Below are 57,057 nucleotides of genomic sequence, written 5' to 3' on the forward strand. Positions count from 1 at the left end.
CGGTGAGCGGTGAGCGGTGAGCGGTGAGCGGTGAGCGGTGAGCGGTGAGCGGTGAGCGGTGAGCGGTGAGCGGTGAGCGGTGAGCGGTGAGCGGTGAGCGGTAAGGCCACGGATCGCAGGCCGGGGTCAAGCGCGGCGCACCCGCGCGGTCAGTCGTCGGCGCTCCAGCGGCCGGGGCCGCCGTGAAAGCTGCGGCACTCGGCAAGGCGGAAGCCTGCGCCCCCGGCCTCTGCGACATGGCGCTGAACATGGATGCGGTCGGCCGAGACCTCAAGCAGGTTGAAATCGTTGGGCTCTCCGCGCAGACGGGTCGACAGGCCGGTGCCGGCATGAACCTGAAGCACGCCCCCCTGCCCCGCAAGTTGCGCGAAGGGGCCGACGCGCCATGTATGCAGATGACCCGACAGGATCACATCAGCACCGCAATCGGCCAGTGCGCGCGCCGCTCGGTCGGCACCGCGCATCGGTTCCTTGCGGTCCTCGGGGGTGTGTTCCATCGGGTGATGGGTCACGACGATGCGAAGGCGCGGCCCCCCGCCCGCAAAGGCCCGCCTGATCCGCACAAGTGAGCGGGACCGGAACCAGCCCTGCTGCCACGCCATCGGATTGACCGTGTTGGCGCCGGCCACGATCACCTGATCGTCCTGCCAGCAGGGTTCCAGATCGCGGCCGAACCAGCGCCGATAGCGGCTCCATGGCCGCAGCAGACGCATGAACAGATTGTGCAACGGCACATCATGGTTGCCCGGCACCACCAGAACCGGCGGTTCCAGCGCGGTGACAAAGGTCTCCGCGGCGCGAAACTGCGCCTCGGTCGCGCGCTGGGTCAGATCACCCGAGATCGCCACAAGATCGGGGGCAAGACCGTTCACCCGGTCGATCAGCGGGCGAAGCAACTCGGGCCGGTCGCGGCCGAAATGCAGATCGGACAGGTGAAGGATGCGCCTCATCGCGCCTCGCGATCATAGCTGTCGGGAACCGTCACCTCCAGCGCGTCAGCGATGGCGCGCAACTTCAGCGGAGGGGTCATCCGCTCGCGCTCGCCGTCGCGGGCGACATGCCAGAACCGGGATCGGCCGGTGGGCAGGTCGATCTCGATCCGCGGCGCGCTTAGCATCATGTAGTTCTGATCGACGCTTGCAAAGCCCAGCGCCAGCGCCGCGGCATTGCGCAACATGCCAAGCCGGCCGGTATCGGGGGCAATGAACACCACCAGATCGCCCGCCGCCACCCGGTCGGCGCCGGCAAGGTTCATCTGCTCCAGCTGGAAGGCGTTGTTCACCACAAACACCAAGGGCGAGCGCAGCAGGCGTTCCTCGGCCCCCACCCGCAGCCGCATCTTCAACGGCCGGCCCATGCGCGCCAGAACCTTCAGGACCGACCAGTAGGCCGCAAGGCGGCTGCGGCCCCAGCGACCATAGATTTCCTCGCGGGTTTTCAGGATGGCGGGATAGACGCCAAGGCTGGCGTTGTTCAGAAACACCTGACCGTTCACGCTGGCAATGCGGATGGGCGCGGTGCGGCCAGAGGCGACCACCGCCACCGCGCCATCCAGATCGGCCGGCAACGCCAGCGACCGCGCGAAATAATTGAAGGTGCCAAGCGGCAGGATGCCCATCCGCCGCCCCGTCCCGGCCAGCGCCGAGGCCACGGCGCAGATCGTGCCATCCCCGCCCGCGGCCACCACGGTGGCAAAGCCATGCACGACCGCGCGGCGGGCCGTGGCCTCGATCCGCGCACCGTCCTGAACCGGATCAAGCGCCACCGCCACGCCCTGCGCCGCAAAGGCGGCCCGGACGCGGGCGGCGTCTTCGCCCCTGCCCGCGCCTGTGTTCATCACCACGCAGATGTCGGGCTGGGGCATCGGTCTCTCCGCGGGTTGGGACTGCGGAGGGCAACTCGGCCCGGCGGGGACGGTTCCCGGCTAGGCCCCCGGCAGCCTGTGACGGCGGCGCACCGTGCCCGGCCGCCCCGGCAGCGACAGCCGCGAATCGTTGCGGGCCTTGCGCGCGATCACCCGGCCCTTGGCGATCACGCACAGCCGGTCGGGGCGCAGGCGCAGCGCCTCGGTCGGGTCGCCCGCATCCAGCACCACCAGCGAAGCCGGCGCCCCTTCGTGCAGCCCGTAATCCAGACCCATGATCCTTGCGTTCTCGGCCGTCACCATGTCGAAACAGCGCCGCATCTCGGCCGGGTGGGTCATCTGCGCGACATGCAGCCCCATGAAGGCCACATCCAGCATGTCGGCGGTGCCCAGCGAATACCACGGGTCCAGCACGCAATCCTGACCCCAGCCCACGGTGATGCCATGGGCCTGCATTTCCTTTACCCGCGTCAGGCCGCGCCGCTTGGGATAGGTGTCGTGGCGGCCCTGAAGCACGATGTTGATCAGCGGGTTCGGGATCGCGGCCAGCCGCGCCTCGGCCATCAGCGGCAACAGCTTGGACACATAGTAATTGTCCATCGAATGCATCGAGGTCAGGTGACTGCCCGCCGCCCGGCCCTGAAGCCCGGTGCGGATCACCTCGGCCGCCAGCGTCTCGACATGGCGGCTGAGGGGGTCGTCGGTCTCGTCGCAATGCAGATCCAGCATCAGCCCGCGCGCGGCCGCGATCTCGCACAGGTCGCGAACCGAGGCCGCGCCATCCGCCATCGTCCGCTCGAAATGCGGGATACCGCCCACGACATCCACGCCCATGTCCAGCGCCCGCAGAAGGTTCGCCCGTGCGGTCGGATCGCGGTAAAGCCCGTCCTGCGGGAAGGCCACCAGTTGCAGATCCATCCAGCCCTTGACCTGTTCGCGCACCTCAAGCAGCGCCTGAACCCCCAACAGCCGGTCGTCGCAGACATCGACATGGGACCGGATCGCCAGAAGCCCCATGCTGGCAGCCCAGTCGCAATAGGACAGCGCGCGGGCCACCATCTCGTCCACCGAGACAATGCGCTTCAACTCTCCCCACAGCGCGATGCCTTCCAGAAGCGTGCCGCTCGCGTTCACGCGCGGCAGGCCGTAGGACAGCGTCGCATCCATATGAAAATGCGGATCGACAAAGGGCGGGCTGACCAGATCGCCGGTGGCGTCGATCACCTCGGCGGCCTCGGCCGGCAATTGGCCGATGGCGGCGATCCGGCCGGCCTTGATGCCCACATCGGCCACCCGACCATCGGGCAGCGTGCCGCCCTTCACGATCAGATCGAACATCAGCGTTCCCCCCTGTTGAACGGCTGCATCAGCGCCGCCGGAACCGAGGCCCGGCGCGACATCAGCACAAGTGCGGCGATCGACAGCACATAAGGCGCCATCAGGAACAGCTGATACGGCACCACCTGCCCCAAAGGTGTCTGTTGCAGCCGGACCTGAAGCGCGTCGAAGGCGGCAAAGAGCAGCGCCCCCAGCACGGCCTTGCCCGGCCGCCACGCGCCGAACACCACCAGCGCGATGCAGATCCAACCGCGGCCATTCACCATCTCGAAGAAGAAGCTGGAAAAGGCCGACAGCGTCAGGAACGCGCCCCCCACCGCCATCAGGCCCGACCCCACGACCACCGCCCCGATCCGCAGCCCCGTGACCGACAACCCCTGCGCATCGACAGCCGAGGGGTTCTCGCCCGCGGCACGGATCGCAAGACCCAAGGGCGTGCGCCACAACACCAGCGCCACCAGCGCCGCCACCGCAAAGGCGGCATAGGTCAGCGGCGTCTGGGCGAACAGTGCGGGGCCGATCAGCGGGATGTCGGACAGGACGGGCACTTCCCACACGGCGAAAGGTTCGATCTTGGGCGGGCTTGTCACCTGCGGCAGCATGAGGCGATAGGCGAAATAACTGGTCGATGTCGCCAGAAGCGTCACCCCCAGCCCCACAACATGCTGGCTAAGGCCAAAGGGCACCACCAGCACCGCATGAAGCAGGCCGAACAGCATCCCCGCCAGCATCGCCACCGCCACGCCTTCCCACAGACCCGCACCGGCCCAGACGGTGATCCAGCCCGAAAAGGCGCCGATCACCATGATCCCCTCGATCCCGAGGTTCAGCACCCCCGCGCGTTCGCAGATCAGCTCGCCCATGGTGGCGAAGATCAACGGCGAGGCGATGCGCACGGCTGCGGCCCAGAAGGTGGCCGACAGAAGGATATCCAGAAGCGCGGTCATCCGCGCACCACCCGGAAGCGCACCAGAAGGATCGCCAGCACCATGAACAGCAGCGACGAGGCCAGCAGCATGTCCGCGATATAGGTCGGCACGCCTGCCGCGCGGCTCATGCTGTCGGCGCCGACAAAGACGCCGGCCACGAACAGCGCCGCCGGCACCACCGCCAGCGGATTGAGCAGCGCCAGCATCGCCACCACAATTCCGGTGTAGCCAAAGCCCGGCGACAGATCGAGCGTCAGGTGACCTTTCAGCCCCGCCACCTCGGAAAAGCCCGCCAGCGCGGCAAGGCCCCCCGACAGCAGCGCGGTCTTGACCAGAACGGCATTGACCGGAACCCCGGCAAAGCGCGCGGCGCGCGGGTTCAGGCCGACGGCGCGCATCTCATAGCCAAAGGCGGTGCGCCGTTCGATCACCCAGACCGTCAGCGCCGCGATCAGCGCAAGGCCAAAGCCCCAGTGCAGCCGCAACCCGTCGACGATCCGCGGCAGCCGCGCTTCCTTCGCCAGCGCGGCCGATTTCGGCCAGCCCATCCCCATCGGGTCTTTCAGCGGCCCTTCCAGCAGATAGCTGACAAACAGCAGCATGATGAAGTTGAACAGCAGCGTCGTCACCACCTCGTCCACGCCAAAGCGGGTTTTCAGCAGCACCGGCCCCAGCAGCACAAGCGCGCCCGCAACCATCGCCGCCAGCGCCATGGCCGGCAGCGCCACGGCGCCCGGCAACGCGCCGGTTCCCAGCAGAACGGCCATGATCGCGCCGGCGTAAAGCTGTGCCTCGGCGCCGATGTTCCACAGCCGGGCACGGAAGGCCACCGCCACCGCAAGCCCGGTAAAGATCAAGGGCGTCGCACGGTTCAGCGTTTCAAGCGCCGCGAATCTCGACCCAGCGGCGCCCTTCACGATCAGCCCCAGCGTGGCCAGCGGATCGGCCCCCGCCACCGCCGCCAGCCCCGAAGCGACCGCGATGGTCGCAAGCAGTGCCGACGCCGGCAGGCCCAGACGGCGCAACACCGAGGGGTTGGCAATCGGTTCAAGCCGCATCGGCGAACCCGTGACCGGCCATCCACAGGCCAAGCTGTTGCTGCGTCATCGTCCCCCGCGCAAAGCCGGGCGACAGGCGCCCCTCGGAAATCACATGAATACTGTCGGAAAGCGCCATGATCTCATCCAGATCTTCCGAGATGAGAAGCACGGCCGCCCCTGCGTCCCGCGCCTGCAAAAGCCGGGAATGGACATAGGTGATCGCGCCGATATCAAGGCCCCTGACCGGCTGGTTGGCCAGAATGATCCGCGGCCCGGGTTCCAGCACCCGGCCAAGGATCAGCTTTTGCATGTTGCCACCCGACAAAAGCCGGATGCGGGTGTCGGGTCCGGGGCAGCGCACGTCATAGGTGCGGATGATGCCCTCGGCGAAGGCGCGGGCCGCGCGCCAGTTCATCCAGCCACCCTTTGCGAAGCGCGAACGGTAGCCTTCAAGGATCGCGTTCTCGGTCAGGGTGAAATCGGCGATGGTGCCGGTGGAATGGCGGTCTTCGGGGATGCGGGCGATGCCGGCGCCCACGGCCTCGCGCGGGGTCCAGTGGGTGACGGGGGCACCCGCGATGTGCAGCCGCCCCGCCTGCGGCCGGATCACCCCCGAGACCAGATCCGACAGCGCCGCCTGCCCGTTGCCCGACACGCCGGCAAGCCCGGTGATCGTGCCCGCGCGCAGATCCAGCGTCACGCGGCGCAGCCCCGTAGCCGTGCCCGCCTGCGCGGTGGTGACATCATCCAGCCGCAACAGCACCGGGCCGGGGGTCGGCGGCGCCACCTTTGGCGGCACTACTTCCTCGCCCACCATCAGCGCGGCAAGGGCATGGCGGTCGGTATCGGCGGTCGCGACCTCGCCCACCACACGGCCGTGGCGCAGCACCACCGCGCGGTCGGCCACTCCCATCACCTCGTGCAGCTTGTGCGAGATGAAGATGATCGACAGCCCCCGACCCACCGCCAGCCGCAGGGTGCGGAACAGTGCCTCGGTTTCCTGCGGGGTCAGGACGGCGGTCGGCTCGTCCAGAATCAGGATGCGGGCGTCGCGATACAGCGCCTTCAGGATCTCGACCCGCTGGCGTTCGCCCACAGACAGCGTGCCCACCCGCGCGTCGGGATGAACCGACAGGCCGAAATCCTGCGACAGCGCCTGAACCCGCGCCCGCGCCACCGCCTTGCGCAGACCCGGCCGCCACAAAGGCCGCGTGCCCAGCAGGATGTTGTCCAGCACCGTCAGGTTGTCGGCCAGCGTGAAATGCTGATGCACCATGCCCACCCCGGCCGCCAGCGCGGCGCGCGGATGCCCGGGGGGCAGCGGCTGGCCCATCACCTCAACCGTGCCTGCATCGGCCACATAATGGCCGAACAGGATGTTCATCAGCGTGGTCTTGCCCGCGCCATTTTCGCCCAGCAGCGCCACGACCTCTCCCCGGTTCAGGGAGAGGCTGATGGCGTCGTTGGCGACAAGCGATCCGAACCGCTTGGTGATGCCGCAAAGGCGCAGGACAGGCGCGACGATCACGAGGATTTGGGCTCGGAATCGTCGATCGCCACGGTGAAGCTGCCGTCGCGAATCGCGGCTTCACGTTGGGCGACCAGCGCCATGGCCTCGGCCGGAACCTTGCCTTCGAAACTGCCAAGCGGCGCCAGCGAACAGCCGCCCTCTTTCAGGAAGGAATAGACGCCGTAATCGGCGGCCTTGAAGGTGCCGGCCAGAACCTCGGCCACCGCGCGGTCGAACGTCGGCTCGAAATGCCACAGCGCCGAGGCGACGACGGTGTCGGGGTAGTCGCCTTGCGTGTCGATCACGTTGCCGATGGCCAGCACACCGCGTTCCTTCGCCGCGTCCGACACGCCGAAACGTTCGGCGTAAAGCAGGTCGGCGCCGTTCTCGATCATGGCAAAGGCGGTTTCCTTGGCCTTTGGCGGATCGAACCACGACCCGATGAAGCTGACCTGGAAGGTCGTCGCGGGGTTCACCTCGCGCACGCCGGCGATGAAGGCGTTCATCAGGCGGTTGACCTCGGGGATCGGAAAGCCGCCGACCATGCCGATGTTGCCCTTGCTCATCGCGCCGGCGATCAGGCCCGACAGATAGGCCGCATCCTGGATATAGTTGTCGAACACCGCCAGATTGGGCACCGCCTCGTCCGGTGGGAAGCTGGAGCCCATCAGGAAGGCCACGTCGGGATAGTCGGCCGCCACCTCGCGCGCTTCCTGTTCGACACCGAAGATCTCGCCCACGATCAGCTTCACGCCGCTTTCGGCATATTCGCGCATGACGCGGGGATAGTCGGTGTTGGCGACGTTCTCGGTGAAGACATAGTCCACTTGGCCTGCGGCCCTGGCCGCCTCGGCGGCCTTGTGGATGCGGCTGACCCATTGCTGCTCCACCGGCACGGTGTAGATGCCGGCGACCTTCAGCGCCTCTTGTGCATGAAGGCCGCGCGGCCATGCGCCCAGTGCCAGCGCGGCGCCCCCGGCCATCAGAAGGCCACGTCTTGTCGTTGCGAATCCGGTCATGGTGGTCTTCCCCTGCTGGATGTTTGACCGGACGGTAAGACGCAGCCCCGCCGCGGGCAAGGCCGCCCTGCCTGCCGGAAAGTCAGGCCCGCGGCCCCGAGCTTTTTGTTACAGGCTGAAATGGCCGCGAAAAATTTGTTACATGGGCCGGATAGGGAACTTGCCAGAATCCGTTTTCGGCCTTTAGCTGAGATCAAGCGCCGCCCTCGCCGGCCAGTCGGTCCGACGGGGAAGAACGGTATTCGGTCTGACAACAACCGGGAGAGTTCCGATGACGATGAAACTTGCACTGGCCGCTTCGGTCAGCCTGTTTGCGATGGGAGCCGGCTCGGGCGTCCTTGCGCAAAGCGCCGAACTGGTTGAGGCCGCAAAGGCCGAAGGCATGCTGACCACCATCGCCCTGCCGCATGACTGGTGCGGCTATGGCGGCGTGATCGCGGGCTTCAAAGCGAAGTATCCCGAAATCACCGTGAACGAACTGAACCCCGACGCAGGCAGCGCCGACGAGATTGAGGCGATCCGCGCGAACAAGGACAACACCGGCCCGCAGGCGCCCGACGTGATCGACGTGGGTCTGGCCTTCGGTCCGCAGGCGCAGGCCGAAGGGCTGATCCAGCCCTACAAGGTTGCGACCTGGGACGAGATCCCGGCCGAGATCAAGGACCCCGACGGCCACTGGTATGGCGACTATTACGGCGTGATGTCGTTCGGCGTGAACACCGATCTGGTGGACGAAGTGCCGAAAAGCTGGGCGGCGCTGCTTGATCCGAAATATGCCAATGTCTTCGCACTGGCGGGCGATCCGCGCGCCTCGAACCAGGCGATCCTGGCCGTGATGTCGGCGGGCGTGGCCAGCGGCGCCGAGCCGGGCGAACGTTCGGGCCAGATGGGGCTGGAGTATTTCGCCGAACTGAACAAGACCGCGGGCTTCGTGCCGGTGATCGGCAAGGCCGGCACCATGGCGCAGGGCCAGACCCCGATCGTCGCGGCCTGGGATTACAACCTGCTGTCCTGGCGCGACAGCCTGGCCGGAAACCCGCCGATCGAGGTGGTGATCCCCGAAGGCCCCAGCCTTGCCGGCGTCTATGTGCAGGCGATCTCGGCCTATGCGCCGCATCCGAACGCGGCGAAGCTGTGGATGGAATACCTGTATTCCGACGAAGGTCAGCTGGGCTGGCTGAAGGGCTACTGCCACCCCGCCCGCTTCAATGCGATGGTCGAGGCCGGCAAGATCCCGCAGGAACTGCTGGATGCGCTGCCGCCCGCCGAAGGCTATGCCCGCGCGGTGTTCCCCACCGTCGAGCAGCAGGAAGCCAACAAGGCCGTGGTGACCGCGGGCTGGGACAAGGTCGTGGGCGCCAACGTCCAGTGATCCGAACTTCCGGGCCCCTGCCGCGTTCGGCGGGGGCCCAACCCACGACGGACACCGCATGACAGACCTAGCCCCGCAAGACGCCCGACGCCTGTCGCTGCCGCTGAACTGGTTCGGCGTGGCGCCGTTCCTGCTGTTCGCCCTGCTGTTCCTGATCCTGCCCACGGCACATATCGTGCTGGGCGCGTTCCGCGACGTGCAGGGCAATTTCACGCTGGACAATATCCGCGGGCTGTTCACACCCAGCATCATGGGCGCGTTCTGGATCTCGATCCGCATCAGCCTGCTGACGGCGGCCTTCGGCTGCCTTGCCGGCTTCCTGATCGCGGCGGCGATCACGCGCGGCGGGCTGCCGCAACCGCTGCGCGGCGCGATGCTGACGTTTTCGGGCGTCGCCTCGAACTTTGCCGGCGTGCCGCTGGCCTTCGCCTTCATCGCGACGCTGGGGCGGCTGGGCTTCCTGACGGTGATCCTGAAGGAATGGTTCGGTCTTAGCCTTTATGGCTCGGGCTTCAACCTGATCAGCTTTCTCGGGCTGACGCTGACCTATCTGTATTTCCAGATCCCGCTGATGATCCTGATCATCACCCCCGCACTGGACGGCCTGAAACGCGAATGGCGCGAGGCGGCCGAGACGCTGGGCGCAAGCGGCTTCCAATACTGGCGCATGGTGGCCCTGCCGGTGCTGTGGCCGTCGTTTCTGGGCACTTTCGCGCTGCTGTTTGCCAATTCCTTCGGGGCGGTGGCGACGGCCATGGCGCTGACCGGATCGCAGCTGTCGATCGTGCCGATCATCCTGTTCGCGCAGATCCGCGGCGACGTGCTGCAAGACCCGCATCTGGGCTATGCCATCGCCTTCGGCATGATCGTGCTGACGGGCGTTGCCAACGTGATCTACATCGTGCTGCGCACCCGCGCCGAAAGGTGGGTGAAATGAGATCCGCCAAACTCTGGTCCTGGATCGCGCTGGCGGCGGGGATGCTTTACTTCTTCCTGCCGCTGATCGGCATGTTCGAATTCTCGTTGCGCGCCCGCCGCGGGGAATACAGCTTTGACGCCTATGCCAATGTGCTGGCCGACCCGCGCTTTCGCGAGACCTTCGGCTATTCGGTGCTGATGGCGCTGTTCACCATCGCGTTCGGCATCCTGCTGGTGGTGCCCACCGTGTTCTGGGTGCGGCTGAAACTGCCGCGCTGGCGGCCCTTCATCGAGTTCATCACCCTTCTGCCGCTGGTGATCCCGCCGATCGTGATCGTGTTCGGCTATATCCGGCTTTACAACACCTCAAGCTGGCTGCCGCTGACCGGCAGCGCGATGGGCACGAACCTGCTGCTGATGTTCGGCTATACCATGCTGGCGCTGCCCTACATGTATCGCGCGGTCGATACCGGCCTGCGCACCATCGACGTGCAAACCCTGACCGAGGCCGCGCAAAGCCTTGGCGCGGGCTGGATCACCATCCTGTCCCGGCTGATCCTTCCGAACGTGCTGGTGGCGGTGCTGTCGGGCGCCTTCCTGACCTTTGCCATCGTGATCGGGGAATTCGTGCTGGCCGCGCTGCTGAACCGCCCGGCCTTTGGCCCCTACATGGTCTGGATGGGATCGAACAAAGCCTATGAACCGGCCGCGCTGGCGGTGATCGCCTTTGGCGTCACATGGGTCTGCATGGGCCTGATCCAGCTTGTCACCCGGCTGTCGAAGCATACAAGAGCGCAACACAGATGAACAGGAACGCGGCCTGATGGCCTTTCTCGAAATCTCGCGGCTGGAGAAATCCTTCGGCCCCCTTCACGTCGTCCGCGACTTCAACCTTGATATCGAACAGGGCGAGTTCGTGTCGCTTCTGGGGCCGTCGGGCTGCGGCAAGACCACCGTCCTGCGCATGGTCGCGGGGTTCGAGACGCCGAACCATGGCGCGATCCGGATCGAAGGGCGCGACATGGTTCGCCAGCGCCCGAACCAGCGCAAGATCGGCATGGTGTTTCAGGCCTATGCGCTGTTTCCCAACCTGACCGTGGCGCAGAACGTGGGCTTTGGGCTGAAGGTGGCGGGCGTGCCCCGCCGCGAAGCCGCCGACCGCGTGGCCGAGATGCTGGCGCTGATCGGCCTGCCGGATCTGGGCGGGCGCTATCCGTTTCAGCTTTCGGGCGGGCAACAGCAGCGCGTGGCACTGGCCCGCGCGCTGGCGGTGCGGCCGCGCGTGCTGCTGCTGGACGAGCCGCTGTCGGCGCTCGACGCCAAGATCCGGGTCAGCCTGCGGACCGAGATCCGGGCGATCCAGCAGCGGCTGGCCATCACCACGATCTTCGTGACCCACGATCAGGAAGAGGCGCTGTCGATTTCCGACCGGATCGTGGTGATGAACGGCGGGATCGCGGAACAGGTCGGCACGCCGTTCCAGATCTATAACCACCCGACCACGAAGTTCGTGGCGAATTTCGTCGGCACCCTGAACACCCTGCCGGCCGAGGTGGTCGACCCGTCAGCCGGCATCGTGCGCGTCGGCGGTCAGACCATCCGCCTGCCAGAATCGCTGGAACGCGCCGCAGGCACCCGCATCGGACTGGCCCTGCGCCCCGAGGCACTGCATCTGGGCACCGCCGAGGGCCGCGAAGTGGTGCTGCCTGCGACCATCTCGGACGTGCAGTTCCTTGGCAGCGTGATCCGCGTCCGCGCCGAGACCCAGGGCGCCAGCGTGGCGCTGGATACGTTCAACCGCGCCGACGTTCCGCCGCCGCAGGTGGGCAGCCCGGCACAGATCAGCTTTTCCGCCCGCGATGTGATCGTGCTGGAACACTGACGCAAGCCTGCCTTGCAGGACAAGATCCACCCCACGAAGCTGGGCTTGTCCTGCGGGGCGCAGACAAGCGGCTGATCCTTGCCCGAGGCCCGCACCGGGCGTCCGATGCGGGACCGGACGCCGCGTCTGCCCTGACCGGGTCAGATCTGCTTTTCGGGGATGAAGACCTTCAGCCCGTCCAGCGCATCCGAAACCTTGATCTGGCAGGTCAACCGCGAGCGGGCGGCGTCGGGCTGCCATGCGAAATCAAGCATGTCCTCTTCCATCGCTTCCTTCTTGGGCAGCTTTTCCACCCATGCCGGATCGACATAGACATGGCAGGTCGAGCAGGCACAAGCGCCGCCGCAATCGGCCTCGATCCCCGGCACGCCATTGTCGCGCGCCCCTTCCATCACGGTCAGGCCGTTCGCCACGTCGATGACATGTTCGGTGCCGTTGAATTCGACATAGGTGATTTTTGCCATTTTCAGCGCGTTCTCCCTGCCCTTGGCCATGGCCGAGCCATAGGCCAATCGCGCGCGCTTGGCCAGAGCAAGCCGGGGCGACGAAAGGAGGAAATGGCTGCCCTTGGCGCGGAACGGGCGGGCGATCCCTGGGTGTCCCCGATCGGCTGGACAACCGCGCCGCCTTGCCCGAGGCAAACCTTGCCCCCTGCCGCGCCGCCCGGACCATGCCCAAGGGCCGCCCCCCGGATCAGCGCCACGAGATCGTGAAAAAGGGCCCCGGTGTCACCCGAAGCCCTTCCCGACCCCTTCCCGGATCGAAGCCCGGCGCGCCTTATTCGGCCACGGTCAGCGCCACGAAGCGGGGATCGCCCCCGCGGCGGATCAGCAGCAGCAACGACTTGCGGCCGGCCTCGCGCGCCTCTTGGATGCGGTCTTCCAGATCCTTGATCGTGGCCACCTTCTGCTGGCCGGCCTCGGTGATCAGGTCGCCCTCGCGCAGGCCCTTGGTATAGGCTTCCGAGGCCGCATCGACCTTGGTGATCGCCAGACCCTCGGTCGCACCCGGCAGGCCCAGCTCCTGCGCCTGCTCGGCGGTCAGCGCCGAGACGGTCAGGCCCAGAAGATCGGCCGACGTCGGCTCGACCGGCGCGGCAGGGCCTGCACCCGCGGCCGGGCCTTCGCCTTCGGCTTCCTCGCGGCGGCCCAGCGTGATCGACAGCGAGCGGGTCTTGCCCTCGCGCATCACAACCACCTTCACCGCCTGCCCGATCGGCGCATCCGCCACCCGGCGCACCAGATCGCGGGTATCGGCCACCGGGGCGCCATCGAACTGCACGATCACGTCGCCGGCCACCATCCCCGCCACCTTGGCCGGGCCTTCCGGCACATCGGTCACCAGCGCGCCCTTGGCGTCCTTCAGGCCGATCGCCTCGGCCACATCGGGGGTCACATCCTGAATCCGAACGCCCAGCCAGCCGCGGCGGGTCTCGCCAAATTCGCGCAGTTGCTGAACGACCTTGACGACCACATTCGAGGCCATCGAAAAGCCGATCCCGATCGAGCCGCCGTTGGGCGACAGGATCGCGGTGTTCACCCCGATCACCTGACCGTCCATGTTGAACAGCGGCCCACCCGAATTGCCGCGGTTGATGGCGGCATCGGTCTGGATATAGTCGTCATAGGTGCCCGACAGCGCCCGGTTGCGCGCCGAGACGATGCCCGCGCTGACCGAAAAGCCCTGTCCCAGCGGGTTGCCCATCGCCACCACCCAGTCGCCCACCCGCGCCAGATCAGAGTTGCCGAAGCTGACAAAAGGCAGAGGCGTGTCGCTTTGCACCTTCAGAAGTGCAATGTCGGTCTTGGGGTCGGTGCCAACGATCTTGGCTTCCAGCTTCTTGCCCGAGAAGAACTCGACCTGAATATCGTCGGCGCCTTCGATCACATGGTTGTTGGTGACGATGTAGCCATCTTCCGAGATCACGAAACCCGAGCCCAGCGCCTCGGACCGGCGCGGGCCTTCGCCGCGCTTCTGCGGGTCCATGAAGTCGCGGAAGAAATCCTCGAAGGGCGACCCCTCGGGCACCATGGGCGAATTCTGCGTGGGTGCCGCCACCACCGTCGAGGTGGTGATGTTCACCACCGCCGGGCTGATCTTGTCGGCAAGGCCCGCAAAGCTGGCCGGCGCGCCCTGCGCATGGGCCGCAACGACCTGCGCCAGCGCAAGACCAAGCCCAAGCATCAGCGCAAGAAACAGCCGAAGGGCCGCCGCGGGGACCGGCGTAACCCGGCGGGCAATGGTTTTGGCGTGAGACTGCACACCCGACTCCTTCCAGAAAAAACAGACCGGCCCTTGCAGGCGGCGTGGGGCCTTGGGGACGACAGTCGGACAAGATGCAGCGCAATGCAAATGGCGTCTTTGCCCGTCAAGCGCATGTGAACCCCGGGCGGCAACAACGCGCCGCCCGGGGCCTTGGCCTGTCACTCGACGGCGGGGGCCGTCGTCTCTGCCGGGTCGGCGGCCGGCGGGGGCGCCACGGGGCGCGGCGTGCCCTCGGGGGCGCTGTCGGTGCGCAGATACTGGAAGAACTCGCTGTCGGGCTGCATCACGATCGACGATCCCCCCGTCTGCAACGCCCGTTCATAAGAAGTCAGCGAACGGGTGAAGGCGAAGAACTCGGGGTCGCGGCCGAAGGCTTCGGCATAGATCGCGTTGCGCAGCGCGTCGGCCTCGCCGCGGATCACCTCGGCCTGCTTGCGCGCCTCGGATGTCACCTCGACCACGGTGCGGTCGGCGGCCGCGCGCACGCGCTGCGCCGCCTCGTTGCCGCGGGCGATTTCGTCGGCGGCTTCGCGTTCGCGCTCGGCGCGCATCCGGCCATAGGTGGCCGACAGGTTCTGCTCGGGCAGGTCGGTCCGGGTCAGCCGCACGTCGATCACGTCGACGCCCAGTGCCAGCGCCTGACGGCGGGCAAGGTCGCGGATCTGGTTCATCAGCACGGTCCGGTCTTCCGACAGCACCCGGATCGAGGGCACGCCGCCCAGAACCTCGCGGATGGCCGGACTCATGATCCGCTGAAGCCGGGTCTGCGCGGCATCGATGCCGCCCGCGCCCACGGCTTCGCGGAACTCGACCAGATCGACGATGCGCCAGCGGGCGAAGGCATCGACCACAAGACGGCGGTCGTCCAGCGGCGTCACCTCGATCGGCTGGGTCGGCAGACCAAGGATGCGGCCGTCATAGCGCACGACCTCCTGGATCAGCGGGATCTTGAAGCCGATGCCGGGTTCTTCCTTCACGGCCTTGACCTGACCGAATTGCAGCACCAGCGCCTTTTCACGCTCGTCCACGATGAAGGCCGACGAAAAGCCCAGCGCGACAAGGATGAACAGGATCGGCAGGACAAGCGAACTGCGGTTCATCAGTTTGCCCCCCCGTTCGCGCCGACAGCGCGGGTCTGTCCCGTCCCGCGGCCCAGGTCGTTCAGCGGCAGATAGGGCACGACACCCTGCCCGTTCCCGCCGTCCACGCCGTCAAGGATCACCTTGTCCATCGAGCCCAGAACCTTCTCCATCGTCTCGAGATACATCCTGCGCCGCGTCACTTCGGGCGCCTTCACATATTCCTCGTAGACCGCATTGAAGCGGCTGGCCTCACCCTGGGCATTGTTCACCACTTCGGCGCGATAGCCCTCGGCCTGTTCGGTCAGCCGTGCAGCCTCGCCGCGCGAAGCGGCGGTCACGCGGTTGGCATAGGCGTCGGCCTCTTTTTCCAGCCGGTCGCGTTCCTGCTGGGCGGCCTGCACTTCGCGGAAGCTGTCGATCACCTCTTGCGGCGGGTCGGCGCGGTCGAAGTTCACGCGCACGACGTTGATGCCAGCCTGATAGCTGTCAAGCGTGGCCTGAACCGCGGCCAGAAGGTCCGACGCGATCACGCCGCGATCCCGGTTCAGAATCGGGGACAGTTCGGACCTGGCGATGATGTCACGCATCGCGGATTCCGAAACCGCCCGGATCGTGTCGGCCGGATCGGCAAGGTTGAACAGGAATTCCGCCGGGTCCGAGATGTTCCAGACCACCTGGAATTCGATATCGACGATGTTCTGGTCGCGGGTCAGCATCAGGCCGGTATCGGTATCGCCGCCGCGTCCGGTGCCGATGTCGGTCGTGCGTTCGCCGGTCACCTGCACCACCTCGGCCGTGACCAGAGGCCAGGGCGCAAAGTTCAGGCCCGGACTGCCGATGGCACTGAATTCACCCAGAAACAGCTCGACCGAGCGTTCCTCGGGCCGGACGGTGTAGAACGACATGAAAGCCCAAAGCCCCGCCAGCGCCAGCGCACCCAGCGCCATGCCCTGCCGGGTGAACAGCGGACCCATCGGGTTCCCCCCGCCCCCGCCACCGCCGCGCCCACCGCCCGAGCGGCCCCGGCCGCCCATCAGCACACGCAACTGTTCCTGACCCTTCTTCACGATTTCGTCGATCTCGGGGATCTGCGATCCGTCGCCGCCGCCGGGACGCCGCCCGCCGCGGTTATCCCGCCCGTCCCTGTCGCCGCGATCACCGCCGCCGCCTCCGCCCCACGGTCCTCCGCTCGCCATAAAAACCTTTCCCTTTCCTTGCCTGCCGCCTTAACTGGTGATCCGCACAGCAAAATCAAGCCGTGCGGACTGGTTTGCGCAGGGTCACGAGTTCCTCTGCCATCGTCGGGTGGACTGCAACCGTGCGGTCGAAGTCCTCTTTGGTCGCGCCCATCTTCACCGCGATGGCGGCAAGCTGGATCATCTCGCCGGCGTTCGGCGCAACGATATGGCATCCCAGCACCTTCCGGCTGGACTGGCTGACGATCAGCTTCATCAACACCCGATCAGGCCGCCCCGCGAACGAGGTCTGCATCGGTCGGAACGCCGCGGCATAGACCTCGATCGGTTCCTGCTCGCGGGCCTGTTCCTCGGTCAGCCCGACCGAGCCCAGTTCCGGCTGGGTAAAGACCGCCGAAGCCACCAGATCGTGATCGGCCTTGCGCGGAACGCCCTTGAAGACCGTGTCCGCGAAGGCGTGCCCCTCGCGGATCGCCACCGGGGTCAGGTTGATCCGGTCGGTCACATCGCCCACCGCGTAGATCGAGGGCACGACGGTCTGGCTCCAGTCGTCGACGGGGATCTGGCCGTTGCGGCCAAGCCCGATCCCCAGCGCCTCAAGGCCAAGGCCCGCGCTGTTCGGCCGCCGCCCGGTGGCATAAAGCACCGCGTCGAACGTCCGGTCGGATCCGTCGGTGGTGGTCGCGCGGATACCGTCGAGGGTCCGTTCCAGCCGGATCACGTCGGTGCCGCATTTGATCGCGATCCCACGCTCGGCCATCGCCTGTGCGACATGGCCGCGGGCCTCGTCGTCGAAACCGCGCAGGATCTGCGCGCCGCGGTAGAACTGACAGACCTCGACGCCCAACCCATGCAGGATGCAGGCGAATTCGCTGGCGATATAGCCGCCGCCCACCACCAGCATCCGTCGCGGCAGCCGGTCCATCCCGAACACATCGTCCGAGGTCATCACAAGGTCGCAGCCCGGAAAGTCGGGAACGAAGGGCCGCCCGCCGGTCGCGATCAGGATATGTCTGGCCGTGATCTCGCGCCCCGAGGCCAGCCGCACGGTATGGGCATCGGCCAGCGTCGCGCGCTCGTCAAAGATCTCGACCCCCGCGCCGGTCAGGCCGGCGCGATAGGCGCCTTCCAGCCGGTCGAGTTCGGCCGCCAGATGGCTGCGAAAGCGCGGCCAGTCGAACCCGCCCAACGAGGCTTCCCAGCCATAGGCGCAGGCATCCTGCACCGCATCGGGATAGCCGGACGCAAAGACCATCAGCTTCTTGGGCACACAGCCGCGGATGACGCAGGTGCCGCCCATCCGGCTTTCCTCGGCCAGCGCGACCTTCGCGCCACCCTCGGCCGCCGCAATGCGCGCCGCGCGCACCCCGCCAGAGCCGCCACCGATCACGAACAGGTCGTAGTCGAACGCCACGTCAGTTCCCCGGATCGGCAAAGATGTTGCGGACAAGCCCCGGATCGACGCGGCCTTCCTGCACCCCTTCCAGATCGCGCACCGTCACCCGCCCGTCGGCATGGCCCACCACCACCGCGTCGCAGATGTCGATGAACAACCCGTTCTCGACCACACCGGGGATCTGGTTCAGCATCATCGCCAACTGGCGCGGATTGCCGATCCGCTTCAGATGCAGATCAAGGATGTGGTTCTTTTCGTCCGTCAACAGCGGTGCATCGCCCGACTTGCGCAGCGTGACCGCACGGGCATCGACATCCATGCCGGCCAGCATCTCCTCGATCAGCGCCTGCGTGGTCTGCCAGCCAAAGGGGATCACTTCGACCGGCAGGGGAAAGGCACCCAGCCGGGCCACCTCTTTCGCGGCATCCGCGATCACCACCATCCGGTCCGAGGCCGAAGCCACGATCTTTTCCTGCAAAAGCGCGGCCCCCCCGCCCTTGATCAGGTTCAACTCGGCGTCGAATTCGTCGGCGCCGTCGATGGTCAGATCCAGCCAGCCCGCCTGTTCCAGCGATGCCACCGGCACGCCCAGATCGCGCGCAAGCTCGGCCGTGCGGGTCGAGGTCGGAACGCCGGTCACCCGCAGCCCTTCGGCGCGGATACGCTCGGCCAGACAGCGCACCATCCACGCCGCGGTCGAGCCGGTGCCCAGCCCCAGCTTCATGCCGTCTTCCACAAAATCCACCGCACGCCGCGCGGCCACGAATTTCGCCATGTCGATGGGGGAAAGTTCTGCGGGCATCCTGTCTCTCCGGTCCGGGTTCCCCGGTTATAGGCAAGGAGCGCGAGGGGTGCGAGAGGAAAGCAACCCGCACCGGCCGTGGCACCCTCGTGGCGCGAATGACCGCACGAGGTCGCTTTCGGCCCTGTCCGCGGCGGCCTGTCGCACCTACAGTCAGCAGACAGCCCGCACCAGAGGTCAGCCGATGTTCCTTTCCGTCTTCGACATCTTCAAGGTCGGCGTCGGCCCGTCCTCGTCGCATACGATGGGGCCGATGGTGGCGGCGGCCCGCTTTCTTGACCGGCTGCGCGCCAGCCCGTTCCATGCCCATGGCGTTGCCGCCTCGCTGCACGGCAGCCTGGCCTTCACCGGCGTGGGCCATGCAACCGACCGCGCCACCATCCTCGGCCTCGCCGGGTTCGACCCCGCCAGCTACGACGCAAGCCGCGCCGACGACGTGCTGGCCAGGATCCACACGCAAAAGGTGATCGAGCCGCCCGGCCTTGGCCCGCTGCGCTTCGACCCCGACAAGGATCTGCGCTTCGACTATGGCCCGCCGCTGCCGGGCCACGCCAACGGCATGAAGATCTTCGCCACCGACGCACAGGGCGACGTGCTGCTGGCCGAAACCTATTACTCGGTCGGCGGAGGCTTCGTGCTGACCGAAGCGGAACTGACCGAAAGCCGCGCCGACCGGCCGAAATCCGGCCCCGCCGTCCCGTTCCCGTTCGAAACCGCCCAGCAAATGCTGGGCATGGCCGAAGCCTCGGGGCTGTCCATCGCGCAGATGAAGCGGGCGAACGAACTTTCCCTGCGCCCCGCAACCGAGCTTGACGCAGGAATGGCCCGAATCTGGCAGGTGATGACCGACTGCATCAACCGCGGCATGGCGACCGGCGGAACACTTCCGGGCGGACTGCATGTCCGCCGCCGCGCAAAAGGCATCCACGAGGCGCTGATGGCCGAACGCGGCCTGAACATGACCGCGCCCCACACGATCAACGACTGGATGAGCCTTTACGCCATGGCGGTGAACGAGGAAAACGCCGCCGGCGGACAGGTGGTGACCGCCCCCACCAACGGCGCGGCCGGCGTGGTGCCCGCGGTGATCCGCTACTGGCTTGATCATGTCCCCGGCGCCTCACCGTCCCGACTGGGCGATTTCCTGCTGACCGCCGCCGCCATCGGCGGGCTGGTCAAACACAACGCCTCGATCTCGGGCGCGGAATGCGGCTGCCAGGCCGAGGTCGGCTCGGCCGCCGCCATGGCCGCCGCAGGGCTCGCCGCCGTCCTCGGCGGCACCCCCGCCCAGGTCGAGAACGCCGCCGAAATCGCGCTGGAACATCACCTCGGCATGACCTGCGACCCGGTCCGGGGCCTTGTCCAGGTGCCCTGCATCGAACGGAACGGCCTTGGCGCGATCAAGGCGGTCTCGGCCGCCAGCCTCGCCCTGCGCGGCGACGGCGAACACCTCGTCAGCCTCGACGTCTGCATCGAAACCATGCGCCAGACCGGCCGCGACATGCACGAGAAATACAAGGAAACCTCACTCGGCGGCCTCGCCGTCAACGTCCCGAACTGCTGACCGCTCCCCCCTTCATTCTGGCCCAAATATCCCGGGGGTCCGGGGGCAGCGCCCCCGGCGCCGGCAACCAGCACCCCGCTGCCACATCAGGCGGTCCGGTCCGCCCCCGACGTCGGCCACCGAAACCACCACCCCACTGGACGCCCCCCACCGCGCAGGCTACCGCTTTGCCATGACCCAGCCTCCTGACCGCATCCTTCCCGGCGTCGCGCTGATGATCGCCTTCTGCATCCTCGCGCCGCTTCTCGATGTCTGTGCCAAACTGGCCTCGGCCACGCTTCCCGTGGGCCAGATCACCGGCGCGCGGTTTCTGGTGCAGGCGGTGCTGATGCTGCCGGTGGTGCTGGTCCTGCGCCCCGACTGGCGGATGTCGCCGCGCATGGCGGGGCTTGTGGCCATCCGCGCGCTGTTCCTGATCCTGTCGACCTACAGCTTCGTTGCGGCCATCACCGTGATGCCGATCGCCGATGCGCTGGCCATCGCCTTTGTGGAACCCTTCATCCTGCTGATCCTTGGCCGGATCCTGTTCGGAGACGAGGTCGGCCCGCGCCGGATCGGGGCCAGCCTTGTCGGCTTCGGCGGCGCGCTGATGGTGATCCAGCCCTCGCTTGCGGCCTTCGGGCTCGTGGCACTCTGGCCGCTGGGCACCGCCTTCTTCTTCGCCTTCTACATGCTGGTCACGCGGCAGATGTCGCGCGGGATGCATCCCGTGACCATGCAGCTTCACACCGCGCTGGCGGGGGTGCTGATGATGCTGCCCGTGCTGCTTATGGCCGAGGCGCTGGCGATCCCGACGCTGGATCCGGTGATGCCTTCGGGCGTCGCATGGCTCTGGCTGTTCGGCGTGGGCTTCTGGGCCTCGGCCAGCCACATCTGCATGACCTATGCGCTGAAATTCGCGCCATCAGCGACGCTTGCCCCGCTGCATTACCTTGAAATCGTGGCCGCCGTGGGCCTTGGCTTTGCGGTGTTCGGCGATTTCCCCAACCCGATGACATGGGCCGGCATCGCCACCATCGTGGCCTCGGGTCTCTATATCATCCACCGCGAGAGGATCTCGGCCCGCGCCGCCCGGACCAGCCCGGCACCAGCGCGCTAAGCGCCGCATCCAGCCGCCGCCGCGGCAGGATCACCAGCATCCCCGGCGTGTCGAACGTCAGCCGCACCTCGGGCGCGGTCACCTCGTTCGAGGTGCCGATCCGCGCATCGGGCGCAAAGTCCATGCCCGCGATCGGCCAGCGCAGTCCCTCGCTTTCGCCCCGCACCGCGCCCAGCGGAAACAGCGAGAACCGCTCGCCCACCGCCAGCCGCAAGGTCAGTTCGGCGGGGGCGGCAAACACCACATCCTGCGGGCCCAGCAGCAGGCAGGGCAGCCCGGCCCGCCGCACCAGCACGTTCATCACCGCAAGTCCGTGGTCGATCCGCGCCCCCGCCCCCCCCAGCGCCAGCACGAACGGCGCGTGGATGTTGCGCAGGCATTTGTCGAAATCGGTGGTTTCCTGTTCGGGCAGGTGGTGAATGCGCCCCGCCAGTGCCTGCCGCCCGGCAGCAGACAGCGAATCCATGTCGCCGATCACCGCATCGGGGGCAAAGCCCAGCCGCAGCGCACTGTCGGCCCCGCCATCCGCCGCCACCAGCCGCGGCGCCCGCGCCAGCGCCAGCCGAAGGTCGCGCCGCGTCACCGGCCCGCCAGCCAGAAGGGTGACCCCTTCGCAAGATTGGACAATCGGATGATTCATCTGGATACTGTATTTTAGGAGATTTGCCGTTATGCCTGCGCGTGGCCACAATCAATCCTTCAAATCACCCGACTTTGTCCGTCTACAGGGTCAGGGCTCGGGGGCAGCCGAAGGTTCGAAGGGAGCGACCGTTCGATGAACGGGGGAAGCAAGATCCTCACGGTTAGCTATGGCGCCTTTTCCTGCACGCTGGAGGGGTTTGACGACCCGTTCGCGGCGATGAAGGCGATTGCCGAGTATTTCCGGGATCTTGCCGCCGAAGACCGCCTTTTCGGCGCCGAGCCGCCGCAACCCGACCCCGATCAGCTTCACCGCATCGCCGAGGCCGCGCTGAACCAGCGGGTCGAGGCTCGCCCGGGGAATGGCACGGTGATTCTGCGCGCCGCCGCCGATCCGGCCAAGGGTGACGGCCGCGCCGAACAGCCCGCGACGCAAGAACCCGTTCCAGCGCAGACGCCCCCCGCCGCGTGGATCGATCCCGCTGCGACCGAAGGGGCCACGCATGGCCCTGACCTTGTCTCGCCGCCCGACCGGCCGGCGCCGATCTTCGGCGAACCCGCCGCAGACAAGGCGGCGCTTGCGGTTGCCCGTGCGCTGGCCACGCCCGCGTCCGATACGCCCGGCCCTGACAGTCATTCGACGCCGGACAGTCGGCCGCAGACCCTGACGCCACCCGCCGCGATTGCCTCCGACGTTCTGCCCGAAGATGTCCGCGACACCCCAGCCGACCTGCGTCCAGAGGATGCGACCGACACCGCAGCCGACTGGATGCCCGAAGACACCGCCGGCGACCTGTCGGACGCCGAGGAAGCCGCCCTTCTAGCCGCACTCGAAGCCCCCGACGAAACCGCCGCCCCCCACCCGGCCGATGATGCGGGGCTGCGGGCACTGATCGCACGGGCACAAGCCGAACAAACGGCCGAGGATGCCTGCGAGCTGTCCGAACGTCTGGAACGCGCCCGCGCCCGCGTGGTGCGCATCAAGCCCGAAGACGCCCCCGGTGCCGGCGGCGCCCCGGCCCGGCGACCCGACGGCACCGCCAGCCGCCAGCTTGCCGAAGCCACCAGCGAAGATGCGGTGGAACGCATCCTTGACAAGGCCTCGTCCGAGATGCGGGCGCCGGAAAGCCGCCGCCGCATGTCGGCGCTGGCGCATCTGAAAGCCGCCGTCGCCGCCACCGTGGCCGAGCGTCTGTCGGGCGGGAACAACCATGATGGCGCAGCGGCCCGCCTTGGCGCCTACCGCGACGACCTTGCCCGCGTCGTGCGCCCCGGCACCGGCGCCGAACGGACGGCGCCACTGATGCTGGTGTCGGAACAGCGCATCGACCGGCCACAGGCCGATGTCGCGCCGCCGCCCGCGGCCATGGTCGCTGCGCCCGAGGATGAAGACGAGGACGACGACGATCCCGAAGATGGCGCCCCGATTGCCGAACCCGGGGCCTTTTCGGCCTTCGTGCGCCGCCTTGGCAGTCAGGATCTGCCCGAACTGATCGAGGCCGCCGCTGCCTTTTCGGAACTGGTGGAAGGGCGGCCGCATGTCACACGGCCGCATCTGATGCGCTATGTCGCCTGTGTAGCACCCGAGGGCACGTTCAGCCGCGAAGCAGCGATGCGCAGCTTTGGCATCCTGCTGCGCGAAGGCCGGCTGGAAAAGGTCCGCCGCGGGCAGTTCGCCCTCGCCCAGGGAACCGAGACTCGGGCCACCGCTCTGCGCATGCTGGGTGCAAGCCGCACGCGCCCGATGGCGTGACAAGACAGGCGCAGGCGGCAGCGCCGTTCAACCCGGGGCAGCGCCGTTTCCCAAGGGGCGAAGACGCGGGCGCTGTGTATAGCGGATGCCGGCCGCACGCGCCCGAATGGCGTGACAGAACGGGCGCACAGGCGGCAGCGCCATTCAGCCCGGAGAGGCGCCGTTTCCCAAGGGGCGAAGACGCGGGCGCTGTGAATTTGGCACGCGCCCGCCGGACTGGAAAAAGGCAGGTGCCGGTCGGGGGGTCAGCGCGGAGGAGTGTCGCCCCTTTGGCTGACGGCATCGGGCTTCTGCTCGGGGTCGGGCTGGCCGACCCCGATGAAGATGGGCTTCATCGGCAGAATCCACAGGAAGCCAAGCCCGACATAGACCAGCAGTTCCAGCCAGAACGGCGGCCGGTCGAACAGGTTGACCACCGTCACCGCCACAACGACATAAAGCGGCATGCCGACAAGCAGCACCAATAGCGACAGCCGCCTGCGGGTCTTGTAGCCAAGCGCCATGTGCCTTCCTCCTGCGAAGACGCCCAAGGGGGCGATGCGGGCCTCAGTCCTCGAACGGATCGGTGACAAGGATGGTATCGTCGCGCTCGGGCGAGGTCGACAGCAGCGCCACGGGGCACTGGATCAGCTCCTCGATCCGGCGGACATATTTCACCGCGGCGCCCGGAAGGTCGGCCCAGCTGCGCGCACCGGCGGTGCTTTCCTGCCAGCCCTCCATCTCCTCGTAGATCGGGGTGCAACGCGCCTGCTGGTCGGCCGCGAAGGGCAGATGGTCCAGCCGTTCGCCATCCAGATCGTAGCCGACGCAGATCTTCAGCGTCTCGAACCCGTCCAGAACATCGAGCTTGGTCAGCGCGATCCCCGACACGCCACTGGTGGCGCAGGTCTGGCGCACCAGAACCGCATCGAACCAGCCACAGCGGCGTTTGCGCCCGGTGACGGTGCCGAATTCGCGGCCCCGCTCGCCCAGACGCTCGCCGTCGGCGTCCTTCAGTTCGGCCGGGAACGGGCCTTCACCGACGCGGGTGGTATAGGCCTTGACGATCCCCAGCACGAAGCCGATGGCGCCCGGCCCGATGCCGGTGCCGGTCGCGGCCTGCCCGGCGATCACGTTCGACGAGGTGACAAAGGGATAAGTGCCAAAGTCGATATCCAGCAGCGCCCCCTGCGCGCCTTCGAACAGGATGCGCTTTCCGGCCTTGCGCATCTCGTTCATCACCTTCCACACCGGCTTGGCGTAGGGCAGAACCTTCGGCGCGATCTCGCGCAGCTGGGCCAGAAGCGCCTCGCGGTCGATGGGATCGATGCCCAGGCCACGGCGCAGCGCGTCATGGTGCATCATCAGCCGGTCCACCCGCAGCGCAAGCGTTGCCTCGTCGGCCAGATCGGCCACGCGGATCGCGCGCCGGCCAACCTTGTCCTCATAGGCGGGGCCGATGCCGCGGCCCGTGGTGCCGATCTTGGCCACCGAATTCTGCTGTTCGCGGGCGCGATCCAGTTCCCCGTGCAGAGGCAGGATCAGCACCGCGTTTTCGGCCACCATCAGGTTTTCCGGGCCGATCTCGACGCCATCGGCGCGCAGCTTGGCGATTTCCTCGACCAGATGCCACGGGTCCAGCACCACGCCATTGCCGATCACGGACAGCTTGCCCGGCCGCACGATCCCCGAGGGCAGCAGCGACAGTTTGTAGACCTTGCCATCGATCACCAGCGTATGGCCCGCGTTGTGCCCGCCCTGAAAGCGCGCGATCACGTCGGCCCGCTCTGAAAGCCAATCGACGATCTTGCCCTTCCCCTCGTCGCCCCACTGGGCGCCTACGACGACGACGTTGGCCATGTCCGTTCCTTACGCTGGATTCAACCTTGCGCTCTATATAGCCCCGCCTGCCGGGACGGAACCGCAAATTCGCACCCCAAGACTGCGGCGCCGAAGGGCTTGCGGCGGCGGACGCATGGGCCTAGATAGGCGCGTCAGCATCTGAAGGCCTCGTCCGCATGGAAAATGTCGTTCTCATCGTCCACCTGATCCTTGCGCTGCTGCTTATCGGGGTAGTGCTGCTTCAGCGGTCGGAAGGCGGCGGCCTTGGGATGGGCGGTGGCGGCGCGATGGCCGGCCGGCAGCCCGCCAATGCGATGACCAAGCTGACGTGGCTGTTCGCGATCGCCTTCATCGGCACCTCGATCGCGCTGACGATCTTTGCCGCACGCAACTCGCATGGGACTTCGGTGGTGGACCAGTTCGGCGGTTCGGCCCCGCAACAGGCGCCCGCTGCGCCCGAAACGCCGCTGGGTGGCGACCTGCTGCCGCCGGCGCCGGTCAACGCACCGCTGACCCCGCCGCGCGCTGACGAGGGCGAGCCCGCAGTGCCGGCCCCTGTGGCGCCCGAAGCGCCCGTCACCCCCGAAGCGGTCGAACCGTCTGCCGTTGAACCGGCACCGGCCGAAGTGCAGCCCGCCCCGGCACAGGAACAGGCGCCGGCCCCCGCGGCCGAAGCCCCGGCAGATCCGACCGAATCCGCCCCGGCCGAAGGCGTGGTGCCGTCGATCACCTATCCGCCGGCCGTCGGCGGCGCTGCGAACTAACGCCCCACAATCCTTTGAGCGGCCCTGCAACCTGACGACAGCATCTAGCTGCCGCCCGGTTGCCTGAAGCCTTGCGATAGGCTATATCCCGAACCCCGTGATGGTGGGATTCGGGGCAGCCGATCGCACCCCCTTTAAACGACAGGTCACGGGAGATTCCACCGCATGGCACGCTACGTCTTCATCACTGGCGGGGTGGTCTCTTCGCTTGGCAAGGGGCTTGCCTCGGCCGCACTTGGGGCGCTGTTGCAGGCCCGCGGCTTTTCGGTTCGGCTGCGCAAACTCGATCCCTATCTGAACGTCGATCCGGGAACGATGTCGCCCTTCGAACATGGCGAGGTGTTCGTCACCGATGACGGCGCCGAAACCGATCTGGACCTTGGCCATTACGAACGCTTTACCGGGGTTTCGGCGCGCAAGACCGATTCCGTCTCGTCCGGGCGGATCTATTCCAACGTGCTGGAAAAGGAACGCCGCGGCGACTATCTGGGCAAGACCATTCAGGTCATTCCGCATGTCACGAATGAAATCAAGGACTTCCTGACGATCGGCGAAGACGAGGTCGACTTCATGCTGTGCGAGATCGGCGGCACGGTCGGCGATATCGAGGGCCTGCCCTTCTTCGAGGCGATCCGCCAGTTCGCGCAGGACAAGCCCCGCGGCCAGTGCATCTTCGTGCATCTGACGCTGCTGCCCTATGTCTCGGCCTCGCACGAGTTGAAGACGAAGCCCACGCAACACTCGGTCAAGGAGCTGCGCTCGATCGGGATTGCGCCGGACGTGCTGCTGCTGCGGTCGGAACATCCGATCCCGGAAAAGGAACGCGAAAAGATTGCGCTGTTCTGCAACGTGCGCAAAGAGGCGGTGATCGCCGCCTATGACCTGAAGACGATCTACGAGGCGCCGCTGGCCTATCACCGCGAAGGTTTCGATCAGGCGGTGCTGGATGCCTTCGGGATCTCGCCCGCGCCCAAACCGAACCTTGACCGCTGGACCGATGTGATGGACCGGCTGGAAAACGCCGAGGGCGAGGTTCGGGTGGCCATCGTCGGGAAATACACCCAGCTGGAAGACGCCTACAAATCCATCGCCGAGGCACTGACCCATGGCGGGATGGCGAACCGGACCCGCGTCAGGGCCGAATGGATCAATGCCGAACTGTTCGAGCGCGAAGACCCAAGCCCGTTCCTGGAGGGCTTCCACGCCATCCTTGTCCCCGGCGGCTTTGGCGAACGTGGCACCGAAGGCAAGATCCGCGCGGCGAAATACGCGCGCGAAAAGGGCATCCCCTATCTGGGCATCTGCCTGGGGATGCAGATGGCGGTGATCGAGGCCGCGCGCAATCTTGCCCATGTCTCCGACGCAGGGTCCGAGGAATTCGACCACGAAATCGGCAAGAAGCGGTTCACTCCGGTGGTCTATCACCTGAAGGAATGGATCCAGGGCAACCATCTGGTCGCGCGCAAGCATGACGACGACAAGGGCGGCACCATGCGTCTGGGCGCCTATACCGCGGCGTTGAAGCCCGGATCGCGCGTGGCGCAGATCTATGGCGCAACCGAGATCGAGGAACGCCACCGTCACCGCTACGAGGTGGACGTGCGCTATCGCGAGGCGCTGGAAGACTGCGGGCTGACCTTTTCGGGGATGAGCCCGGACGGCCGCCTGCCCGAGATCGTCGAGATCAAGGACCATCCGTGGTTCATCGGCGTGCAGTTCCACCCGGAACTGAAGTCGAAACCCTTTGCGCCCCATCCGCTGTTTGCCGATTTCGTCCGCGCCGCGGTCGATGTTTCGCGGTTGGTCTGACCTTCGGGCCGGCATGACCTGAAGGCCGCGCCGCCCCCTTCCCGCTTGTGCGGGCGGCCTTTCCCTTGGCGGCCTTGCCGTGCTACCCCGCTTGGGGAACAGAGGTGTCGGATGATCAAGCAGGTGATCTGCATCAACTGGGGAACGAAATACGGGCCCCGGTTCATTAACCGGCTTTACGGGATGGTGGCGCGCAACATAACGCCGCCCTTCAGCTTCACCTGTTTCACGGACACTGCCGAAGGCGTTCGCCCCGAGGTGGACTGCCAGCCCCTGCCTGTGCTGGACGTGGCGATGCCCACGAACACCAAGGGCATCTGGCCCAAGGCGCGGCTGTGGGGCAAGACGCTGGGCACGCTGTCCGGGCCGGTCCTGTTTCTGGATCTCGATCTGGTCATCACCGGCAACATCGACGATTTCTTCACCTATGGCGATCCCGACCGTGTGATCCTGGCGCGCAACCCCGCGAAACCGTTCGAGAGGTTGGGCCAGACGTCGGTTTTCCGGTTTCCGGTGGGAAAGCTGCTGCCGCTTCAGCAGAAGTTCATCGCCGATCCGCAGGGCGTGGCCGACGAATACGGCTTCGAACAGCGTTTCGTGACCCGCAACGCCCCGGGCGGGATCGACCTGTTCCCGCGGGCCTGGGTGCGCCATTTCCGCTATCAGTGCCTGCCGGTGTTTCCGCTGAACCTGATTCTGACGGCGCGTCTTCCCACCGATGCGCGGATCGTGATCTTCCCCGGCGGCCTTCATCCTGAACATGCGATCAAGGGCGGCTGGTCCGGGCGCGAGGGCTGGAGCCTTGCCCAGCATCTTGCCGGGCTGCGCCGCGTGCCGCGGCACGGCACACGCTGGCGCTATCTGCGCCATTTCATGCGGCCCGTCCCCTGGGTCGCAGACGCCTGGCACGAGTGATGCTGTCCTATCAACATATCTACCACGCGGGCAATCTGGCCGATGTTCACAAGCACGCGCTGCTGTGCGCGATGCTGGATTACATGGTGCAGAAGCCGAAACCGCTGACCTATATCGAAACCCACGCCGGCCGCGGGCTTTACGATCTGACCGCGCCCGAAGCGGTCAAGACCGGCGAAGCGGCGCAGGGGATCGCAGCCGTCGAGGCGCGGCTTCCGGCCGATCATCCTTATCGGCGGCTTCTGGCGCAGGAACGCGCACTGCGGGGGCCGAACGCCTATCCCGGCTCGCCGCTGCTGGCCGCGCTGTCGCTGCGCGACGGCGACGTGATGCATCTGGCGGAACTGCACCCGCAGGAATTCCGGGCGCTGGCCGAGGTGATGGCCCCCTGGGGCGCGCATCTGCGGGCCGAGGACGGCTTTCGCGCCGCCCTTGCGCTGACCCCGCCCACCCCGCGCCGCGGGCTGATGCTGATCGACCCGAGCTATGAGGTGAAGGCCGATTACGACGCGATCCCGAAACACATGGCCACGATCCATCGCAAATGGAACGTGGGCACGCTGGCGCTGTGGTATCCGCTGCTGCCGGGCGGGCTGCACCGGCCGATGGTCGCGGCGCTGACGCAGACCTTCCCCGACGCGCTGTGTCACGAGGTCCGCTTTCCCCCCGCCCGCGAGGGGCATGGGCTGATCGGCTCGGGGATGTTCATCGTCAACCCGCCCTGGGGAACCGAGGCGGAGGCCACCCGGCTGACCACGCTTTTCGCAGGACTTGGGGGGCCGCAATGACCAAGGGCTACTGGATCGGCCATATCGACGTGCAGGATGCGGCGGCCTATGACGCCTATCGTCAGGCCAATGCCCCGGCCTTTGCCCGATATGGCGGGCGCTTTCTGGTGCGGGGCGGCGCGCAGCGCGTGGTCGAGGGCCAGTTGCGCGCCCGTGCGGTGGTGATCGAGTTTCCCAGCCTGGACGCCGCCCTTGCCTGCTATGACAGCCCGGACTATCAACGGGCGCTGGCGCTGCGCTTGCCGGTCTCGGTGGCCGATCTGGCCATCGTCGAGGGCTGGGGCGGCTGAACCCCGCCCGGCCGTTGGCATCCCCGCGCGGCTGCCTTATATCGGACGCATGTTTGAAAACCTGCTGCGCCGTCTGACGGCCCCCGCCCCCGACCGCCTGCCCGAACCCGACGCGGATCTTGCGCTGGCGGCGCTTCTGGTGCGCGTGGCCCGCGCCGATGGCCATTATGACCCGGCCGAGATCGCACGGATCGACCGGGTTCTGGCCCGCCGCCGCGGCCTGACGCCAGCCGATGCCGTGGCGCTGCGACAACAGGCCGAGACGCTGGAAGCCGAGGCCCCCGATACCGTGCGCTTCACCCGCGCCCTGAAAGAGGCCGTCCCGGTCGAGGATCGCTTTGCGCTGATGCAGGCGCTGTGGGCGGTGGCGCTGGCCGATGGCAGCCGCGACGATGGCGAGGATCAGGTGCTGCGTCTGGTGGCGAACCTGCTTGGGCTGACCGATCAGGAGTCGGCCATGGCCCGCCGCCGGGCCGAGGTCGGCTAAGCCCGCCCGAACGACCGGCGCAGCCTGCCGGATAGGCCAAGGAACCCCACGTCCCGGCAGATGAACCTTGCCTTGCGCCCGGTTTTGCGCCCTACTCGACCGTCCTGGACAATGAGCAAGCCGACGTGACCGCCCGAACCGAAGATCAACCCCGGACGAACGCCGCCCCCGTCATCGAGATTCGCGACCTCCACAAAAGCTATGGCAGCCTAGAGGTGCTGAAGGGCGTCGATCTGGTGGCGCCGCGCGGTCATGTGGTATCGCTGATCGGCTCGTCCGGGTCGGGCAAATCCACGCTGCTGCGATGCTGTAACCTGCTGGAAGACAGCCAGCAGGGCGAGATCCTGTTCGAGGGCGAAGCCGTGCGCTGGAAGGGCGAGGGCATGGCCCGCCACCCCGCCGACCGCGCGCAGGTGATCCGCATCCGAACCAACCTGTCGATGGTGTTCCAGCAGTTCAACCTGTGGTCGCATCTGACGATTCTGCAAAACGTGATGGAGGCGCCGGTCACGGTGCTGGGCCGCCCCCGCGCCGAGGTCGAAGCCGCGGCCCGGCGCTATCTGGACAAGGTGGGCATCGGCGACAAATGCGATGCCTATCCCGCGCAGCTTTCAGGTGGCCAGCAGCAGCGCGCCGCCATCGCCCGCGCGCTGTGCATGGAACCCCGCGCGCTGCTGTTTGACGAACCGACCTCGGCGCTGGACCCCGAACTGGAACAAGAGGTGGTGCGCGTCATCAAGGCCTTGGCCGAAGAAGGCCGCACCATGCTGCTTGTCACCCATGACATGCGGATGGCGGCGGATCTGTCCGATCACGTCGTCTTTCTGCATCAGGGCAGGATCGAGGAACAGGGCCCGCCCGACCGGCTGTTCGGCGCCCCGCAGACCGACCGTCTGCGCCAGTTCCTGTCCGTCACTGCCTGACCAGACATCAATAACAAACCGACTGGGAGAACCTGATGAAAAAGCTGATCCTGACCACCGCGGTTCTTGCGCTGGCTGCCGGGACCGCATGGGCGCAGCAGACCGTGCGCATGGGAACCGAGGGCGCCTACCCTCCCTACAACTTCATCGACAACGCCACCGGCGAGGTCGCAGGCTTCGAGCGTGAACTGGGCGACGAGTTGTGCAAGCGCGCCGAACTGACCTGCACCTGGGTCCAGAACGAATGGGACAGCATCATCCCCAACCTTCAGTCCGGCAACTATGACACGATCATGGCCGGGATGAGCATCACCGACGAACGCAAGGAAGTGATTGACTTCACCCAGAACTACTATCCGCCGACCGCCTCGGCCTATGCGGCGATAACGGCGGATGCCGATATCAAGGGCGGCGTGGTGGCGGCCCAGATTGGCACGATCCAGGCCAGCCACGTCGCAGAATCGGGCGCCACGCTGCTGGAATTCGCCACCGGCGACGAGGCCGTGGCCGCGGTGCGCAACGGCGAGGCCGATGCGGTCTTTGCCGACAAGGATTTCCTTGTGCCCTTCGTGACCGAATCGAACGGCGAGTTCAGCTTCATCGGCGACGATATCCCCCTTGGTGGCGGCATCGGCATGGGCGTGCGCAAAAGCGACACCGAGATGAAGGCCAAGTTCGACGCCGCCATCCAGTCGATGAAGGATGACGGCACGCTGAACACGCTGCTGAAGAAGTGGTTCGGCGAAGAAACCCTGACCTTCTGATCGAAAGGAAGGGGGGCCGTCGCGCCCCCCTTGCCACCGCATGTTTGCAAGTTGCGCCGATCCCGCATCGCTTCACGGCCTGAACTGGCTGATCTGCTACCTCACCTCGGGGTCGCATATCGCCTTTTACTGGTCCTTCGTCACGGTGCTGGTGCTGCTGGCGGTGACTGCGCCCACGGCGCTGGCCTTCGGCTTTGCCGGGGCGGTGGCGGCGCGCTCGCCGGTCTGGCCGCTGTCGCTGCTGGGGCGGACCTATACGGCGATGGTCCGCGGCATTCCCGACATCGTGTTCTTCCTGTTCTTCGTGATCGCGCTGGATCAGGGCATCGAATGGGTCGTGCATCAGATGCGCTGCCCCGACTGGACCGAGCCGGTCCGGCAGGGCCTTGAATTCCGCGTCTGCCCCGAGGCAAAGATGCCCAGCGGCAACGCCGCGCAGATCTGGCACCAGATCTATGGCTTCTTTCTGGCGGTGATGACCTTTGCGCTGGTGTTCGGCGCCTTCGTGTCGAACGTGCTGACCGGGGCCATGGCCGCGGTGCCGCGGGCCCAGCTTGAAACCGCCGAAAGCTATGGCATGACACAAGGACAGGTGTTCCGTCGTATCCTTGTGCCGCAGATGTGGATCTATGCGCTGCCGGGGCTGTCGAACCTGTGGATGATCCTGATCAAGGCCACGCCGCTGCTGTTCCTGCTGGGCGTGCAGGATATCGTGTTCTGGGCACGGGAACTGGGCGGCACCAAGACCTCGCTTTATGCCTTTCCGCACCCCGACTGGCGGCTGTGGTACTTCCTGTTCCTGCTTGTCTTCTACCTTGCCATGACGCGCGTCTCTGAGATCGTGCTGGGCCGGCTGACCCGCCGGCTGAGTTTCGGTCAGGCCACCGCGGCCGGCGAGGCGCAGCGAAAGGCCGCCGCATGACCTGCTGGAACACCATCGGCGATTATGCCTTCCGTTCGCTGGGCTATGGCGAACGGCTGCTGCCAAGAACCGACTTCACGATCTGTCAGCAGTTCACGCTGATCGGATCGGGGATGATCTGGAACATCTATTTCGGGGTTCTGGCGCTGGCGACGGGCTTCTTTCTGGCCAATGCGCTGGCGATGGCGCGGGCCGCGCGTTCGCCCGTTCTGCGCAAACCCGCCGACTGGTTCATCTTCGTCTTTCGCGGCTCGCCCTTGTTCATCCAGTTCTTTCTGGCCTACGAGACGCTGGTGATGCTGCCACGGGCGGGGATCGACGTCCTTGGGATCACGGTCGAGACGGCATGGCTGACCAAGGCATGGGCCGGCGCGCTGATCGTGCTGTTTCTGAACACCGCCGCCTATTCGGCCGAGATCTTCCACGGTGCGCTGATGGCGATCCCGAAGGGCGATCTGGAAGCCGCCGACGCCTATGGCTTTTCCGGCTGGAAGAAGTTCCGCCGCATCCAGTGGCCGACCATGCTGCGCCTTGCCTGGCCTGCCTATACCAACGAGGCGATCTTTCTGTTTCACGCCACCACGCTGGTGTTCTTCTCTGGTTTTCCGGCGTTTCAGCAGCGTGGCGACGCGCTTTATTACGCGAAATATTTCGCGGACAAGACCTTCAACCCCTTCGTGCCTTACCCCATCGTGGCCTTCTATTTCATCTGCCTCACGCTTCTTGTGATCTGGCTGTTCGGGCTGATGAACCGAAGGCTGAACCGCCATCTGCCGGCCAATGTCCGGCCGCGGATCAGGGTCAGGCCGCAGCTCATCAGGTGAATGATGAAAGACTGGCTAAGAAAACACCCCCAGGTCCGCACGATCCGCGTGGCGGCGGTGGATCTGAACGGGCAGGCACGCGGCAAGCGCATCCCGGCGCGCTTTGCCGACAAGGTGGTAAAGGACGGCACGCGGTTTCCGTTCTCGGTGCTGAATCTGGACATCTGGGGCGAGGATATCGACGACAGCCCGCTGGTGTTCGAACAGGGCGACGCCGACGGCATCCTGCGCCCGACCGAACGCGGCTTCATGCCGATGCCCTGGCTTGAGGCGCCGACCGCGCTCTTGCCGATCTGGATGTTCCGCGAGGATGGCCGCCCCTACGAGGGCGACCCCCGCCACGCACTGCGCGCGGTGGTTGACCGCTACAAGGCCCGCGGCCTGACCCCGGTCGTCGCGGTCGAGCTGGAGTTCTTCCTGATCGACGACAGCGGCAAGACGCTTCAGGTGCCGCTGTCGCCGCGATCGGGCAAGCGCAGAAAGGCGGCCGAGACGCTGTCGATCCGGGCACTGGATGCCTTCGACACCTTCTTCACCGACCTTTACGACGCCTGCGAGGCGATGGACATTCCCGCCGATACCGCCACCTCGGAAACCGGCCTTGGCCAGTTCGAGGTCAACCTGATGCATTGCGACGACGCGCTTCGCGCCGCCGATGATGCCTGGCTGTTCAAGCTGCTGGTCAAGGGGCTGGCCCGCCGGCACGGGTTCGCCGCCAGCTTCATGGCCAAGCCCTACCCGGAATATTCCGGCTCGGGGCTGCATATGCATTTCTCGGTGCTGGACCCGCAAGGCCGCAACGTGTTCGACAGCGGCGGCCCCAAGGGCACCGCGATGATGCGCCACGCGGTGGCGGGCTGCCTGAACGCGATGCACGATTCAACGCTGATCTTCGCGCCGCATGCCAACAGCTATGAACGGCTGGTGCCGGGGATGCATGCGCCGACCGCGATTTCGTGGGGATACGAAAACCGCACCACCGCCGTCCGCATCCCTGCCGGCAACCCCGCGGCGCGCCGGATCGAACACCGTGTCGCGGGCGGCGACGTGAACCCCTATCTGCTGGTGGCCTCGATCCTTGGTGCCGCGCTGACCGGGATCGAGGACGCCGAGGAACCGCCGCCCGCCATCATGGGCAATGCCTATGCGCTGGAAGATCTGCCACAGATCCCGCCGAATTGGGATGCCGCAATCGACGCGTTCGAGAAATCGGCGGTCCTGCCGCGCATCCTGCCGCGCGAACTGATCCGCAACTATGTGCTGACCAAGCGGCAGGAACGCCACTACATTGCGGAACTCTCGCCCGAGGAACAGGTCGAGCTTTACCTTGATACGGTCTGAGCCCTTGCCGCCCGTCCATCTCGGGATTACCTTCGTCGTCTGACAATTTCGGACAATTCATGCTGATCGGCATCCTGCAAACGGGCCACGCGCCCGATGTCCTCTCCGCGACGATGGGGGACTATCCCGACATGTTCCGCCACCTGTTCCAAGGTCAGGACTTCACCTTCCGCGACTATGCCGTGGTGGACATGAAGTTTCCCGCCGCGGTCGACGACTGCGACGGCTGGCTTCTGACCGGCTCGCGCCATGGTGCCTATGAGGATCACCCCTTCATCCCGCCGCTGGAGGATTTCATCCGCCGCGCCCATGGGGCCGGGGTGCCGATGGTGGGGATCTGCTTCGGCCACCAGATCATCGCACAGGCATTGGGCGGCCGCGTGGAACGGTTCGGCGAAGGTTGGGCCGTCGGCCCGACCGCCTATGATTTTGACGGCGAAACCGTGGTGTTGAACGCGTGGCATCGCGATCAGGTGACACAGGTGCCCGACGGCGCGCAGGTGGTCGCCCGCAACGATTTTTGCGCCAATGCCGCGCTGCTTTACGGCGACCGGGCCTTCACGGTGCAGGCCCACCCCGAATTCAGCGATGCCTTCATCGACGGTCTGATGCGCACCCGCGGCAAGGGTGTCGTTCCGGATGACCGGATGGCGGCGGCGCAGGCGCGGCTGGGCCGGGGCAACGATGCCGGACGTCTTGCCCGGCGGATTTCCGATTTCTTCAGACAGGCACGCTGACATGTCCGACTGGACCGACAAACTCCCCGAGGCCGCGCGCAATTACATCGGGAACCGCCGGATGGACGAGGTCGAATGCATCGTCTCGGACATCGCCGGCGTTGCCCGCGGCAAGGCGATGCCGGCGGCGAAATTCGGCAAGCAGACCAGCTTTTTCCTGCCGAACTCGATCTTTCTGCAAACCATCACCGGCGAATGGGCCGACAATCCGTCCGGCGCCTTTACCGAACCCGACATGATCCTGCTGCCGGATTTCTCGACCGCGACGGCCGCGCCATGGACGGCGGATGTGACGTTGCAGGTGATCCATGACGCGGTGGACCAGCAGGGCCGCCCGATCCCCAGCGCGCCGCGCAACGTGCTGAAGCGCGTGGTCGAGCTTTACAACGCCGCAGGCTGGACCCCCATCGTCGCCCCCGAGATGGAATTCTTCCTTGTCGCGCGCAACATCGATCCGAACATGCCGATCATCCCGCCGATGGGCCGATCGGGTCGCCGCGCCGCGGCCAAACAGGCCTATTCGATGTCGGCCGTGGATGAATACGGCAAGGTCATCGACGACATCTACGACTTTGCCGAGGCGCAGGGCTTCGAGATCGACGGCATCCTGCAAGAAGGCGGCGCCGGTCAGGTCGAGATCAACCTTGCCCATGGCGATCCGGTGGCGCTGGCCGATCAGATCTTCTTCTTCAAGCGGCTGATCCGCGAGGCGGCACTGCGCCACGATTGCTTTGCCACCTTCATGGCCAAGCCCATCGAAGGCGAGCCCGGCTCGGCCATGCATATCCATCATTCGGTGGTAGAGACCGCGACGGGCCAGAACATCTTTTCGGATGCGCAAGGCGGCGAGACCGAGGCGTTCCTGCATTTCATCGCCGGAATGCAGACCCACCTGCCCGGCGCGGTGGCGCTGCTGGCGCCTTACGTCAACAGCTATCGCCGCTATGTCCCCGACTTCGCGGCGCCGATCAATCTGGAATGGGGCCGCGACAACCGCACCACCGGACTGCGGGTGCCGATCTCGGGGCCCGAGGCGCGTCGGCTGGAAAATCGGCTGGCGGGGATGGACTGCAACCCCTACCTCGGGCTGGCCGCATCGCTGGCCTGCGGCTATCTGGGCCTGAAGGAACGGAAGATGCCACGCCCGGAATGCACCGGCGACGCCTATATGTCCGAGACCGACCTGCCCTACAATCTGGGCGATGCGCTGGACCTGCTGGAAGAGAACGCGGCGCTGCGCGACGTGCTGGGGCCAGAGTTCTGCGGCGTCTACGATTCAGTAAAGCGCAACGAATACAAAGAGTTCCTTCAGGTCATCAGCCCATGGGAACGCGAACATCTGCTTTTGAACGTATGAACCTGCTTTATGCCAACGACCGGCCGGGGGAATATCCGCGGTCGTATTATGCCGCGACCGCGACCGATCTGGCCGCCTTTCCCACGCTTCAGGGCGAGGTCCGGGCCGATGTCTGCGTCATCGGTGCCGGCTATACCGGGCTTTCGGCGGCGCTGCATCTGGCAGAGCGCGGCTATTCGGTGGCGCTGCTGGAAGCACATCGGGTGGGCTTTGGCGCCTCGGGGCGCAATGGCGGACAGGTGGGGTCGGGCCAGCGGCTGGAACAGGACGAGCTGGAACGGATGGTCGGGCGCGACGATGCCCGCAAGCTGTGGGATCTGTCGGAAGAGGCGAAGGCGCTGGTCCGCGGCCTGATCGACCGCCACGCGATGCCGGTCACCTTTCATCCCGGCATCGTCCATGCCTGCCGCACCAAGGCCGAGGTCGCCCATGCCCACACCAACGCCGAAAAACTTTCCCGCGGCTATGGCTATGACCAGATTCAGCCGCTTGATCGCGACGCGATCCGCGCCCTGATCGGGTCCAGCGCCTATCTGGGCGGCGATCTGGATCAGGGCGCAGGCCATCTGCATCCGCTGAATTTCGCCATCGGCCTCGCCCGGGCCTGTGCCGCGGCGGGGGTGCGGATTTTCGAGACCAGCCCCGCGACCGCAGTCTTGCCGGGGCCTTCGTCCGTGGTGCGAACCGCGGCAGGCCATGTGCGGGCCACCCATGTGATCCTGGCCGCGAACGGTTACCTTGGCGGGCTGGAGCCGAGGGTCGCGGCCAAGGTCATGCCGATCAACAATTTCATTCTGGCGACCGAGCCTCTGGGAAGCTTGGCGAAAAACATTCTCAGTCAGCCCGTGGCGGTGGCCGACACCCGGTTCGTGGTGAACTACTGGCGGCTGTCCGATGATGGCCGGCTGCTGTTCGGCGGCGGCGAAAGCTATGGCTATCGCTTTCCCGATATCGTCAGGACGGTGCGCAAGCCGATGCTCGAGGTCTATCCCCAGCTGCGCGACGTTCGGATCGATTACGCCTGGGGGGGTACGCTGGCGATCACCATGAACCGGATGCCCTGCTTTGTGCGGCTGGCGCCGAACATGTTTTCCGCTTCGGGCTATTCAGGGCATGGCGTGGCGCTGGCAACGCTGGCGGGTCGCCTGATGGCCGAGGCCATAGCGGGGCAAGCCGAACGGTTCGACCTGATGGCCAGCCTGCCGCAGCCGCGCTTTCCCGGCGGCACCGCACTGCGCTGGCCGATGCTGGTTCTGGCGATGACGTGGTTCTCGCTGCGCGACCGGCTGGGGATCTGACAGACGCGCGCAAGGATCTTCGCGCAAGGTGCCCCAGAACGGAAGGTTCTTCGGCCAAACACACCATCGGCGCGGGGATTGGCCGCAGCGGTTGAACCCTTCGGGGCGGCCGGCTAGCCTTGCGGTCAGAGGTCAGGAATGAGGATCAGACATGCGTGACGACGCGCCGAATTCATGGGAATCGCGGGCCGATGCCACATCGCTTTACGGCTTCACCGACCTGCCTTCGGTGCACCAGCGCGGGGCGGTGGTGCTGACCCACGGCAAGGGGCCCTATGTCTATGACGTGCACGGCCGGGCCTATCTGGATGCGAATTCGGGCCTTTGGAACATGGTGGCGGGCTTTGACCATCCCGGCCTGATCGAGGCAGCCAAGGCCCAGTATGAGCGTTTTCCCGGCTATCACGCCTTCTTTGGCCGGATGTCGGATCAAACGGTGATGCTGTCGGAAAAGCTGGTCGAGGTTTCGCCCTTCGACCGCGGGCGGGTGTTCTACACCAACTCGGGCTCTGAGGCGAACGACACGATGGTGAAGATCCTGTGGTTTCTCGGGATTGCCGAAGGCCAGCCGCAGAGGCGCAAGATCATCACCCGGGTGAACAGCTATCACGGGGTCACGGCGGTTTCGGCCTCGATGACGGGCAAGCCCTACAACGCGCTGTTCGGCCTGCCGCTGCCCGGCTTCATCCATGTCGGCTGCCCGCATTACTGGCGCTTCGGGCAGGCGGGCGAGACCGAAGACCAGTTCACCGCCCGGCTTGCGAAAGAGTTGGAGGCCACGATCATCAAGGAAGGCCCCGATACCATCGCCGGCTTCTTTGCCGAACCCGTGATGGGCGCGGGCGGGGTCATCCCGCCGTCGAAAGGCTATTTCCAGGCCATCGCCCCGGTGCTGAAACGCTATGGCATCCCGCTGATCGCGGACGAGGTCATCTGCGGCTTTGGGCGCACGGGCATGACCTGGGGCTGCCAGACCTACGATTTCATGCCCGATGCGATCATCAGTTCGAAAAACATTACCGCCGGCTTCTTCCCGATGGGGGCGATCATCCTTGGGCCAGAGTTGTCCGACCGCGTGCAGGCGGCAGCCGAGGCGGTCGAGGAATTTCCCCACGGCTTCACCGCCAGCGGCCACCCGGTCGGCTGCGCCATCGCGCTGAAGGCCATCGACGTGGTGATGAACGAGGGCCTGGCCGAAAATGTACAGCGCCTGACGCCGAAGTTCGAAGCCGGGCTGGCTTACCTTGCCGATAACCCCAACATCGGTGAATGGCGTGGCAAGGGGCTGATGGGCGCCCTGGAAGCGGTGAAGGACAAGGCCAGCAAGACCCCCTTCCCCGGAGATCTGTCGGTGTCGGAACGCATTGCCAACACCTGCACCGATCACGGGCTGATCTGCCGCCCTCTGGGTCAGTCGATCGTGCTGTGCCCGCCGTTCATCATGACGGATGCTCAGATGGACGAGATGTTCGAAAAGCTGGGTGCCGCGCTGAAAAAGGTTTTCGCAGAAGTCGCGTAACGCAGCCAAAGGCCCCGCGGATCGCCCGCGGGGCCGGTTCGGTCACAGCTTCGACAGCTTTTTTTGCAGATCGGCCAGTTGCTTGCGAATCTGCGCCAGTTCCTCGGCATTGCCAGACTCGGCGGGGGCGTCCTCTTTCGGGGCGGGGGTGGGCCAGGTTTGCAGCCCCATCATGGTCTTCAGGAACGCCTCTTGCTGCTTGCGCACGGCATCGAACCCCGGCATCCCGGCCATCGGGTTCGGCATCTGGGTCAGGTTTTCCATCATCTTGGTCTGGCCCGTGCGCAGCATGTCGAATGACGCAGCCAGAAACTGCGGCACAACCGACTGCACTTCGGTGGTATAGCTGCGCACCAGATCGGTCAGCACCGCCAAGGGCAACACGTTGTCCCCCTTGGATTCATGCTCGGCGATGATCTGAAGCAGGTATTGCCGGGTCAGGTCGTCGCCCGACTTCAGATCGATGATCTGAACCTCGCGCCCCGCGCGGATAAAGCCCGCGATATCTTCAAGCGTGACGTAATCGCTTGTCTCGGTGTTGTAGAGGCGCCGACTTGCGTAGCGTTTGATCAGCAACGGCTTGTCACTTTCGGCCATACCCACCCCGTCGGATTTTTCTGCACTTGCAGAGAAGTTTAGGGCACGGCCGGGCAAAAAGAAAGGGCGGGCTGAAAGCCCGCCCCCGCGCATCCGTCATGGGAGGATAAGCCGGACGCACGCACGTCCGGCTTACTTCGCCGGCGCGGTCGCCTTTTTCGCGGCCGTGGTGACATCGGCGGTGGCCTTTTTCACGGCGGCGGTCGCGTCATCCTGGATGTCCTTGCCGGCGGCCAGCATCAGCTCGACGGTTTCCATCTGCACCTTCTTCGCCACTTCGGCGAAGGCGGCCAGGTTCTCGGCGGCCATCTCGGCAGCGGCCGAAGCGAAATCGGTCGCGGCTTTGGTGTATTCGGTCGGCTCGGACTTGGCTTTCGCCAGGTCGCCGAATTTCGCGATCGTGTCCTTGGCCCATTTGGCGGTGATCTCGGTCGATTTCTCGGCCGCTTCAAGGGTCACTTTCGACATCTTCTCGGCCATCGCGGCCTGGGTCTTGAACGCGTTCTGCATCGCCGACGCATCGACCGGGAAGGCCGCCATCATGTCCTGCATCACTTTGGTGAAATCGGGGGTCTTGGTCATTGCCGTGTCTCCTGCGAGTCGGGCCCATGCCCGGTTTGTCCTGAGACAAGTATATAAATGCTGCGGCGTAGAAAATCAACGCTTATTCTGCACCGCAGCATTTGCCAGACCCCGCCGGGAAAGCCATTGCTTTCCAGATACTTGACCTGATTGCTCAGCCCGCGGGATTGGCCACCACATAGGTTCCAGGGGCCGGGGCGAGCACGGGATGCTTCGAATCGCCCGGAACGCGAGCCTTCACCCGCTGGCCGGAACGCGCCCCCAGCCACTCGGCCCAGCGCAGCCACCACGAGCCCTGATGATAGGCGGCGCCGTCGCGAAAGGCGTCGGCCGTGGTCATCGGCGAAGGGTTGACGTAGTGGCCATATTTGTTGCGGCTGGGCGGGTTCACGATGCCCGCGACATGGCCGGATTCGGACAGGATGAAGGTCTTGTCGGTGGACCCGAACTGCCGGATACCGTTGAAGCTGCTTTTCCACGGCGCGATGTGGTCCGTCTCGCAGGCAATGGCGCAGATCGGAAGCTTCACGTCCGACAGTCCCACCGGCTGCCCCAGAACCGGGAATGTCCCCTGTGCCAGCCGGTCCTGCTGGCACAGGCCGCGCAGGTATTCCACCGCCATCTGGGCCGGAAGGTTGGTGCCGTCGCCGTTCCAGTAGAGCAGGTCGAAGGCCGGCGGCGCCTCGCCCATCATGTAGCTTTTGATCGCCGGCTGATAGATCAGGTCGTTCGATCGCAGATAGCTGAAGGTCCGCGACATGAAGGTCTTGTCAAGGATGCCATCCACCGCGACCTGACGTTCGATCCCGTCCACGAAATCGTCATTCAGGAACACCCCCACCTCGCCCGGGTCGGAAAAGTCGGTCAGCGTGGTGAAGAACGTGGCCGAACGGACGGATTCGTCGCCCGCCTTCGCCAGATGCGCCAGCGTCAGCGTCAGCGTCGTGCCGGCGATGCAATAACCCACCGCGTTGATCTGCTTCTGTTTCGTGATCGAGCGGACCTCGGCCATCGCGCGCATGTAGCCTTCGCGGATATAGTCGTCCATCCCCACCCCGGCATAGGCCGCGCCGGGGTTGACCCAGCTGACGACGAACACCGTGAAGCCCTGATCCACCAGCCATTTCAGCAGCGAATTCTGCGGCTTCAGGTCAAGGATGTAGAACTTGTTGATCCATGGCGGAAAGATCAGCAGGGGCGTCTCATAGACCGTTTCGGTCGTGGGCTTGTACTGGATCAGCTCGAACATGCGGTTGCGATAGACCACAGAGCCTTCGGTGGTGGCCAGATTGTGGCCGACGTTGAAGGCATCGCGGTCGGCCAGCGTCACCAGCAGATCGCCATTGTTGGCCTCGATATCGCGAACCAGATTCTCCAGGCCCTGCACAAGGCTTTCGCCGTCGGTGGCGATCGCACGTTCCAGCGCATCGGGGTTGGTGCCGAAGAAATTGGTGGGCGAGAACATGTCCACGATCTGCCGCGAGAAATATTCCACGCGCTTCTTGTCGGCCGGATCGATATGCTGAAGGCCGTCGACAGCCTGCTGCACGGCCTCGGAGTTCATCATGTATTGCTGTTTCAAATAGTTGAAGAACGGATGGGTCTGCCACAGCGGGTTGTTGAAGCGCCGGTCGCTGGGCGTGGGATCGGGCGGCGCCTTCAGCTCGCCCTTGGCCAGCGCCTGCTGCGCCTCGACATAGTGTTTCAGGCTTTTGCCCCAGAAGTTGATCTGGTGTTCAAGAATCTTGGCTGGATTGTTCACCATCTCGGCCATGTAGGCGGTCATCGCCTTCAGGAACACATCGCCCGACGGCCCATGCAGCGCCGGATCGGACATCTTCCGGCGGCCCAGCGCGGCGGTCAGCCTCTTCGACAACTCGTCGATGCGCCCCAGATTCGCGTTCAGACGCTCCAACTGTGCGTCCCGCACGGAACCCGGTGCCTGCTCTTCGGTTGCCATATTGACTTCCCCCCTTTTTTCATGCTGCCATGCAGCATTGTGTTGCCTGCCTCCGGGGGAGATATGTGCAGGAACACAGGCCTCCACCGGGCAGGGATGAACTATGAAATATATGACAACCTATGACGTCATGGAGACCGCGCGCAACACCAACGAGTGGTTGGGCGCCACGGCGAGGGCGATGGCCTCTTATCCGGTCTTCGCGCTTTCCATGAATCCGGCCCTGAACCTGATGGCGGCCTGGGGCGAAGTGACCGAACGCAGCTTTTCGCGCATGGTCGCCAAGCCCGACTGGGGCATCCGCTCGATCGTGGGCGAGGATGGCCAGGACCATCTGGTGGACATCAAGACCATCGTGGAAAAGCCTTTCGGCAACCTTGTTCAGTTCTTCGTGCGCCGCCGTGCGCCGATGGCGCGCAAGGTGCTGCTGGTGGCGCCGATGTCGGGCCATTACGCGACACTGCTGCGATCGACCGTGCTTAGTCTGCTGCCGGACTGTGACGTGTATGTGACGGACTGGCACAATGCGCGCGACATTCCGGTGTCGGCCGGCAAGTTCGACGTCGAGGATTACACGCTCTATGTCGTGGAATTCATGCGCGCCCTTGGCCCCGACACCAATGTGATCGCGGTCTGCCAGCCGGTGCCGCTGGTTCTGGCGGCGACGGCCTATCTGGCCGGCGAAGATCCAAGCGCGCAGCCGCGCACCCTGACCCTGATCGGCGGCCCGGTCGATCCCGATGCTGCCGCGACCGAGGTGACCGATTTCGGCCGCCGCGTGACCATGGGGCAGCTGGAACAGCTGGCGATCCAGCGCGTCGGCTTCAAATACATGGGCGCGGGGCGGCTGGTCTATCCGGGCCTGCTTCAACTGCAAAGCTTCATCTCGATGAACATGGAACGTCATTCCCAGGCGTTTCAGGAACAGATCGTGCGCGTGGCGCGGGGGCAGGCGTCCGACCATGACGCGCACAACCGCTTTTACGACGAATATCTGGCCGTGATGGACATGACGGCCGAGTTTTATCTGTCCACCGTCGAGCGGGTGTTCAAGAACCGCGAGATCGCCCGGAACGAATTCGTGGTCGCGGGGAAAAAGGTCGATATCGGCGCGATCACCGAAGTGGCGGTGAAAACCGTCGAGGGTGAGAAAGATGATATCTCGGCCCCCGGCCAATGCGTCGCGGCGCTGGATCTGCTGACCGGGCTGCCGGCCAGCAAGAAGGCCAGCCATGTGGAACCGGACGCCGGCCACTATGGCATCTTCGCCGGCAAAAGCTGGCGGTTGAACATCCGGCCATTGGTGCTGAACTTCATCGACCAGAACGCGCCGAAACCGAAGCCGAAGGTCGTGGTGGCAACCGTGCCGCAAACCCCGACCACGTCGCCCGCTGCGGCAAACGGCTGATCCATCCCCCGGACGGGCGCCCCGCAACGGGCGCCCGTTCGCGTTTCAGCGGGGCAGGATTTCCGTCACCGCGGCCTCGATCATCGCAAGGCAGTCCGGGGTCGAAAAGCGGTGATCCGCGCCCTTGACCAGCGTCAGCCGGATGTCCGGCCCCGTCGCATGGTCCAGAAGCCGCAGCGCCACCGCGGGCGGCACGTCGGTATCGTCGGTGCCCTGCAACAGCCGCACCGGGAACGGCAAAGGCAGGGCGTCGCGCAGCACCAGATGGGTGCGCCCGTCCTCGATCAGGCGGCGGGTGATGACATAGGGTTCATCGGAATAGTCCGAGGGCAGGCTGACCCGGCCATCCCGTTCCAGCGCCCGGCGCTGATCGGGGGAAAAGCCCTGCCACATCGAATCTTCGGTAAAGTCGGGGGCGGCGGCGATGCCGACAAGGCCCGCGATCCGTTCAGGACATTCGCGCGCCAGCAGAAGCGAGATCCAGCCCCCCATCGAAGACCCCACCAGCACGACCGGCCCCGCGATCAGGTCCAGCACCGCACGGGCATCCTGAAACCAGTCGCCGATGGCCCCATCCAGAAAGGCGCCGCCCGACGCGCCATGCCCGGAATAGTCAAAGCGCAGGAACGCGCGGCCCGATGCCTCGGCCCAGGCTTGCAGATGCAGCGCCTTGCTGCCTGCCATGTCCGATTTGAAGCCGCCGCAGAACAGGACGGCCGGGCCGCGGCCATCGGTCAGGCGATAGGCAATGCGGCGGCACTGGGGGGTTACAAGAAAGCTGGGGTCTGGCATGGCATCCTCCGGTTTGGGCCTTGTCCTAGCAAAGCCGCCCGACCGCGGCCACCCGGCCGTTGACTTCCGCCCCCCCGGGGCGCAGAAGCGGGCCGCACATAACCCGCAACCGGGCGCAATCGTAGGCGCCAAACCGACGAGGAGAGCCACAATGGCCCCGATTTCCCTGACATTTCCCGACGGCAACATCCGCGAGTTTCCCGCCGGCATCACCCCTGCCGAAGTGGCGGCCCAGATCTCGACCAGCCTCGGGAAAAAGGCGATCTCGGCCAGCGTGGACGGCCGGCACTTCGACCTGCAATGGCCGATCACGGCCAATGCCTCGATCGCCATCCACACCATGGCCGACGAGGCACAGGCGCTGGAACTGATCCGGCACGACCTGGCCCATATCATGGCCCGCGCGGTGCAGGAGCTTTGGCCCGACGTCAAGGTGACGATCGGCCCGGTCATCGCGAACGGCTGGTATTACGACTTTGACCGCGAGGAGCATTTCACCCCCGAAGACCTGGGCGCGATCGAGAAGCGGATGAAGGACATCATCAACGCCCGCAATCCGGTGAAAACCGAAACCTGGGACCGCGCCCGCGCCATCGCCCATTACGAAGCGCGCGGCGAGAACTTCAAGGTCGAACTGGTTCAGGCCATCCCCGAGGATCAGTTGATCCGGATGTATTGGCACGGGGATTGGCAGGATCTGTGCCGCGGCCCGCATCTGCAACATACGGGGCAGGTTCCGGCCGATGCCTTCAAGCTGATGTCGGTGGCCGGCGCCTACTGGCGCGGCGACAGCGCCAACAAGCAGCTTCAGCGCATCTATGGCGTGGCCTTCAAGACCCGCGACGAGTTGAAAGCCTACCTGCACATGCTGGAGGAAGCCGCCAAGCGCGACCACCGCAAGCTGGGCAAAGAGATGGAGCTGTTCCATCTTCAGGAAGAAGCCCCGGGCATGGTGTTCTGGCACCCGAACGGCTGGCAGATCTACCGCACGCTGGAAGATTACATGCGCGGCCGGCTGCGCAAGGCGGGTTACAAGGAAATCCGCACCCCGCAGGTGGTGGACCGCAAGTTGTGGGAAGCCTCGGGGCACTGGGCGGCCTACAAGGAAAACATGTTCATCGTCGAGGTCGAAGAGGAACATGCCAAGGAAAAGCGCATCAACGCGCTGAAGCCGATGAACTGCCCCTGCCATGTGCAGGTCTATAATCAGGGCCTGAAATCCTATCGCGACCTGCCGCTGCGGCTGGCAGAGTTCGGTTCGTGTCACCGCTATGAATCGTCGGGTTCGATGCACGGGCTGATGCGGGTTCGCGGCTTCGTGCAGGACGACGCCCATATCTTCTGCACCGAAGACCAGATCGAGGCCGAATGCGCCGCCTTCATCGAACTTCTGTCCAGCGTCTACAAAGACCTTGGCTTCGACAGTTTCGAAATCAAGCTGTCCACCCGCCCCGAGGTCCGCATCGGCTCGGACGAGGCATGGGACAAGGTGGAAACCGCGCTGGAAAACGCGATCAGGAAGGTCGGCGCCGCCTATGAGATCGACCCCGGCGAAGGCGCCTTCTACGGCCCGAAGCTTGACTTCAAGCTGACTGACGCGATCGGGCGCAAGTGGCAGTGCGGCACCTTCCAGGTTGACCCGAACCTGCCCACCCGTCTGGGCGCGGAATATATCGGCGAGGACGGGGCCAAGCACCGGCCCTACATGCTGCACCGCGCGATCCTTGGCAGCTTCGAACGCTTCATCGGCATCCTGATCGAGAACTATGCCGGCAAGCTGCCGTTCTGGCTGGCGCCGCGGCAGGTGGTGGTGGCCTCGATCGTCTCGGATGCCGATGACTATGTGGCCGAGGTGGTGGCGGCGCTGTGCGCCCGCGGCGTCCGGGCCGAGGCAGATACCCGGAATGAGAAGATCAACTACAAGGTGCGCGAACATTCGGTGGGCAAGGTGCCGGTGATCCTGGCCATCGGGATGCAAGAGGTCGAGGCGCGCAGCGTCTCGGTCCGCCGTCTGGGCGAGACCCGGACCGAATCGATGCCGCTGGATCAACTGGTCGACACCCTCGCCGCCGACGCCCGTCTGCCCGGCTGATTCGCGCCATGCGCCCTTGCGACCCGGAGTCCGCGGTAAAAAGCCGGCCCCGGGTCGTTTTCATTCGCCAAAGCGTCGACCTGGGACTACCCTTTCAGGATACTGACCCCTCTTGCGGTCCGGAACGGCCGGAACATGCTTAAGGTGAAGTTCTGCAACCTATTGGCAAGACTTTGGTCGTATATGGCGCGTCAATTCGCCTACTACGCTCGCCAGACTGTCGAGTTATTCAAAGGACCGGCCGCGATCCGTGGCCCCTTCCGACGCCAGGCCCGGCCCGCGCTTTTGCCCGCGCGGTGAGCAAATACTTGTTTCCGCACAATTATTCATTGGCGCTTGATTTTCGGCCGCGCTTTGGCATCCTTTCGCACAGTGATAACAGACGTTCTGACGCTTTCCTGTTTCCAGGGCATACGCGGCGGACCTGGATGCACGGCCCGCGGCAATGACGCCGCGGGTGAAGGCTGACGAAGGGAGAGACGGAATGCCGACGGGCACCGTGAAGTGGTTCAACAGTACTAAGGGCTTTGGCTTCATTGCCCCCGATGATGGCGGCAAGGACGTTTTCGTCCACATCTCGGCGGTCGAACGGGCCGGCCTGAAAGGGCTCAGCGACAACCAGAAGATCGGCTACGAGTTGCAGTCCGGCCGCGACGGCCGCTCTTCGGCGGGCGACCTGCGGCTGCTGTAAGCAACCGATCGCGCGTGACGATCGAGACAGCCCACGCCGTGGGCTGTTCTCATCCCAGAAGCCTGCGCTGCACGCCCACATCCCATCCCAGCAACAGGGTTTCCTCGGTCCGGATCACCGGCCGCTTCATCAGCGTCGGCTGCGCAGCGATCTGCGCCTCGGGCTCCGAGGCTTTCAGCCAGTCCGACAGCCCGCGCCAAGTGGTCGACTGGCGGTTCACGATGGCATCACCAAAGGCGGTCACGAACTCGGCAATCTCGGATTCGGTCAGCGGGGCTGCGCGCACATCGCGAAACTCGACCGTATGGCCGGCGGCATCCAGCGCCTTGATGGCCTTCTTGCAGGTGTCGCAGGTGGAAATGCCGTAAAGGATCATGATCCGCTTCCGTAAGGGTGTCCGGAGCAATTCATGCCATATCCGACAGCCTGCGCAAGTCGGCTCAGACCGGCGCGACCAGACGTGTGACCGCCACGCCCACCCATGCGGAAACCCCGGTCAGCACCGCACCCCATGTGACATCCATCGCCACCATCGCCGGATGCCAGTCACGCATGATCGCATAGCTGGTGAATTCGTAAGTGCCATAGGCCACCGCCCCCAACACCGCGCCCCCCACCAGCGCCGGCATCAGCATCCCCTCGCGCAGCGCAGGCCAGGACACCAGCCAGATCAGCCCCGCCACATAGCCCAGATAAAACAGCCCCGCCGGCAGAAGCCGAGGGCTCTCCAACATCAGATGGCCGATATGGGCATCGAACAGCGGCTTCATCACCCGCGACAGCATCAGCGCATCAAGACCCAGAAACACCAGCGCCGTGACGACATAAAGAACAAGCAGAGTCATTCGCTTTCCCCTGACTGCGGCCGATCTCAGCGCCTGCGCAGATATTCGTGCAGGATGCACGCCGGGCCGTCCCTGCGCAACTCCATCCGCGAAATGCAGGTCCAGCCCGCCGGATCGAAATCGGGAAAGAAAGTGTCGGCCCCCTCGACCGCCAGATCCACCTCGGTCAGCAAAAGCCGGTCCGCCAGCGGCAGATGCGCAGCAAAGATCCCAGCCCCGCCAATGGAATAGATCCGGGCATGCCCCGCCGCCCGCGCCGCCGGAATCGCCGCATCAAACCGGCAGAACACCGCCTCGCCCTCAGGCGCCCCCGAGGTCACGACGATGTTCATCCGCCGCGGCAGAGGCCGCTTCGGCAAACTCTCCCACGTCCGCCGGCCCATGATGACCGCGCCCCCCAAGGTCTCGCGCTGGAAGAAGGCCAGATCCTCGGGCGCATGCCAGGGGATCGTGCCCCCCTTGCCAATCGCGCCCCCCTTCGCCCGTGCCACCACCACCGTCAGCATCAGACCGCCACCTCTGCCCGGATCGGCGGATGCGGATCATAGCCCTCAACCACGAAATCCCCGATCCGATAGTCGTCGATGCTGCCCGCCCGCCGCAACAGCCGCATCCGCGGCCACCCCCGCGGCGCCCGGCCCAACTGCTCGCGCGCCTGATCAAGGTGATTCAGGTAAAGATGCACGTCCCCCCCGACCCAGACCAATTCTCCCGGTCGCAGATCGGCCTGATCGGCCAACATCACCTGCAACGCCGCCGCACCCGCAAAATTGAACGGCGCCCCCAGCAACAGATCGACGGACCGCTGATACATCAGACAATTCAGCCGCCCGTCCGAGGTCACATGATACTGATAGACCATATGACAGGGCGGCAGGGCCATCCCCTCCAGCTCACCCACATTCCAGGCATGAAACAGCATCCGACGACTGGCCGGATTGCTGCGCAACGTCGCAATCAACGTGGCAATCTGGTCATGCTCGCGCCCGTCCGGCCCCAGCCAGCGCCGCCACTGCTTGCCGTAAACCGGGCCCAACTCGCCCCAGCGCAAGGCAAAGACCTCATCCTCGACAATTCGGCGCTCGAAATCCACCTGCGAGATCTCCTCGCCGGTCTCGCGACGATAGGCCGCCAGCGGCCAGTCGGTCCAGATCCGCACATTCTCCAACAGCAGCGGCCGAATGTTGGTCCCCCCGGTCAGGAACCACAACATTTCCTTGACCGCCGTCTTCCACCAGACGGTCTTGGTGGTCAGGATCGGCACAGACCCGCCCGACAGATCGAACCGCATCATCGCGCCAAAGACGGACAACGTTCCCACCCCGGTCCGATCCACCCGACGATCCCCGGCCTCCAGCACATGCGCCAGAAGATCAAGATACTGCTGCTCGGACTGCCGCATCCACCTCTCCGCAGGCCCGACGGCCCAAACCATGCGCACGGGCAAACGGCCCGCGCCTCTTTCATTCTGGCGCAAATATCCCGGGGGTCCGGGGGCAGCGCCCCCGGCGATCCCTACCAGAGCCACACCCGGGTTTCCATCCCAGGATAGCCTCAGAACCCACGCCCCCGCGGAACAGTCGACAGCGCCTCGGCCAACGCCTCGAGCGAGGCCACCGAATGCGCCGCGCGCAAACTGTCCACATGGGGCAGCATCGCCCGGATGCCCGCCGCCCGCGGCGCGAATCCGTCCCAGCGCAACAGCGGGTTCAGCCAGATCAGCCGCCGCGCCGACAGATGCAGACGCTCCATCTCACGCACCAGCGCCGCGGGATCACCACGGTCAAGCCCATCGGTGATCAGCAACACCACCGCCCCCTGCCCCAACACGCGCCGCGACCAGTCGCGATTAAAGACATGCAGGCACTCGCCGATCCGGGTGCCGCCCGACCAGTCCTGCGCCTCGGCCCCGGCCGCGGCCAGCGCCGCATCGACATCGCGGCGGCGCAGGTGACGGGTGATGTCGGTCAGGCGCGTGCCGAAGGTGAAGGCATGAACCCGCGCCCAGCCCTGCCCCTTCCGGTTCATCACCGCATGGACGAAATGCAGAACCAACCGCGAATAGCGCGACATAGACCCCGAAATGTCGCACAGCACCACCAGATTGGGCCAGCGATCGGTCGGGCTTTTGCGCGCGATCCGCGCAAGATCGCCGCCCTGCCGCAGGGCTTGCCGCAGCGTGCGGCGCAGGTCGGGCCGGCTGCCGGTGGTCGAGGCCACAGCCCGGCGCGACAGAAGCGGCGGCACAGGCAGCGACAGCCGGGCCAGCATCCGCTTTGCGGCCTCGATCTCGTCTGTGGACATCTGTTCGAAATCGAGGCGCTTCAGCCGTTCGTCGCGCGAAGCGGTCTCGGACGCGTCAAACTCGATCAGGCTGCCTTCGGGCTCGGGCGGGTCACGTTCGGGGCGGGGGGCACCGTCCAGCAGCGCCTCGGCCGCGCGCTTTTCGGCCGGTTCGGGCGGGCGGTCGTCATGAAGGCCGCGCAATTGCGGCAGGAGCAGGCTCATCATCTGTTCAAGAAACTGCGGGTCGCGCCAGTAAAGCCGGAACACCTGGGCAAAAACGGCACGATGTTCGGGGCGCGAGACGAAGCAGGCGTGAAGCGTCCAGAAGAAATCCTCGCGCGAGGTGAAGCCTGCGACCTCGACCGCGCGGACCGCATCGACGATCCGGCCCGAGCCGATGGGAAGGCCCGCCTTGCGCAATGCGCGGGCGAACCACAGGATGTTCTGCGCCAGTTTGCCGTCCGGGAGGGCGGTGGGTTGCATGGCTTAGATCACCGGGCCACGGCGGGGGGCGCTGCCCCCCGGACCCCCCGGGATATTTGAGCCAGAATGAAAAGGGGGCCGGGTCATGCCGGGGCGAGGTCGCGGCGGGCCTCGTCCAGAAGGCGGCGGGTTTCGGAGCCCTGGAGTTTCTGGATGTCGTCCTGGTATTTCAGCAGGGCGCCGAGTGTGTCGGCGATGACTTCGGGGGACAGCTGGATCACGTCGAGGGCGAGCAGGCATTTCGCCCAGTCGATGGTTTCGGCGACGCCCGGTTTCTTGAACAGATCTTCGCGGCGCAGGCGCTGGACGAAGGCCACGATTTCCTGGCTGAGGGCGTTCTGCGCTTCCGGGGCGCGGGCGGAGAGGATCGCCAGTTCGCGCGCGAAGTCGGGATAGTCGACCCAGTGGTAGAGGCAGCGGCGTTTCAGCGCGTCGTGGACCTCGCGGGTGCGGTTCGAGGTCAGGATCACGATCGGCGGTTCGGGGGCGCGGATGGTTCCGAGTTCGGGGATGGTCACCTGAAAATCGGAGAGGGCTTCCAGCAGGAAGGCTTCGAACGGCTCGTCCGTGCGGTCGAGTTCATCGATCAGCAGGACGGGGGCGCCGCCGGGTTGGGGGCGCATGGCTTGCAGGAGCGGGCGTTCGATCAGGTAGGCTTCGGTGAAGAGTTCCGATTTCAGCGCGTCGCGGTCGGCGGTGCCGGCGGCTTCGCTGGCGCGGATCGCGATCATCTGGGCGGCGAAGTTCCAGTCGGCCACGGCCGAGGCGGCGTCGAGCCCTTCGTAGCATTGCAGCCGGATCAGGCGGCGGCCGAGGGCGGTGGCCAGGGTCTTGGCGATCTCGGTCTTGCCGGTTCCGGCCTCGCCTTCCAGAAACAGCGGTCGGCCGAGTTTCAGGGCGAGGAAGGTGACCGTCGCCAGCGCGCGGTTGCTGACATAGCCATGGGCCGCCAGAAGGTCGGCGGTGGCGTCGATCGAGGCGGGCAGGCTTAGGGTCAAGGCGGGTCTCCGGCTGTCGGCCGAGGGTGGCCGAGGCGGGGTATCGGGGTCAAGCCGCGGTCGGGCGTCTTGCGACCAAGGTCGGGGCGGGTGGACAAAATCGTCATGCTTTTGCCTCAATGCCCGCATCAACTGGACATGTCGGGAGACCATAAAGGGAATGGGCGGCATATCTCTGCCCCCGCGACTGCGAGGCCCTGACATGACCATCCCTTCCGCTTCCTGTGCGTCTTCCGCCTTTGCCGGTGATCGGGGCGTCTGGTTGCGGCATATCGAGGAGGTCGGCGAGGAGGCGGGGTATTTCCAGCCGCTTGGTGCCCGGCACCACGCCTTTTTCCGCGACGAGGGCGCGACGCTTGTCGTCAGTTTCGAGACACAGGAGGAGATCCGCATCCGGAGGCCGGACGGTCTGCCGCTGGGCGATGCGGTGGCGCGGGCCGAGGGCTGGTCGTCGCTGTGCCTGATCGCGGACGGGCCGACCTGGTATCGCGATCCGGCGGTCTATCGCTATTTCGACCGGCTGGTGGACGATGCCTTTTTCGAGGATTTCGACCGGGTGGTGTTTCATGGCGCCGGGATGGGAGGCTATGCCGCCTGCGCCTATTCCTTGACCGCACCGGGTGCCGTGGTGGTGGCAGTCAGCCCGCGGGCGACGCTTGATCCGGCCCGGGCGGGGTGGGACGGGCGCGACCGGGCGGCGCGGCGGCTGGATTTCCGCGACCGCTATGGCTATGCGCCCGACATGGTCGAGGGCACCGGCGAGGTGTTCGTGCTGCACGATCCGGCCGAGCCGCTGGATGCGATGCATGCCGCATTGTTCGGCGCGGGAAATGTCCGCCATCTGCGCTGTCGCAACGCAGGCGAGCCGCTTCAGGCCCTGCTGGAGCGGACGGGGATGACGGCGGCGCTGCTGCGCGACGCCGGGCGCGGGACGCTTGACCTTGGGGCGGCGGCGCGGATCTGGCGCGGGCGGCGGGCGGCGGTCGATTACCTTGTGCATCACCTGGCGTTGAACGCGCGGCACCCCGAGCGGGCGCGCCGGGTGCTTCTGACCGCGGGGCGGCAGGTCGAGGCGCGGCAGTTGCGTCAGCAGTTGCTGGCCTTGCGCGCCCGTGTGCAGGCAGAGGCGCGGTCGGCCTGACGGATGCGGGTGGGCGGCGGCACCGACTCACTGGAAATGCGCGGGGCTTTGCAGTAGGCGGCAGGCATGACCCAGAGCCTGACCCTCCGCCGCCCCGACGACTGGCACCTTCACCTGCGCGACGGCGCGATGCTGAAGGGGGTGCTGCCGGAAAGCGCACGCCACTTTGCCCGCGCCATCGTGATGCCGAACCTTGTGCCGCCGGTGGTGACCGGCGCGCAGGCCGCGGCCTACCGCGACCGCATCCTTGCCGCACTGCCGGAAGGTGCCGCGTTCGAACCGCTGATGACCCTTTACCTGACCGAGACGACCGACCCGGCCGATGTGCGCGCCGCGGCCGTATCGGGGCTGGTGAAGGCGGTGAAGCTGTATCCGGCGGGGGCCACGACCAACTCGGCCTCGGGGGTGACGAATTTCGACCGGGTGCGCGAGGTTCTGGAAACCATGGCCGAGATCGGCCTGCCCTTGTGCGTGCATGGCGAGGTGACCGACCCGGCGGTGGATATCTTCGACCGCGAGGCGGTGTTTCTGGACCGTGTGCTGGACCCGATCCGGCGCACGGTGCCGGGGCTGCGCGTGGTTCTGGAACATGTGACGACCGCGGACGGGCTGGATTATGTGCGCGGCGGCGGGCCCGATATCGCCGGCACGCTGACCACGCATCACCTGATCATCAACCGCAACCATATCCTCGCCGGCGGTATCCGGCCGCATTACTACTGCCTGCCGGTGGCGAAGCGTGAAACCCATCGGCTGGCGCTGCGCCGTGCCGCAACCGGGGGCGAGGCGTGCTTTTTCCTTGGCACCGACAGCGCGCCCCATGCCGATGCGGCCAAGGAATCGGCCTGCGGCTGTGCGGGCTGTTTCACCGCGACGAACACGATGGCGATCCTTGCGCATGTGTTCGAACAGGAAGGCGCGCTTGACCGGCTGGAAGGGTTCGTCTCGCTTCATGGCCCCGCCTTCTACCGCCTGCCCCCGAACGAGGCGCGGATCACGCTGGTGAAGGGCGGCCCGGTGGACATGCCGGCCAGGATCCTGACCGAGGCCGGCCCCGTCACGGTGTTCGATCCCGGCTTCCCGCTGCACTGGCGCGTGAACGGCTGACGCTTCGGGTTCCCCCATTCTTGCCGCAACCCGATGTCGCACGACCGGCACGCGGCCCGCTGAAAGGAAGATCACGATGATCCCCACCTCTTTCCCCCCGCGCGAGGAAATCGCCCGCCTGACCGCGCGGATGCTGCTGGAAATTCAGGCCGTGCATTTCCGCCCGCACGAGCCGTTCACCCTGGCTTCAGGGTTGCCGTCGCCGACCTATATCGACTGCCGCAAGCTGATTTCCTATCCGCGCATCCGGTCCACGCTGATGGATTTCATGGCGATGACGGTGATGCGCGACGCCGGATTCGAGGCGTTCGACAACGTGGCGGGCGGTGAAACCGCGGGCATCCCGTTCTCGGCGCTGGTGGCCGAACGGCTGGGCCTGCCGATGACCTATGTGCGCAAGAAGCCCAAGGGCTACGGCCGCAACGCCCGTATCGAAGGCGTGATGACCGAAGGCCAGCGCGTGCTGCTGGTCGAGGATCTGACCACCGACGGCGGATCGAAACTGTCCTTTGTCGATGCGATCCGCGACACCGGCGCGACCTGCGCCCATACGGCGGTGATTTTCTACTATGGCATCTTCCCCGAAACGATGGGCCGGCTTCAGGCCCATGGCGTGACGCTGCACCATCTGTGCACATGGTGGGACGTGCTGGCCGAAGCCCGCGCCGCAGGCAGCTTTGACGACGCCACACTGGCCGAGGTCGAATGTTTCCTGTCGAACCCGCGCGATTGGCAGGACGCGCGGAAACCGGCCGATGGCGGGCGCTGACCGCCGCCGCAAGCTGGGGACAACCTGACAGGCCGCCGCGCAGAATCGGCCAGAAGCTGCGATTGTCGGCTGTGATGACCGCAAGATGTGGTAGGCTTGAACCTAGGGTCGGGCTTATCCACAGGCCGTCCACAGGGTTCAGGCCGGGCCATCCCCCGTTCTGTGCCCCCCTGCCCCGGACCGGCAACTTGGGGTATGAACTCGGACCGCAGCCAAGGTCGCCCGCGAGTGGCGACAACGAACGAAAGAGCAGAGAGGCCAGAGCCGACATGAACGAGGTCAGGGCACTTCGCGACCCCCAGCCCGAAAAGGCGCCCGAGGCGCTGCCGCACAACATCGAGGCCGAGCAGCAACTGCTGGGCGCGATCCTGACCAACAACGACATCTTCGACCGTATCGCCTCGGTGATCCGGGCCGAGCACTTCTTCGACCCGGTGCATCAGCGCATCTTCGAAATCTCGGCCGCACGGATCCAGAAGAACGCGCTGGCCTCGCCGGTGACGCTGAAGGCGTTTCTGGAAGACGATCCGGGGCTGAAGGAACTGGGCGGGCCCGCCTATCTGGTGCGTCTGGCGGGGGCCGCGATCTCGGCCTTTGCCGCGCGCGATTATGCGCAGATGCTGTATGATCTGGCGGTTCGGCGCGAGTTGATCGGGCTGGGCCGGGACATCGCCGCCAAGGCCGCCCGCGTCGATGTGACGTCCGAACCGAAGGAACAGATCGTCGAGGCCGAACAGCGGCTTTACAAGCTGGGGGAACAGGGCCACGCCGAACGCGGCTTTCAAAGCTTTCTGAAGGCGGTGACCGACGCGGTGAACGTGGCCAACGCCGCCTATCAGCGCGACGGCGGGCTTGCGGGGATCTCGACCGGGCTGGCCGATCTGGACAAGAAGCTGGGCGGTCTGCATCCGTCCGACCTTCTGATCCTTGCCGGGCGGCCGTCGATGGGCAAAACCTCGCTGGCCACCAACATCGCCTTCAACATCGCCAAAGCCTACAAGCGCGGCCGTCACCCCGACGGCAGCGAAGGCGCGGTGGAAGGCGGCGTCGTGGGCTTCTTCAGTCTGGAAATGAGCGCC

General features: G+C 66.0%; 55 protein-coding genes (1 of these 55 only partly in view). 29 read left to right on the top strand and 26 right to left on the bottom strand.

All coding sequences use genetic code 11. The features are described from left to right. Window positions 1–149: 149 nt before the first annotated feature. The 7 genes from CRO07_RS12905 to CRO07_RS12935 are packed head-to-tail and all read right to left on the bottom strand — an operon-like array spanning window position 150 to window position 7,700. The gene (locus CRO07_RS12905) at window positions 150–950 is read right to left on the bottom strand and encodes a metallophosphoesterase family protein (RefSeq protein ID WP_097031105.1); all 801 of its coding nucleotides are present in this window, start codon (window positions 948–950) and stop codon (window positions 150–152) included. Beyond that, complete coding sequence (locus tag CRO07_RS12910; protein ID WP_097031106.1) at window positions 947–1,864, bottom strand: diacylglycerol/lipid kinase family protein; 918 nt, start codon at window positions 1,862–1,864, stop codon at window positions 947–949. Before CRO07_RS12910 ends, CRO07_RS12905 begins: the two co-directional genes overlap by 4 nt. Before the next feature lie 60 nt (window positions 1,865–1,924). Continuing rightward, a complete protein-coding gene (locus tag CRO07_RS12915; protein WP_097031107.1) occupies window positions 1,925–3,202 on the bottom strand; it encodes an amidohydrolase family protein in 1,278 nt (425 codons plus the stop codon). Next, window positions 3,202–4,149, bottom strand: coding sequence for an ABC transporter permease (locus tag CRO07_RS12920; RefSeq protein WP_097031108.1), 948 nt, complete (start codon window positions 4,147–4,149; stop codon window positions 3,202–3,204). The genes CRO07_RS12915 and CRO07_RS12920 overlap by 1 nt, the downstream gene beginning before the upstream one ends. Then, on the bottom strand, window positions 4,146–5,189 hold the full coding sequence (locus tag CRO07_RS12925) for an ABC transporter permease (protein ID WP_097031109.1): 1,044 nt from the start codon (window positions 5,187–5,189) through the stop codon (window positions 4,146–4,148). The genes CRO07_RS12920 and CRO07_RS12925 overlap by 4 nt, the downstream gene beginning before the upstream one ends. Next, window positions 5,179–6,699: an ABC transporter ATP-binding protein gene (locus CRO07_RS12930; RefSeq protein ID WP_097031110.1), complete on the bottom strand. Its 1,521-nt coding sequence runs from the start codon at window positions 6,697–6,699 to the stop codon at window positions 5,179–5,181. The genes CRO07_RS12925 and CRO07_RS12930 overlap by 11 nt, the downstream gene beginning before the upstream one ends. Next, a complete protein-coding gene (locus tag CRO07_RS12935; RefSeq protein WP_097031111.1) occupies window positions 6,696–7,700 on the bottom strand; it encodes a BMP family protein in 1,005 nt (334 codons plus the stop codon). Before CRO07_RS12935 ends, CRO07_RS12930 begins: the two co-directional genes overlap by 4 nt. 271 nt (window positions 7,701–7,971) lie before the next feature. Between CRO07_RS12935 and CRO07_RS12940 the strand changes: the two genes are divergently transcribed. The 4 genes from CRO07_RS12940 to CRO07_RS12955 are packed head-to-tail and all read left to right on the top strand — an operon-like array spanning window position 7,972 to window position 11,872. After that, on the top strand, window positions 7,972–9,072 hold the full coding sequence (locus CRO07_RS12940) for an ABC transporter substrate-binding protein (RefSeq protein WP_097031112.1): 1,101 nt from the start codon (window positions 7,972–7,974) through the stop codon (window positions 9,070–9,072). A 58-nt stretch (window positions 9,073–9,130) separates the two neighbouring features. Further along, on the top strand, window positions 9,131–10,009 hold the full coding sequence (locus tag CRO07_RS12945; RefSeq protein ID WP_097031113.1) for an ABC transporter permease: 879 nt from the start codon (window positions 9,131–9,133) through the stop codon (window positions 10,007–10,009). Next, a complete protein-coding gene (locus CRO07_RS12950; protein ID WP_097031114.1) occupies window positions 10,006–10,797 on the top strand; it encodes an ABC transporter permease in 792 nt (263 codons plus the stop codon). The genes CRO07_RS12945 and CRO07_RS12950 overlap by 4 nt, the downstream gene beginning before the upstream one ends. 16 nt (window positions 10,798–10,813) lie before the next feature. Further along, window positions 10,814–11,872 carry an ABC transporter ATP-binding protein gene (locus CRO07_RS12955; RefSeq protein WP_097031115.1) on the top strand — a complete coding sequence of 353 codons (1,059 nt, stop codon included), beginning with the start codon at window positions 10,814–10,816 and terminating at the stop codon, window positions 11,870–11,872. 140 nt (window positions 11,873–12,012) lie between these two features. Here the strand turns inward: CRO07_RS12955 and CRO07_RS12960 are convergent, their stop codons facing one another. From CRO07_RS12960 to rpiA, 6 genes are all read right to left on the bottom strand, one after another. After that, entirely contained in the window at window positions 12,013–12,336 is a 324-nt protein-coding gene (locus CRO07_RS12960; protein ID WP_097031186.1) for a 2Fe-2S iron-sulfur cluster-binding protein, read from the bottom strand. A 313-nt stretch (window positions 12,337–12,649) separates the two neighbouring features. After that, on the bottom strand, window positions 12,650–14,134 hold the full coding sequence (locus tag CRO07_RS12965) for a DegQ family serine endoprotease (protein ID WP_176504571.1): 1,485 nt from the start codon (window positions 14,132–14,134) through the stop codon (window positions 12,650–12,652). Between the two features lie 161 nt (window positions 14,135–14,295). Further along, window positions 14,296–15,237: a protease modulator HflC gene (hflC, locus tag CRO07_RS12970; RefSeq protein ID WP_235841001.1), complete on the bottom strand. Its 942-nt coding sequence runs from the start codon at window positions 15,235–15,237 to the stop codon at window positions 14,296–14,298. Next, window positions 15,237–16,415, bottom strand: a complete 1,179-nt coding sequence (gene hflK, locus CRO07_RS12975) for an FtsH protease activity modulator HflK (protein ID WP_097031117.1) — start codon at window positions 16,413–16,415, stop codon at window positions 15,237–15,239. The genes hflC and hflK overlap by 1 nt, the downstream gene beginning before the upstream one ends. 55 nt (window positions 16,416–16,470) lie before the next feature. Then, entirely contained in the window at window positions 16,471–17,829 is a 1,359-nt protein-coding gene (gene gor / locus CRO07_RS12980) for a glutathione-disulfide reductase (RefSeq protein ID WP_097031118.1), read from the bottom strand. Window position 17,830: 1 nt separating this feature from the next. Then, window positions 17,831–18,613, bottom strand: coding sequence for a ribose-5-phosphate isomerase RpiA (rpiA, locus tag CRO07_RS12985; RefSeq protein WP_097031119.1), 783 nt, complete (start codon window positions 18,611–18,613; stop codon window positions 17,831–17,833). Window positions 18,614–18,797: 184 nt separating this feature from the next. On the opposite strand from rpiA, the gene CRO07_RS12990 reads away from it, so the two are divergent. Continuing rightward, window positions 18,798–20,177, top strand: a complete 1,380-nt coding sequence (locus CRO07_RS12990; RefSeq protein ID WP_097031120.1) for an L-serine ammonia-lyase — start codon at window positions 18,798–18,800, stop codon at window positions 20,175–20,177. A gap of 172 nt (window positions 20,178–20,349) precedes the next feature. Next, window positions 20,350–21,276 (top strand): DMT family transporter, encoded by a 927-nt coding sequence (locus CRO07_RS12995; protein ID WP_097031121.1) that lies wholly within the window; start codon window positions 20,350–20,352, stop codon window positions 21,274–21,276. Here CRO07_RS12995 and CRO07_RS13000 read toward each other — a convergent pair. Further along, the gene (locus tag CRO07_RS13000; protein ID WP_097031122.1) at window positions 21,215–21,916 is read right to left on the bottom strand and encodes a thiamine diphosphokinase; all 702 of its coding nucleotides are present in this window, start codon (window positions 21,914–21,916) and stop codon (window positions 21,215–21,217) included. The genes CRO07_RS12995 and CRO07_RS13000 overlap by 62 nt on opposite strands. A gap of 135 nt (window positions 21,917–22,051) precedes the next feature. Here CRO07_RS13000 and CRO07_RS13005 point away from each other — a divergent pair, with 135 nt between their 5' ends. Continuing rightward, entirely contained in the window at window positions 22,052–23,668 is a 1,617-nt protein-coding gene (locus CRO07_RS13005; RefSeq protein ID WP_097031123.1) for a hypothetical protein, read from the top strand. A gap of 245 nt (window positions 23,669–23,913) precedes the next feature. Here CRO07_RS13005 and CRO07_RS13010 read toward each other — a convergent pair whose 3' ends face one another. After that, window positions 23,914–24,171 (bottom strand): DUF2842 domain-containing protein, encoded by a 258-nt coding sequence (locus CRO07_RS13010; protein ID WP_097031124.1) that lies wholly within the window; start codon window positions 24,169–24,171, stop codon window positions 23,914–23,916. A 43-nt stretch (window positions 24,172–24,214) separates the two neighbouring features. Next, window positions 24,215–25,507 carry an adenylosuccinate synthase gene (locus CRO07_RS13015; protein ID WP_097031125.1) on the bottom strand — a complete coding sequence of 431 codons (1,293 nt, stop codon included), beginning with the start codon at window positions 25,505–25,507 and terminating at the stop codon, window positions 24,215–24,217. A 158-nt stretch (window positions 25,508–25,665) separates the two neighbouring features. Between CRO07_RS13015 and secG the strand changes: the two genes are divergently transcribed. The 15 genes from secG (at window position 25,666) to CRO07_RS13090 (ending at window position 40,227) form a co-directional block, all read left to right on the top strand. Further along, window positions 25,666–26,253, top strand: a complete 588-nt coding sequence (gene secG, locus CRO07_RS13020; protein WP_097031126.1) for a preprotein translocase subunit SecG — start codon at window positions 25,666–25,668, stop codon at window positions 26,251–26,253. A 165-nt stretch (window positions 26,254–26,418) separates the two neighbouring features. Continuing rightward, window positions 26,419–28,062 (top strand): CTP synthase, encoded by a 1,644-nt coding sequence (locus tag CRO07_RS13025; protein ID WP_097031127.1) that lies wholly within the window; start codon window positions 26,419–26,421, stop codon window positions 28,060–28,062. Window positions 28,063–28,173: 111 nt separating this feature from the next. Then, window positions 28,174–28,977, top strand: a complete 804-nt coding sequence (locus CRO07_RS13030) for a glycosyl transferase (protein ID WP_097031128.1) — start codon at window positions 28,174–28,176, stop codon at window positions 28,975–28,977. After that, a complete protein-coding gene (locus tag CRO07_RS13035) occupies window positions 28,977–29,765 on the top strand; it encodes a 23S rRNA (adenine(2030)-N(6))-methyltransferase RlmJ (protein ID WP_097031129.1) in 789 nt (262 codons plus the stop codon). Before CRO07_RS13030 ends, CRO07_RS13035 begins: the two co-directional genes overlap by 1 nt. After that, window positions 29,762–30,055, top strand: coding sequence for a DUF1330 domain-containing protein (locus CRO07_RS13040; protein ID WP_097031130.1), 294 nt, complete (start codon window positions 29,762–29,764; stop codon window positions 30,053–30,055). The genes CRO07_RS13035 and CRO07_RS13040 overlap by 4 nt, the downstream gene beginning before the upstream one ends. 49 nt (window positions 30,056–30,104) lie before the next feature. Continuing rightward, entirely contained in the window at window positions 30,105–30,542 is a 438-nt protein-coding gene (locus CRO07_RS13045; protein ID WP_097031131.1) for a tellurite resistance TerB family protein, read from the top strand. A 125-nt stretch (window positions 30,543–30,667) separates the two neighbouring features. Then, a complete protein-coding gene (locus CRO07_RS13050) occupies window positions 30,668–31,465 on the top strand; it encodes an ABC transporter ATP-binding protein (RefSeq protein ID WP_097031132.1) in 798 nt (265 codons plus the stop codon). 35 nt (window positions 31,466–31,500) lie between these two features. Continuing rightward, the gene (locus tag CRO07_RS13055; protein ID WP_097031133.1) at window positions 31,501–32,229 is read left to right on the top strand and encodes a transporter substrate-binding domain-containing protein; all 729 of its coding nucleotides are present in this window, start codon (window positions 31,501–31,503) and stop codon (window positions 32,227–32,229) included. A 40-nt stretch (window positions 32,230–32,269) separates the two neighbouring features. Next, window positions 32,270–33,151 (top strand): ABC transporter permease, encoded by an 882-nt coding sequence (locus CRO07_RS13060; protein WP_097031134.1) that lies wholly within the window; start codon window positions 32,270–32,272, stop codon window positions 33,149–33,151. Further along, window positions 33,148–33,975 carry an ABC transporter permease gene (locus tag CRO07_RS13065; protein WP_097031135.1) on the top strand — a complete coding sequence of 276 codons (828 nt, stop codon included), beginning with the start codon at window positions 33,148–33,150 and terminating at the stop codon, window positions 33,973–33,975. The genes CRO07_RS13060 and CRO07_RS13065 overlap by 4 nt, the downstream gene beginning before the upstream one ends. A 3-nt stretch (window positions 33,976–33,978) precedes the next feature. Further along, window positions 33,979–35,316 carry a glutamine synthetase family protein gene (locus CRO07_RS13070; protein WP_097031187.1) on the top strand — a complete coding sequence of 446 codons (1,338 nt, stop codon included), beginning with the start codon at window positions 33,979–33,981 and terminating at the stop codon, window positions 35,314–35,316. Between the two features lie 59 nt (window positions 35,317–35,375). Further along, window positions 35,376–36,053: a type 1 glutamine amidotransferase gene (locus CRO07_RS13075; RefSeq protein WP_097031136.1), complete on the top strand. Its 678-nt coding sequence runs from the start codon at window positions 35,376–35,378 to the stop codon at window positions 36,051–36,053. Window position 36,054: 1 nt separating this feature from the next. Further along, window positions 36,055–37,410, top strand: coding sequence for a glutamine synthetase family protein (locus CRO07_RS13080; RefSeq protein WP_097031137.1), 1,356 nt, complete (start codon window positions 36,055–36,057; stop codon window positions 37,408–37,410). Next, complete coding sequence (locus tag CRO07_RS13085) at window positions 37,407–38,708, top strand: NAD(P)/FAD-dependent oxidoreductase (protein WP_097031138.1); 1,302 nt, start codon at window positions 37,407–37,409, stop codon at window positions 38,706–38,708. Before CRO07_RS13080 ends, CRO07_RS13085 begins: the two co-directional genes overlap by 4 nt. A 151-nt stretch (window positions 38,709–38,859) precedes the next feature. Beyond that, on the top strand, window positions 38,860–40,227 hold the full coding sequence (locus CRO07_RS13090; protein WP_097031139.1) for an aminotransferase: 1,368 nt from the start codon (window positions 38,860–38,862) through the stop codon (window positions 40,225–40,227). A gap of 42 nt (window positions 40,228–40,269) precedes the next feature. On the opposite strand, the gene phaR is transcribed toward CRO07_RS13090, so the two are convergent. From phaR to phaC, 3 genes are all read right to left on the bottom strand, one after another. Beyond that, a complete protein-coding gene (phaR, locus tag CRO07_RS13095; protein WP_097031140.1) occupies window positions 40,270–40,824 on the bottom strand; it encodes a polyhydroxyalkanoate synthesis repressor PhaR in 555 nt (184 codons plus the stop codon). 132 nt (window positions 40,825–40,956) lie between these two features. Then, window positions 40,957–41,406 carry a Phasin gene (locus CRO07_RS13100; RefSeq protein ID WP_097031141.1) on the bottom strand — a complete coding sequence of 150 codons (450 nt, stop codon included), beginning with the start codon at window positions 41,404–41,406 and terminating at the stop codon, window positions 40,957–40,959. Between the two features lie 154 nt (window positions 41,407–41,560). Then, complete coding sequence (gene phaC, locus CRO07_RS13105; RefSeq protein WP_097031142.1) at window positions 41,561–43,366, bottom strand: class I poly(R)-hydroxyalkanoic acid synthase; 1,806 nt, start codon at window positions 43,364–43,366, stop codon at window positions 41,561–41,563. Between the two features lie 103 nt (window positions 43,367–43,469). On the opposite strand from phaC, the gene phaZ reads away from it, so the two are divergent. After that, a complete protein-coding gene (gene phaZ / locus CRO07_RS13110) occupies window positions 43,470–44,774 on the top strand; it encodes a polyhydroxyalkanoate depolymerase (RefSeq protein WP_097031143.1) in 1,305 nt (434 codons plus the stop codon). Between the two features lie 45 nt (window positions 44,775–44,819). On the opposite strand, the gene CRO07_RS13115 is transcribed toward phaZ, so the two are convergent. After that, window positions 44,820–45,566 (bottom strand): alpha/beta hydrolase, encoded by a 747-nt coding sequence (locus CRO07_RS13115; RefSeq protein ID WP_097031144.1) that lies wholly within the window; start codon window positions 45,564–45,566, stop codon window positions 44,820–44,822. A gap of 151 nt (window positions 45,567–45,717) precedes the next feature. On the opposite strand from CRO07_RS13115, the gene thrS reads away from it, so the two are divergent. After that, a complete protein-coding gene (gene thrS, locus CRO07_RS13120) occupies window positions 45,718–47,658 on the top strand; it encodes a threonine--tRNA ligase (RefSeq protein ID WP_097031145.1) in 1,941 nt (646 codons plus the stop codon). A gap of 484 nt (window positions 47,659–48,142) precedes the next feature. Next, a complete protein-coding gene (locus CRO07_RS13125; protein ID WP_002720550.1) occupies window positions 48,143–48,349 on the top strand; it encodes a cold-shock protein in 207 nt (68 codons plus the stop codon). A 49-nt stretch (window positions 48,350–48,398) separates the two neighbouring features. On the opposite strand, the gene CRO07_RS13130 is transcribed toward CRO07_RS13125, so the two are convergent. The 6 genes from CRO07_RS13130 to CRO07_RS13155 all read right to left on the bottom strand — a co-directional run bounded on the left by CRO07_RS13130 (window position 48,399) and on the right by CRO07_RS13155 (window position 52,961). Further along, entirely contained in the window at window positions 48,399–48,725 is a 327-nt protein-coding gene (locus tag CRO07_RS13130) for an arsenate reductase family protein (protein ID WP_097031146.1), read from the bottom strand. 64 nt (window positions 48,726–48,789) lie between these two features. After that, window positions 48,790–49,194, bottom strand: coding sequence for a DUF2177 family protein (locus CRO07_RS13135; RefSeq protein ID WP_097031147.1), 405 nt, complete (start codon window positions 49,192–49,194; stop codon window positions 48,790–48,792). A 26-nt stretch (window positions 49,195–49,220) separates the two neighbouring features. Continuing rightward, window positions 49,221–49,700, bottom strand: a complete 480-nt coding sequence (locus CRO07_RS13140) for a dihydrofolate reductase (protein ID WP_097031148.1) — start codon at window positions 49,698–49,700, stop codon at window positions 49,221–49,223. Then, window positions 49,700–50,596: a thymidylate synthase gene (locus CRO07_RS13145; RefSeq protein ID WP_097031149.1), complete on the bottom strand. Its 897-nt coding sequence runs from the start codon at window positions 50,594–50,596 to the stop codon at window positions 49,700–49,702. Before CRO07_RS13145 ends, CRO07_RS13140 begins: the two co-directional genes overlap by 1 nt. A 152-nt stretch (window positions 50,597–50,748) precedes the next feature. Continuing rightward, a complete protein-coding gene (locus tag CRO07_RS13150; protein ID WP_097031150.1) occupies window positions 50,749–51,963 on the bottom strand; it encodes a vWA domain-containing protein in 1,215 nt (404 codons plus the stop codon). A gap of 83 nt (window positions 51,964–52,046) precedes the next feature. After that, window positions 52,047–52,961, bottom strand: a complete 915-nt coding sequence (locus tag CRO07_RS13155; protein ID WP_097031151.1) for an AAA family ATPase — start codon at window positions 52,959–52,961, stop codon at window positions 52,047–52,049. 262 nt (window positions 52,962–53,223) lie between these two features. On the opposite strand from CRO07_RS13155, the gene CRO07_RS13160 reads away from it, so the two are divergent. The 4 genes from CRO07_RS13160 to CRO07_RS13175 form a co-directional block, all read left to right on the top strand. After that, complete coding sequence (locus CRO07_RS13160) at window positions 53,224–54,102, top strand: hypothetical protein (protein WP_141400067.1); 879 nt, start codon at window positions 53,224–53,226, stop codon at window positions 54,100–54,102. Window positions 54,103–54,168: 66 nt separating this feature from the next. Then, a complete protein-coding gene (gene pyrC, locus CRO07_RS13165) occupies window positions 54,169–55,209 on the top strand; it encodes a dihydroorotase (protein WP_097031153.1) in 1,041 nt (346 codons plus the stop codon). Between the two features lie 76 nt (window positions 55,210–55,285). Next, window positions 55,286–55,978: an orotate phosphoribosyltransferase gene (locus CRO07_RS13170; RefSeq protein ID WP_097031154.1), complete on the top strand. Its 693-nt coding sequence runs from the start codon at window positions 55,286–55,288 to the stop codon at window positions 55,976–55,978. 269 nt (window positions 55,979–56,247) lie between these two features. Then, window positions 56,248–57,057: the 5' portion of a replicative DNA helicase gene (locus CRO07_RS13175; RefSeq protein WP_097031155.1), read on the top strand. The gene runs 681 nt beyond the window's last position; 810 of the gene's 1,491 nt are visible here — the first part of the coding sequence; its start codon is at window positions 56,248–56,250; its stop codon lies off the right edge, out of view.

The organism is Cereibacter ovatus (genome assembly GCF_900207575.1).
GTDB classification, from domain to species: Bacteria; Pseudomonadota; Alphaproteobacteria; order Rhodobacterales; family Rhodobacteraceae; genus Cereibacter_A; species Cereibacter_A ovatus.

Coding starts and splice junctions, on each gene's coding strand:
- CRO07_RS13055 (WP_097031133.1), top strand. CDS start 31,501: ATGAAAAAGCTGATCCTGACCACCGCGGTTCTTGCGCTGGCTGCCGGG.
- CRO07_RS12960 (WP_097031186.1), bottom strand. CDS start 12,336: ATGGCAAAAATCACCTATGTCGAATTCAACGGCACCGAACATGTCATC.
- CRO07_RS12915 (WP_097031107.1), bottom strand. CDS start 3,202: ATGTTCGATCTGATCGTGAAGGGCGGCACGCTGCCCGATGGTCGGGTG.
- CRO07_RS13115 (WP_097031144.1), bottom strand. CDS start 45,566: ATGCCAGACCCCAGCTTTCTTGTAACCCCCCAGTGCCGCCGCATTGCC.
- CRO07_RS13035 (WP_097031129.1), top strand. CDS start 28,977: ATGCTGTCCTATCAACATATCTACCACGCGGGCAATCTGGCCGATGTT.
- CRO07_RS13060 (WP_097031134.1), top strand. CDS start 32,270: ATGTTTGCAAGTTGCGCCGATCCCGCATCGCTTCACGGCCTGAACTGG.
- CRO07_RS13085 (WP_097031138.1), top strand. CDS start 37,407: ATGAACCTGCTTTATGCCAACGACCGGCCGGGGGAATATCCGCGGTCG.
- phaZ (WP_097031143.1), top strand. CDS start 43,470: ATGAAATATATGACAACCTATGACGTCATGGAGACCGCGCGCAACACC.
- CRO07_RS12990 (WP_097031120.1), top strand. CDS start 18,798: ATGTTCCTTTCCGTCTTCGACATCTTCAAGGTCGGCGTCGGCCCGTCC.
- CRO07_RS12940 (WP_097031112.1), top strand. CDS start 7,972: ATGACGATGAAACTTGCACTGGCCGCTTCGGTCAGCCTGTTTGCGATG.
- pyrC (WP_097031153.1), top strand. CDS start 54,169: ATGACCCAGAGCCTGACCCTCCGCCGCCCCGACGACTGGCACCTTCAC.
- CRO07_RS13130 (WP_097031146.1), bottom strand. CDS start 48,725: ATGATCCTTTACGGCATTTCCACCTGCGACACCTGCAAGAAGGCCATC.
- CRO07_RS13150 (WP_097031150.1), bottom strand. CDS start 51,963: ATGCAACCCACCGCCCTCCCGGACGGCAAACTGGCGCAGAACATCCTG.
- hflC (WP_235841001.1), bottom strand. CDS start 15,237: ATGAACCGCAGTTCGCTTGTCCTGCCGATCCTGTTCATCCTTGTCGCG.
- CRO07_RS13000 (WP_097031122.1), bottom strand. CDS start 21,916: ATGAATCATCCGATTGTCCAATCTTGCGAAGGGGTCACCCTTCTGGCT.
- thrS (WP_097031145.1), top strand. CDS start 45,718: ATGGCCCCGATTTCCCTGACATTTCCCGACGGCAACATCCGCGAGTTT.
- CRO07_RS13080 (WP_097031137.1), top strand. CDS start 36,055: ATGTCCGACTGGACCGACAAACTCCCCGAGGCCGCGCGCAATTACATC.
- CRO07_RS13065 (WP_097031135.1), top strand. CDS start 33,148: ATGACCTGCTGGAACACCATCGGCGATTATGCCTTCCGTTCGCTGGGC.
- CRO07_RS12950 (WP_097031114.1), top strand. CDS start 10,006: ATGAGATCCGCCAAACTCTGGTCCTGGATCGCGCTGGCGGCGGGGATG.
- hflK (WP_097031117.1), bottom strand. CDS start 16,415: ATGGCGAGCGGAGGACCGTGGGGCGGAGGCGGCGGCGGTGATCGCGGC.
- CRO07_RS13010 (WP_097031124.1), bottom strand. CDS start 24,171: ATGGCGCTTGGCTACAAGACCCGCAGGCGGCTGTCGCTATTGGTGCTG.
- CRO07_RS12905 (WP_097031105.1), bottom strand. CDS start 950: ATGAGGCGCATCCTTCACCTGTCCGATCTGCATTTCGGCCGCGACCGG.
- CRO07_RS13170 (WP_097031154.1), top strand. CDS start 55,286: ATGATCCCCACCTCTTTCCCCCCGCGCGAGGAAATCGCCCGCCTGACC.
- rpiA (WP_097031119.1), bottom strand. CDS start 18,613: ATGCCCGCAGAACTTTCCCCCATCGACATGGCGAAATTCGTGGCCGCG.
- CRO07_RS13100 (WP_097031141.1), bottom strand. CDS start 41,406: ATGACCAAGACCCCCGATTTCACCAAAGTGATGCAGGACATGATGGCG.
- CRO07_RS12910 (WP_097031106.1), bottom strand. CDS start 1,864: ATGCCCCAGCCCGACATCTGCGTGGTGATGAACACAGGCGCGGGCAGG.
- CRO07_RS13075 (WP_097031136.1), top strand. CDS start 35,376: ATGCTGATCGGCATCCTGCAAACGGGCCACGCGCCCGATGTCCTCTCC.
- CRO07_RS12925 (WP_097031109.1), bottom strand. CDS start 5,189: ATGCGGCTTGAACCGATTGCCAACCCCTCGGTGTTGCGCCGTCTGGGC.
- CRO07_RS13040 (WP_097031130.1), top strand. CDS start 29,762: ATGACCAAGGGCTACTGGATCGGCCATATCGACGTGCAGGATGCGGCG.
- phaR (WP_097031140.1), bottom strand. CDS start 40,824: ATGGCCGAAAGTGACAAGCCGTTGCTGATCAAACGCTACGCAAGTCGG.
- CRO07_RS12995 (WP_097031121.1), top strand. CDS start 20,350: ATGACCCAGCCTCCTGACCGCATCCTTCCCGGCGTCGCGCTGATGATC.
- CRO07_RS13090 (WP_097031139.1), top strand. CDS start 38,860: ATGCGTGACGACGCGCCGAATTCATGGGAATCGCGGGCCGATGCCACA.
- CRO07_RS13135 (WP_097031147.1), bottom strand. CDS start 49,194: ATGACTCTGCTTGTTCTTTATGTCGTCACGGCGCTGGTGTTTCTGGGT.
- CRO07_RS13125 (WP_002720550.1), top strand. CDS start 48,143: ATGCCGACGGGCACCGTGAAGTGGTTCAACAGTACTAAGGGCTTTGGC.
- CRO07_RS13145 (WP_097031149.1), bottom strand. CDS start 50,596: ATGCGGCAGTCCGAGCAGCAGTATCTTGATCTTCTGGCGCATGTGCTG.
- CRO07_RS13140 (WP_097031148.1), bottom strand. CDS start 49,700: ATGCTGACGGTGGTGGTGGCACGGGCGAAGGGGGGCGCGATTGGCAAG.
- CRO07_RS12955 (WP_097031115.1), top strand. CDS start 10,814: ATGGCCTTTCTCGAAATCTCGCGGCTGGAGAAATCCTTCGGCCCCCTT.
- CRO07_RS12920 (WP_097031108.1), bottom strand. CDS start 4,149: ATGACCGCGCTTCTGGATATCCTTCTGTCGGCCACCTTCTGGGCCGCA.
- CRO07_RS13045 (WP_097031131.1), top strand. CDS start 30,105: ATGTTTGAAAACCTGCTGCGCCGTCTGACGGCCCCCGCCCCCGACCGC.
- CRO07_RS13025 (WP_097031127.1), top strand. CDS start 26,419: ATGGCACGCTACGTCTTCATCACTGGCGGGGTGGTCTCTTCGCTTGGC.
- CRO07_RS13070 (WP_097031187.1), top strand. CDS start 33,979: ATGAAAGACTGGCTAAGAAAACACCCCCAGGTCCGCACGATCCGCGTG.
- CRO07_RS13015 (WP_097031125.1), bottom strand. CDS start 25,507: ATGGCCAACGTCGTCGTCGTAGGCGCCCAGTGGGGCGACGAGGGGAAG.
- phaC (WP_097031142.1), bottom strand. CDS start 43,366: ATGGCAACCGAAGAGCAGGCACCGGGTTCCGTGCGGGACGCACAGTTG.
- secG (WP_097031126.1), top strand. CDS start 25,666: ATGGAAAATGTCGTTCTCATCGTCCACCTGATCCTTGCGCTGCTGCTT.
- CRO07_RS12945 (WP_097031113.1), top strand. CDS start 9,131: ATGACAGACCTAGCCCCGCAAGACGCCCGACGCCTGTCGCTGCCGCTG.
- CRO07_RS13030 (WP_097031128.1), top strand. CDS start 28,174: ATGATCAAGCAGGTGATCTGCATCAACTGGGGAACGAAATACGGGCCC.
- CRO07_RS13005 (WP_097031123.1), top strand. CDS start 22,052: ATGAACGGGGGAAGCAAGATCCTCACGGTTAGCTATGGCGCCTTTTCC.
- CRO07_RS12935 (WP_097031111.1), bottom strand. CDS start 7,700: ATGACCGGATTCGCAACGACAAGACGTGGCCTTCTGATGGCCGGGGGC.